General features: G+C 58.2%; 51 protein-coding genes and 2 riboswitches (2 of these 53 cut by a window edge). Of the genes, 43 read left to right on the forward strand and 8 right to left on the reverse strand.

Features of this window, described 5'->3' with window-relative positions; genetic code table 11:
• The 4 genes from NI000_RS28235 to NI000_RS28250 form a co-directional block, all read left to right on the forward strand.
• On the forward strand, window positions 1-136 hold the 3' end of the coding sequence (locus NI000_RS28235) for a ketopantoate hydroxymethyltransferase (RefSeq protein ID WP_253414697.1). It extends 146 nt beyond the left edge of the window; the window shows 136 of its 282 coding nt (coding positions 147-282); the start codon falls outside the window, past its left edge; the stop codon is at window positions 134-136.
• Window position 137: 1 nt separating this feature from the next.
• Window positions 138-1,175: a hypothetical protein gene (locus NI000_RS28240; protein ID WP_253414698.1), complete on the forward strand. Its 1,038-nt coding sequence runs from the start codon at window positions 138-140 to the stop codon at window positions 1,173-1,175.
• A 572-nt stretch (window positions 1,176-1,747) separates the two neighbouring features.
• Complete coding sequence (locus tag NI000_RS28245; RefSeq protein WP_253414699.1) at window positions 1,748-2,149, forward strand: phage holin family protein; 402 nt, start codon at window positions 1,748-1,750, stop codon at window positions 2,147-2,149.
• Window positions 2,146-2,814: a glycoside hydrolase family 73 protein gene (locus NI000_RS28250; RefSeq protein WP_253414700.1), complete on the forward strand. Its 669-nt coding sequence runs from the start codon at window positions 2,146-2,148 to the stop codon at window positions 2,812-2,814. The genes NI000_RS28245 and NI000_RS28250 overlap by 4 nt, the downstream gene beginning before the upstream one ends.
• A 229-nt stretch (window positions 2,815-3,043) precedes the next feature.
• Here NI000_RS28250 and NI000_RS28255 read toward each other — a convergent pair whose 3' ends face one another.
• The gene (locus NI000_RS28255; RefSeq protein WP_253414701.1) at window positions 3,044-3,316 is read right to left on the reverse strand and encodes a hypothetical protein; all 273 of its coding nucleotides are present in this window, start codon (window positions 3,314-3,316) and stop codon (window positions 3,044-3,046) included.
• A gap of 407 nt (window positions 3,317-3,723) precedes the next feature.
• A riboswitch (cobalamin riboswitch) is annotated at window positions 3,724-3,929 on the forward strand.
• Window positions 3,930-4,279: 350 nt separating this feature from the next.
• Here NI000_RS28255 and cobJ point away from each other — a divergent pair.
• The 10 genes from cobJ to NI000_RS28305 all read left to right on the forward strand — a co-directional run bounded on the left by cobJ (window position 4,280) and on the right by NI000_RS28305 (window position 15,188).
• A complete protein-coding gene (gene cobJ / locus NI000_RS28260) occupies window positions 4,280-6,019 on the forward strand; it encodes a precorrin-3B C(17)-methyltransferase (RefSeq protein WP_253414702.1) in 1,740 nt (579 codons plus the stop codon).
• A 68-nt stretch (window positions 6,020-6,087) separates the two neighbouring features.
• Window positions 6,088-7,116 carry a sirohydrochlorin chelatase gene (locus NI000_RS28265; protein WP_253414703.1) on the forward strand — a complete coding sequence of 343 codons (1,029 nt, stop codon included), beginning with the start codon at window positions 6,088-6,090 and terminating at the stop codon, window positions 7,114-7,116.
• Window positions 7,113-7,892 (forward strand): precorrin-6A reductase, encoded by a 780-nt coding sequence (gene cobK, locus NI000_RS28270; RefSeq protein WP_253414704.1) that lies wholly within the window; start codon window positions 7,113-7,115, stop codon window positions 7,890-7,892. The genes NI000_RS28265 and cobK overlap by 4 nt, the downstream gene beginning before the upstream one ends.
• On the forward strand, window positions 7,892-8,542 hold the full coding sequence (locus tag NI000_RS28275; RefSeq protein ID WP_025853116.1) for a precorrin-8X methylmutase: 651 nt from the start codon (window positions 7,892-7,894) through the stop codon (window positions 8,540-8,542). The genes cobK and NI000_RS28275 overlap by 1 nt, the downstream gene beginning before the upstream one ends.
• Window positions 8,543-8,546: 4 nt before the next feature.
• Complete coding sequence (locus tag NI000_RS28280) at window positions 8,547-9,683, forward strand: cobalt-precorrin-5B (C(1))-methyltransferase (protein WP_253414705.1); 1,137 nt, start codon at window positions 8,547-8,549, stop codon at window positions 9,681-9,683.
• A gap of 87 nt (window positions 9,684-9,770) precedes the next feature.
• Window positions 9,771-11,021: a precorrin-6y C5,15-methyltransferase (decarboxylating) subunit CbiE gene (cbiE, locus tag NI000_RS28285; protein WP_253414706.1), complete on the forward strand. Its 1,251-nt coding sequence runs from the start codon at window positions 9,771-9,773 to the stop codon at window positions 11,019-11,021.
• On the forward strand, window positions 11,014-11,724 hold the full coding sequence (gene cobI / locus NI000_RS28290; protein ID WP_108534435.1) for a precorrin-2 C(20)-methyltransferase: 711 nt from the start codon (window positions 11,014-11,016) through the stop codon (window positions 11,722-11,724). The genes cbiE and cobI overlap by 8 nt, the downstream gene beginning before the upstream one ends.
• Entirely contained in the window at window positions 11,725-12,501 is a 777-nt protein-coding gene (cobM, locus tag NI000_RS28295) for a precorrin-4 C(11)-methyltransferase (protein ID WP_253414707.1), read from the forward strand.
• Entirely contained in the window at window positions 12,501-13,724 is a 1,224-nt protein-coding gene (locus tag NI000_RS28300; protein WP_375541013.1) for a cobalt-precorrin 5A hydrolase, read from the forward strand. The genes cobM and NI000_RS28300 overlap by 1 nt, the downstream gene beginning before the upstream one ends.
• Window positions 13,725-13,802: 78 nt before the next feature.
• Window positions 13,803-15,188, forward strand: coding sequence for a cobyrinate a,c-diamide synthase (locus tag NI000_RS28305; RefSeq protein WP_253414708.1), 1,386 nt, complete (start codon window positions 13,803-13,805; stop codon window positions 15,186-15,188).
• An 83-nt stretch (window positions 15,189-15,271) separates the two neighbouring features.
• Here NI000_RS28305 and NI000_RS28310 read toward each other — a convergent pair whose 3' ends face one another.
• Window positions 15,272-15,913 carry a hypothetical protein gene (locus NI000_RS28310; RefSeq protein ID WP_253414709.1) on the reverse strand — a complete coding sequence of 214 codons (642 nt, stop codon included), beginning with the start codon at window positions 15,911-15,913 and terminating at the stop codon, window positions 15,272-15,274.
• A gap of 151 nt (window positions 15,914-16,064) precedes the next feature.
• On the reverse strand, window positions 16,065-17,375 hold the full coding sequence (efeB, locus tag NI000_RS28315; RefSeq protein ID WP_253414710.1) for an iron uptake transporter deferrochelatase/peroxidase subunit: 1,311 nt from the start codon (window positions 17,373-17,375) through the stop codon (window positions 16,065-16,067).
• Between the two features lie 325 nt (window positions 17,376-17,700).
• On the opposite strand from efeB, the gene NI000_RS28320 reads away from it, so the two are divergent.
• Entirely contained in the window at window positions 17,701-18,723 is a 1,023-nt protein-coding gene (locus tag NI000_RS28320; protein ID WP_253414711.1) for a LacI family DNA-binding transcriptional regulator, read from the forward strand.
• A gap of 218 nt (window positions 18,724-18,941) precedes the next feature.
• On the forward strand, window positions 18,942-22,220 hold the full coding sequence (locus NI000_RS28325; RefSeq protein WP_253414712.1) for an alpha-mannosidase: 3,279 nt from the start codon (window positions 18,942-18,944) through the stop codon (window positions 22,218-22,220).
• 91 nt (window positions 22,221-22,311) lie between these two features.
• Here the strand turns inward: NI000_RS28325 and NI000_RS28330 are convergent, their stop codons facing one another.
• The gene (locus NI000_RS28330; protein WP_253414713.1) at window positions 22,312-22,773 is read right to left on the reverse strand and encodes a carboxymuconolactone decarboxylase family protein; all 462 of its coding nucleotides are present in this window, start codon (window positions 22,771-22,773) and stop codon (window positions 22,312-22,314) included.
• Between the two features lie 466 nt (window positions 22,774-23,239).
• Between NI000_RS28330 and NI000_RS28335 the strand changes: the two genes are divergently transcribed.
• The 5 genes from NI000_RS28335 to NI000_RS28355 all read left to right on the forward strand — a co-directional run bounded on the left by NI000_RS28335 (window position 23,240) and on the right by NI000_RS28355 (window position 31,574).
• Complete coding sequence (locus tag NI000_RS28335) at window positions 23,240-23,623, forward strand: nuclear transport factor 2 family protein (protein ID WP_253414714.1); 384 nt, start codon at window positions 23,240-23,242, stop codon at window positions 23,621-23,623.
• Window positions 23,624-24,069: 446 nt separating this feature from the next.
• The gene (gene pheS, locus NI000_RS28340; RefSeq protein ID WP_253414753.1) at window positions 24,070-25,104 is read left to right on the forward strand and encodes a phenylalanine--tRNA ligase subunit alpha; all 1,035 of its coding nucleotides are present in this window, start codon (window positions 24,070-24,072) and stop codon (window positions 25,102-25,104) included.
• Window positions 25,105-25,127: 23 nt separating this feature from the next.
• On the forward strand, window positions 25,128-27,578 hold the full coding sequence (pheT, locus tag NI000_RS28345) for a phenylalanine--tRNA ligase subunit beta (protein ID WP_253414715.1): 2,451 nt from the start codon (window positions 25,128-25,130) through the stop codon (window positions 27,576-27,578).
• Window positions 27,579-27,698: 120 nt separating this feature from the next.
• On the forward strand, window positions 27,699-31,004 hold the full coding sequence (locus NI000_RS28350; RefSeq protein WP_253414716.1) for a hypothetical protein: 3,306 nt from the start codon (window positions 27,699-27,701) through the stop codon (window positions 31,002-31,004).
• A gap of 3 nt (window positions 31,005-31,007) precedes the next feature.
• Entirely contained in the window at window positions 31,008-31,574 is a 567-nt protein-coding gene (locus tag NI000_RS28355; RefSeq protein WP_253414717.1) for a CvpA family protein, read from the forward strand.
• A gap of 162 nt (window positions 31,575-31,736) precedes the next feature.
• On the opposite strand, the gene NI000_RS28360 is transcribed toward NI000_RS28355, so the two are convergent.
• Both NI000_RS28360 and NI000_RS28365 read right to left on the reverse strand, forming a co-directional pair.
• The gene (locus NI000_RS28360; RefSeq protein ID WP_253414718.1) at window positions 31,737-32,111 is read right to left on the reverse strand and encodes a cupredoxin domain-containing protein; all 375 of its coding nucleotides are present in this window, start codon (window positions 32,109-32,111) and stop codon (window positions 31,737-31,739) included.
• A gap of 128 nt (window positions 32,112-32,239) precedes the next feature.
• A complete protein-coding gene (locus NI000_RS28365; RefSeq protein ID WP_253414719.1) occupies window positions 32,240-33,697 on the reverse strand; it encodes an aminotransferase-like domain-containing protein in 1,458 nt (485 codons plus the stop codon).
• A 157-nt stretch (window positions 33,698-33,854) separates the two neighbouring features.
• Between NI000_RS28365 and NI000_RS28370 the strand changes: the two genes are divergently transcribed.
• The gene (locus tag NI000_RS28370) at window positions 33,855-34,472 is read left to right on the forward strand and encodes a LysE/ArgO family amino acid transporter (RefSeq protein ID WP_253414720.1); all 618 of its coding nucleotides are present in this window, start codon (window positions 33,855-33,857) and stop codon (window positions 34,470-34,472) included.
• Window positions 34,473-34,531: 59 nt separating this feature from the next.
• Here NI000_RS28370 and NI000_RS28375 read toward each other — a convergent pair whose 3' ends face one another.
• Complete coding sequence (locus tag NI000_RS28375) at window positions 34,532-34,900, reverse strand: phage holin family protein (RefSeq protein WP_253414721.1); 369 nt, start codon at window positions 34,898-34,900, stop codon at window positions 34,532-34,534.
• A 193-nt stretch (window positions 34,901-35,093) separates the two neighbouring features.
• Here NI000_RS28375 and NI000_RS28380 point away from each other — a divergent pair, with 193 nt between their 5' ends.
• The 21 genes from NI000_RS28380 to NI000_RS28480 all read left to right on the forward strand — a co-directional run bounded on the left by NI000_RS28380 (window position 35,094) and on the right by NI000_RS28480 (window position 57,076).
• Entirely contained in the window at window positions 35,094-37,481 is a 2,388-nt protein-coding gene (locus tag NI000_RS28380) for an endonuclease MutS2 (protein WP_253414722.1), read from the forward strand.
• 180 nt (window positions 37,482-37,661) lie between these two features.
• Window positions 37,662-38,342: a PspA/IM30 family protein gene (locus NI000_RS28385; RefSeq protein ID WP_253414723.1), complete on the forward strand. Its 681-nt coding sequence runs from the start codon at window positions 37,662-37,664 to the stop codon at window positions 38,340-38,342.
• 91 nt (window positions 38,343-38,433) lie between these two features.
• On the forward strand, window positions 38,434-38,856 hold the full coding sequence (locus NI000_RS28390; protein ID WP_054976197.1) for a DUF350 domain-containing protein: 423 nt from the start codon (window positions 38,434-38,436) through the stop codon (window positions 38,854-38,856).
• Window positions 38,857-39,054: 198 nt separating this feature from the next.
• Entirely contained in the window at window positions 39,055-39,564 is a 510-nt protein-coding gene (locus NI000_RS28395) for a hypothetical protein (protein ID WP_253414724.1), read from the forward strand.
• Between the two features lie 127 nt (window positions 39,565-39,691).
• Window positions 39,692-41,002, forward strand: a complete 1,311-nt coding sequence (locus NI000_RS28400; RefSeq protein ID WP_253414725.1) for an MFS transporter — start codon at window positions 39,692-39,694, stop codon at window positions 41,000-41,002.
• A 72-nt stretch (window positions 41,003-41,074) separates the two neighbouring features.
• Entirely contained in the window at window positions 41,075-42,004 is a 930-nt protein-coding gene (gene cysK / locus NI000_RS28405) for a cysteine synthase A (RefSeq protein ID WP_253414726.1), read from the forward strand.
• Between the two features lie 155 nt (window positions 42,005-42,159).
• Window positions 42,160-42,462, forward strand: coding sequence for a hypothetical protein (locus NI000_RS28410; RefSeq protein WP_253414727.1), 303 nt, complete (start codon window positions 42,160-42,162; stop codon window positions 42,460-42,462).
• A 282-nt stretch (window positions 42,463-42,744) separates the two neighbouring features.
• Window positions 42,745-43,221, forward strand: a complete 477-nt coding sequence (locus NI000_RS28415; protein ID WP_173426612.1) for an Lrp/AsnC family transcriptional regulator — start codon at window positions 42,745-42,747, stop codon at window positions 43,219-43,221.
• 16 nt (window positions 43,222-43,237) lie between these two features.
• Window positions 43,238-44,431 (forward strand): aminotransferase class I/II-fold pyridoxal phosphate-dependent enzyme, encoded by a 1,194-nt coding sequence (locus NI000_RS28420; protein ID WP_301292732.1) that lies wholly within the window; start codon window positions 43,238-43,240, stop codon window positions 44,429-44,431.
• Window positions 44,432-44,566: 135 nt separating this feature from the next.
• Window positions 44,567-44,836 (forward strand): aspartyl-phosphate phosphatase Spo0E family protein, encoded by a 270-nt coding sequence (locus tag NI000_RS28425; RefSeq protein WP_054976192.1) that lies wholly within the window; start codon window positions 44,567-44,569, stop codon window positions 44,834-44,836.
• 49 nt (window positions 44,837-44,885) lie between these two features.
• Window positions 44,886-45,479 (forward strand): hypothetical protein, encoded by a 594-nt coding sequence (locus NI000_RS28430; RefSeq protein WP_253414728.1) that lies wholly within the window; start codon window positions 44,886-44,888, stop codon window positions 45,477-45,479.
• A gap of 56 nt (window positions 45,480-45,535) precedes the next feature.
• Window positions 45,536-45,737: riboswitch (cobalamin riboswitch) on the forward strand.
• Window positions 45,738-45,917: 180 nt separating this feature from the next.
• A complete protein-coding gene (locus NI000_RS28435) occupies window positions 45,918-46,943 on the forward strand; it encodes an ABC transporter substrate-binding protein (protein WP_253414729.1) in 1,026 nt (341 codons plus the stop codon).
• 1 nt (window position 46,944) lies between these two features.
• Window positions 46,945-47,985 (forward strand): FecCD family ABC transporter permease, encoded by a 1,041-nt coding sequence (locus NI000_RS28440; RefSeq protein WP_253414730.1) that lies wholly within the window; start codon window positions 46,945-46,947, stop codon window positions 47,983-47,985.
• 171 nt (window positions 47,986-48,156) lie between these two features.
• A complete protein-coding gene (locus tag NI000_RS28445; RefSeq protein ID WP_253414731.1) occupies window positions 48,157-48,939 on the forward strand; it encodes an ABC transporter ATP-binding protein in 783 nt (260 codons plus the stop codon).
• On the forward strand, window positions 48,936-50,018 hold the full coding sequence (cobT, locus tag NI000_RS28450) for a nicotinate-nucleotide--dimethylbenzimidazole phosphoribosyltransferase (RefSeq protein WP_253414732.1): 1,083 nt from the start codon (window positions 48,936-48,938) through the stop codon (window positions 50,016-50,018). Before NI000_RS28445 ends, cobT begins: the two co-directional genes overlap by 4 nt.
• A gap of 29 nt (window positions 50,019-50,047) precedes the next feature.
• Window positions 50,048-50,593: a bifunctional adenosylcobinamide kinase/adenosylcobinamide-phosphate guanylyltransferase gene (gene cobU, locus NI000_RS28455; protein ID WP_253414733.1), complete on the forward strand. Its 546-nt coding sequence runs from the start codon at window positions 50,048-50,050 to the stop codon at window positions 50,591-50,593.
• Between the two features lie 282 nt (window positions 50,594-50,875).
• Complete coding sequence (gene cbiB / locus NI000_RS28460; protein WP_253414734.1) at window positions 50,876-51,856, forward strand: adenosylcobinamide-phosphate synthase CbiB; 981 nt, start codon at window positions 50,876-50,878, stop codon at window positions 51,854-51,856.
• Window positions 51,835-52,671 (forward strand): adenosylcobinamide-GDP ribazoletransferase, encoded by an 837-nt coding sequence (cobS, locus tag NI000_RS28465; protein ID WP_253414735.1) that lies wholly within the window; start codon window positions 51,835-51,837, stop codon window positions 52,669-52,671. The genes cbiB and cobS overlap by 22 nt, the downstream gene beginning before the upstream one ends.
• A gap of 18 nt (window positions 52,672-52,689) precedes the next feature.
• A complete protein-coding gene (locus tag NI000_RS28470; protein WP_253414736.1) occupies window positions 52,690-55,452 on the forward strand; it encodes a cobyric acid synthase in 2,763 nt (920 codons plus the stop codon).
• Window positions 55,449-56,018, forward strand: coding sequence for a cob(I)yrinic acid a,c-diamide adenosyltransferase (locus NI000_RS28475; RefSeq protein WP_054976183.1), 570 nt, complete (start codon window positions 55,449-55,451; stop codon window positions 56,016-56,018). Before NI000_RS28470 ends, NI000_RS28475 begins: the two co-directional genes overlap by 4 nt.
• Window positions 56,015-57,076: an RluA family pseudouridine synthase gene (locus tag NI000_RS28480; protein ID WP_253414737.1), complete on the forward strand. Its 1,062-nt coding sequence runs from the start codon at window positions 56,015-56,017 to the stop codon at window positions 57,074-57,076. Before NI000_RS28475 ends, NI000_RS28480 begins: the two co-directional genes overlap by 4 nt.
• 73 nt (window positions 57,077-57,149) lie before the next feature.
• Here the strand turns inward: NI000_RS28480 and NI000_RS28485 are convergent, their stop codons facing one another.
• A protein-coding gene (locus NI000_RS28485; RefSeq protein WP_253414738.1) for a YdcF family protein crosses the window boundary here: on the reverse strand, window positions 57,150-57,671 show its 3' portion. The gene runs 219 nt beyond the window's last position; only the last 522 of its 741 coding nucleotides appear in the window; the start codon falls outside the window, past its right edge; it ends in the stop codon at window positions 57,150-57,152.

A 57,671-nucleotide genomic window follows, 5' to 3' on the forward strand; every position in this document is an offset into this window, starting at 1 on the left:
GGCTGGATCGGTGTCTGAGGTGACTTTGATCGAACTCAAAAGCAGTAAAGGGCAAGTCGTAAGCTCTAACGAAGCATATGTGCCGATCACGAGCGACACCATAATTAAGCATACGATGACGATGAAGGAGGTCTAACATGGCATACACAGGAAAAACGGATTGGAAATATGATGAGGTTGTTACGGAAAACGACATGAACAGGATCGAAAAAGGCGTCATGAATGCACATGCAGAGCTCCAAGGCGTAAAGGATACGTTGGACCAGCATATAGACAATTATACTGTGCATGTTCCCTATGCAGTTGCAACAGGCGCGGCAAACACTTATGCTGCCACATTAAATCCAGCCCCGTCCTCGTATTATGAAGGGATGGCTGTCTCCGTGAAAATCAGTACGACCAACACAGGCGCTTCCGCCATCAATATCAACGGACTAGGGGCTGTGCCGATTAAAAAGACAAACGGTAATGATGTCTTAGCGAATAATCTACGCGGAGATAGCATCTACACGCTACGATATAATGGCTCAAATTTTATCTTACAGGGTGAAGGAGGTGGTGGGAGCGCAACCACCGAAAATGTCCTTTTTGGCAAAACTTTCACGAACGATGACGGGGAACAAACCGGTACAATGCCGAACAATGGGCAGTTGAACTATACGCCAGGTCCAAACCTGATTCAAATCCCCGCAGGGTATATAAGCGGAGGGACAATTGCTGCTTCGGTTCCTAAATTAGTCGACTACACATATTATAAGCCTAAAGGAATTAGAACAATAGATGGAAATTCCTTAACGTACAAGTACACAATACCAATCGAGTTACCTCCTGAGCAGGGTATTCCTGCTGCGATATGGATTAGCAAAATCGGCATAGACCTTCCTACTGAGTATGCTAACCCTAAGCATAGACTTTATGTGAATAGTAACATATGGATGCATCGATATAGTGATACGCAGTACTGGGGAGCTGGCACAGCCGTGCAGGAGTGGGACAGCAACAACAAGATACTGTACAGTGTGGATGTTAATGCTTTCGCAAGCAATGGCATAACGAAGGGTTCTCCGATAGAACTTACGGTAAGTTGCGACTGCCAAGCGGGTAGTATGGGCGCTGCTAATCCGGATGATCCTTTTTCTTACATTGAGTTCATTGTGCGATACGCCACAGTGTAGGTGAAGGAGAATGGAAGCCCATTATAAAATCGATCAGTAGCATATTCCAGGATTAACGAAATAATTAATATACCTGATATTTGCGAGGCTATTTTTATGCCAAAAAATCCGACAAATACCTTGAACACAAATATTTATACAGCGGGAGTTTAGGAAACCCAAAGAGGTCTGACGGGCATTTATCTCCAGGAAACTCCTAAACTCCATTTCAAATTTTGCCAAAAATCTTGAGAACTTTTGTCAAAATTTTGCGTGGCTACAGTATTACGATAGTGAACTCAATTTATATTGGGGGAATTTTTCAGGGTCTTTTCTGTCGAAATTAGGTATTCAGAGAATCGAATTTGGTACGACACCGCTAACCCGCGAACATACACATTAACATTTGATCTGGCATATGGCGAGCTCAATTTAAATGTATGCGTATATGCGTGCAATTCACCCAGACATCATTTCTGTTGCTGATAATTTAATAATTCGTTTCAATCTATACGAAATTACTGGTGTTGGTTAAGCTCCGCGCTTGTGGAGCTATTTTTGTGCCCAATATCCGGGTAGTGAGGGGATTTACAATGGATAAATCAACGGTATACAAAACAGGCTTCGGCGTCGTCGGGGCCTTCATCTCATGGGTCGTCGGCGGTCTTGGATTGGCTTTTACCATCTTGCTGGGACTAATGTTGTTAGATTATGCAACGGGGCTCATGGCGGGATACGTCAGAAAAGAGCTCAGCAGCCGCACCGGAACGAACGGCTTGCTTCGAAAAACCTATACCATCATTCTTGTCGGTTGCGTGTATATGATCGAACTGTCGGTCCTGAACTCAAACGGCGTAATTGGTGACGGCGTCGTTATTGCGTACAGCGTCATTGAGTTTCTAAGTATCGTCGAAAATGGTGGCAAGCTCGGGGTACCTCTCGGGCCATTGAGCAATGTCATTTCAGCGATCAAAGGGAAGGAGGAGCGCCATTGACAAGGGAGCAATTTATCGCTACGGTTGCACCTGTCGCTGTGGAACTGAAAAGGGAAGGTTCTCCGATCTTCCCTTCGGTTCGGATCGCTCAGGCTTTGCTGGAAACCGGCGGCAAAATCCATGAGTGGAACAATCTCGTCGGTTATAAAGTCGGCAGCGGCCGGCCCAATGAGTTTTGGAAAGGAAAATCGGTAAGCACCAAGACGTGGGAAGTATACGACGGCATCCGGATAGATGGTGTACAAGCCCATTGGCGTGCCTACGACTGCCTTGAGGATTGCTTCCGGGATCAAGATTTGCTTTTTCAATGGAGTCGGTACGATCGTGTACAAAGCGCCCAGTCGCCGCAGGAGCAGGCGGAGATGCTGCGCGTTTGCGGCTATGCCACCGATCCGGATTACTCTAAAAAGTTAAACCGTTTGATCGCGGGCTATTCGCTTGAACTGTACGATAAGGAGGCGGCAGAAGTGATGCTGGATGCGGGAGTGGCCAATACAATTATCGATACATGGATGAGTCCGGCTTGGAAGGAGTCGGAGGCAAAACGCTGCGAGGCGGAACAACAAGGAGACATGAGCACAGCCTCAGCTCATCAAGAACAAGCGGATTATATTCATTGGCTTGCAAATGAGCTTCGAAAAGCGTCCGGGCAGGTTTTGCAATAATCGGATGCATAATAAATTGACGGAACATATCCCTACCGGCTTCGGCCGGTAGGGATTTTTTTGTTTTACTATGGTAAAAGGTACCTCAAACCGGAAAAACGGCTTAGAGGTACCTTGGTTATTTATGACAAAACAACTACTTTTTCTTTAACGCTTCAATATCGGCTTCCATACGAAGCTGTCGGCGATTAAGAATGTCAACGCTATGCTCGAGGGTATTTTGTTCCGTTCAAATCTCTTTATTTGCTTTGTTCTGTTCGCCAACCATATGAATCAATTGACCGATCATGCGTTCATTGTGATCGAAGCGGGTATGAACCTTGCGGAATTCGTCGTCTACTTTCTGGAACTTTTCAGTGAACTCGGAGCGCATGCTTTGGATCTCGGATTTCATGTCTGCTACTTCAAACTTCATATCGTTCATTTCCGAGCGTAAGCTACCAACCCCTGAGCGAAGACCGCCGATTTGGGAGAGAATCAAGTCAAGTTTATTTTCATCCATGGGAGCACGTCCTTTTGGAGAAGAGATGATATAACTATAATACGAACAGGATGCGAACTTCAAGAAGGGTTTGGCGAAAACTGTAAAATAAGGAGGTCGAACTGTGGATGAAAACAAAACGAACGGTTTGGTAACTTTTGCTTAGACGATTTCCTGAAAGTTTACCGTCACTGCGTTCATCCAGACCGCACAATAAGTCCAAGTCCGAATCGCAAATGCTCACTCACGTCTCCCCACGAGCCCCCCTCCAAGAGTCCCCTACAGCACTCACATACATGCTTTTACATTGCTTCTATCCAATGGCAGAACAACGACGAAGCCGCTTCCCCAACGCAACTGCAAGGTAGACACGTGAGTGAGAAACATGCTATCATTACACTGTTTCCTAGCAAAAGTTTTCTACTAATTTCATATCATATAGAGCAGGTGCCGATGTCCGTTGAAGGCGGAATCGGCTTAAAAGGGAAGCCGGTGAAAGTCCGGCACGGTCCCGCCACTGTAAGCGAGGAGTTTTTTCCGTATCGCGTACGCCACTGTTGCCAAGTCGATGGGAAGGCTGCGGAAAAAGCGATGAGACGCAAGTCAGGAGACCTGCCCGCTCTGTTGCGGCTGTTATTTTCGTCGACGGCCGGCAACGAAGTCACCACAAAACCTACGCGGATAGGGAGGTGTACGGGAGCGGTACAGGACAGGCAGCAAGGCTGGCGATCGCGTCACAGCGGCGCTTGTCGCATAAGTCAATGCTGGCTGCACTCGTCTCAGCAACCTAAGCTCGCACAAGCATCTTCCGACAAGGGAGATGCTTTTTTTGTTGCTCTCTCAGTTTCTGGAAAAAGAAATCGGCATGAGTCGTCAGATTGATGAATAGGTTTATCGCATGGACAGCCGGCAGGAGTACGTCAGTTACAGGCCTCGGAAGCCTTGTACTCCATGAGGAAGCATACTTAACAGGAGGCGGCAATGATGAAGGGAAAATTGTCAGTCATCGGGTTTGGCCCGGGCAGCTTCGATCATATTACGAAACGGGCAAGGGAAGCACTCCAGGAAAGCGACGTCGTGATTGGCTATAACACGTATGTGGATCTGATCCGGGGGCTTTTAAACGAGCAGCAGGTGGTCCGCACCGGGATGACGGAAGAGGTCAGCCGGGCGCAGGAAGCGGTGCGTCAAGCCGAAGCGGGAAAAACGGTGGCGGTCATTTCGAGCGGCGATGCAGGCGTGTACGGGATGGCCGGGCTCATTTACGAAGTGCTGATGGAAAAAGGATGGCGGCGCGAGGATGGCGTCGAAGTGGAGGTTATTCCTGGCATCTCGGCGATCAACTCTGTGGCTTCACTGCTGGGCGCGCCGGTCATGCACGACGCATGCACGATCAGCTTGAGCGACCATTTGACGCCGTGGGAGATCATCATTCGCCGGGTGGAAGCGGCGGCTTCCGCCGATTTCGTGATTGCGCTGTACAATCCGCGCAGCGGCAGACGCACGCGGCAGATCGTCGAGACGCAGCGGGTGCTGCTGCAGTACCGGTCGCCGGATACGCCGGTCGGCATCGTAAAGAGCGCTTACCGCGAGCGGCAGGATGTGGTGGTAACAACGCTGGGGAAAATGCTCGAGCATGACATCGGCATGCTGACGACGGTCATCATCGGCAACTCTACAACGGTCGTCTACGATGGACTGATAATCACGCCGCGGGGATACCAGCGCAAGTATACGCTGGACGCCGACGTGCAGCCGCTCCGGCCGCACGAAAGGCTGCGGACGGAAGCGGAGCCTTGGTCGCTGGACGCGCAGGAAGTGGAAGCGTCCAAGAGCATGGGTGAGGAAAATAAAGCGTGGGCGGCTGAAGCGCGTTCAGACGGACCGAGCGAGTCCGTGAAAGGCCCATACGTCGTCGATTCGATGCTCGATCCGCTGGGCGGACCGGCTTACGGAGCCAGAACGGAAGGCGAATCGTCGTTGGCTCTTGCGCTGGAAGCGCTGCGGCTTGTCGATGCGCACCGGGGCGTTCCCGAGGCGGCTCAAGGCGAGCGGAACGGCTACCTGTTTAAGCAGGAGCAAATCCTGGAGTTTGCCGTAAGCCCGGGGCTTGCGGAGAAAAAGCTGACGGCGCAGCAGCTCATGCTGCTTGCGGAAGTCGTCGGCGAGCATGGGACCATGGAGTATACGCCGCATCATCAGATGCTCGTGCGCATTGCGACGTCGGAGCCGGAAAGCGTAGCCGGAAGGCTCCGGGCTGCCGGACTGCTGCTCGCTCCGGTCGGCGATGTCGCGCAGATCAAGGCTTGCGATTTTTGCAATATGGATAAGGCCGATTCGGTGCCGTACGCCGAAGAACTGCATCGTCGACTGGGGGGGATGCGCGTACCGAAGGAGCTCAAAATCGGCTTCAACGGATGCGGCATGGCCTGCTACGGCGCGGTTAAGGAAGATATTGGAATTGTGTATCGGCGGGAGAAATTCGATTTGTTCCTGGGGGGCAAAACGGTCGGACGCAACGCCCATGTCGCGCAGCCGGTCGCCGAAGGAATCGAGCCGGAGCGTCTGGTCGAAACGATCGAGCGCATTGTAGCACGTTATGCAGCGGACGGGCATCCGAACGAACGGTTTCATAAATTTTATAAACGCGTTAAGGAGCTGGAAGGCTACCGGTACCAGGAAGTGCCGGCGTTCCAGATCGAGAATGCGGTGTGCGGGGATTAAAGCTTACGCACTCTTTTGAAGCAACTGCTTAAAAGCAATAAGCAACAATGAAAATGAGGAGGAAGCGCATGAACGCAGTATTGTTTGTTGGCCACGGCAGCCGGGACCCGGAAGGGAACGAGGAGATCCGGGAGTTTGTCCGTTCGGTGGAAGGTCGGCTGGGGGAGCCGATCGTGGAGACGTGCTTCTTGGAATTCGAGGCGCCGTCCATTTCGAAAGGCATCGCGACATGCGTAGCGAAGGGAGCAACGCGCATCGCGGTGGTGCCGATTACGCTGTTTGCTGCGGGCCATGCCAAGCTGCATATTCCGGCAGCCATCGATGAAGCGAGACTGAGATACCCGGCGGTGCAGTTTATGTACGGCCGTCCGATCGGGGTGCACGAGCTGGCGCTGGATATTTTGATCTCCAGGCTGACGGAAGCGGGTGTGGACGGCTTGGCCGGGGCGGACGATACGGCGCTTCTGGTCATCGGACGCGGCAGCAGCGACGCGGATGCTAACAGCGATTTGTACAAAATTACACGGCTGCTCTGGGAGCGGCTTAAGGTAAAATGGGTAGAGACGGCGTTTATCGGCGTTACGGCGCCGCTGGTGGACGAAGGAATCGAGCGCTGTATCCGGCTTGGGGCGAAGCGGGTCGTCCTGCTGCCTTACTTTTTGTTCACCGGCGTGCTGATCAAGCGGATGGAGCAAATGACGGAAGCTTTTGCGGAGAAGTATCCAGATCAATCGTTTATACTGGCGGAATATTTCGGGTTCCACCCGACGCTGCAAACAATTCTGCTGGAGCGGGCCCAAGAAGCGCTACAAGGCGAAGCGCGGATGAACTGCGATATGTGCCAGTACCGTCTTGAAGCGATGAAACATCTGGACCATCATCACCATCACGACCACGAGCATGGGCACGATCATCACCATCACCATCATCACCACCATGAACACGATCACGACCATGATCATCATCACGACCACGATCACCATCATGCGCACTCTCATGATCACTCTCATGATCACGACCACCACCATCCGGAAAGCGGCGGCGCGAAGCCCGCGGGGCCGTCAGAGGCGGCTGCGTCGAAAGAGGTGCTGTCATGATCGTTGTGCTGGCCGGGACGAGCGACGCCCGGGAGCTGGCGCTGCTTATCCGCGCGGAGGGCTATCCGCTCGTCGCCACCGTCGTGACCGAGAGCGCGGCCAAGAGCCTCGAAGAAGCGGGGCTCGAGGTGCGCATGGGTCGGCTTGACGCACACGGCTTGGCCGATTTGATCCGCAGCCGCGGCGCCCAAGCGGTGGTCGATGCGAGCCATCCGTTTGCGGAGGAAGCCTCCCGCAACGCGATGGCGGCGGCCGAGCAGGCAGGGGTGCCTTATATCCGCTACGAGCGCGAGCGCGGATCGTACGATGGGCACCCGCGGCTGTTTTTCGTCGACGATTACGAAGAAGCGGCTGAGCTGGCGGCGCAGAAGCGCGGGGTCGTCATGCTGACGACGGGAAGCAAGACGCTGCAAATCTTTGCCGAGAAGCTGATCGGGCTGCCGGACACGACACTGGTGGCGCGCATGCTGCCGCGCAAGGACAATATGGAGAAATGCGAGCAGCTCGGCCTGGAGCAGAAGAACATTATCGCGATGCAGGGGCCTTTTTCCAAAGAGCTGAACCAGGCGCTGTACAAGCATTACGGCGTCAACGTCATCGTCACGAAGGAAAGCGGCAAGGTCGGCGCGGTGGAGGAAAAGCTGTCGGCGGCGCTCGAAATGGATATCGATACGATTGTTATCGGACGGCCGCAGTTGGAGTACGGCGAAGTGTATTCGGATTTTGAAGGCGTCACGAACGCGTTAAACGCATTATTTCAGGAGGTGCGCGATTAATGGATTTTCGCACGGAATTTAAACCGCTTACCGTTCAACCGCAGGAAATTGAAGAAAAAAGCTTCGAAATGATCACGGAGGAGCTTGGCGAGCACAACTACACGGAAGAGCAGTTCAAGGTCGTGCAGCGCGTCATTCACGCGTCGGCGGATTTTGAGCTTGGGCGCAGCCTGGTGTTCCATCCGGATGCGATCCGCGCCGGAATCGAAGCGATCCGCAGCGGCAAGCCGGTGGTGGCGGACGTGCAGATGGTGCAGGTCGGCATCAGCAAGCCGCGGCTGGCTAAGTACGGCGGCGACGTGCGGGTATACATTTCGGATGCGGATGTGATGGAGGAAGCGAAACGGCTAAACACGACCCGGGCGATCATTTCCATACGGAAAGCGGCGCGGGAAGCGGACGGCGCGATTTATGCGATCGGCAATGCGCCGACGGCGCTGCTGGAGCTGATCCGTCTCGTCAAGGAAGGGGAGGCGCGCCCGGGACTGATCGTCGGCGTTCCGGTCGGCTTCGTATCGGCGGCCGAGTCCAAGGAAGAGCTGCTGAAGCTGGACGTGCCGTTTATTACGAATATCGGGCGGAAGGGCGGCAGCCCGGTCGCGGTGGCGACCGTCAACGCGCTGTCGCTGCTCGCCGAACGGCAGGGATAACGCGATGGCGGACGGCGGGGAAAAGGAAACGAAGCCGCTCCGGCATGGCTATACGACGGGCGCCTGCGCGACGGCGGCGGCTCAAGCGGCACTCGAGGCGCTGATTATGCAGGAGTCCCAGACGCAAGCGACCATTCGCCTACCGATCGGGCAGGACGTGACGTTTGAAATTGTCGCCTGCGCTTATGCGTCCGATTGGGCGTCCGCCGAGGTGATCAAAGACGGCGGAGACGACCCGGACGCCACGCACGGCGCGCGGATCATCAGCGAGGTGTTCTGGCGCGAAGCGCCGGGGATCGAGATCGACGGCGGCGTCGGGGTCGGCCGGGTGACGAAGCCAGGGCTGCCGATCGAGGTCGGACAGGCGGCGATCAATCCGGTGCCGCGGAAAATGATCCGCGAAGCTGTCGAAGCGGTGCTGAACCGCTATGAGCTGCATCGCGGCGTGCGCGTGGTCGTCTCCGTGCCGGATGGCGAGGAGATTGCGAAGAAGACGCTCAACGCGCGGCTTGGCATCCTCGGCGGCATCTCGATTTTGGGGACGCGGGGCATTGTGGTGCCGTTCTCGACAGCCGCTTACAAAGCGAGCGTCGCGCAGGCGATCCGCGTGGCGGTCAAGGGCGGCTGCAGCCACGTGGTGCTGTCGACCGGCGGGCGCAGCGAGAAGTTCGGCATGGAGCTGTATCCGGAGCTGCCGGAGGAAGCGTTTGTCGAGATGGGCGATTTCGTCGGCTTTGCGATTCAGCAATGCGCGCGGCAGGGTATCAGCAAAATAACGCTCGTTGGCATGATGGGTAAATTTTCCAAAGTGGCGCAGGGCGTGATGATGGTTCATTCGAAGAGTGCCTCGGTCGATTTCGGATTTCTGGCGTGTATGGCGGAGGAAGCGGGAGCGCCGGAGGCGGCCGTCAAGGAAATTTTGGAAGCGAATACGGCAGCGCAGGTCGGCGATCAGATGCAGGCGCTGGGCTGTACCGCATTTTTCGACGTGATGTCCAGCCACTGCTGCCGGGAATCGCTGCGTGAAGCGGGTGCGCTTGGACCTGAAGCGAAGTTGCAAACGCCGCTAGAGGTCGAAACGGTGATCATTTCGATGAAGGGGGCGCTGTTGGGGCGCAAAAGCATGACGAACGAGGTTTAACGGTCTGCTTGCGCTTGCATAGAGGACTACGATTGACCGGACTCGGACTCCGGCAGGCAGGCGGGCGAGAAGGAAAGGGGTACACGCATGGAAGAAAAAATCGCAGTGATCGGGATTGGCGACGACGGAGCGGCGGGTTTGCCGCAGGCATATCTCGACCGGATTCGGCAAACCGAGCTATTGATTGGCGGGGAGCGGCAGCTGCAGTTTTTTGCCGACACCGCCGCTGAAAAGGTCGTGCTCAAAAGCGGGCTGTCCGAGCTGACGGAGCGCCTGAGGTCGGAAACCCGGAACGCGGTGGTGCTGGCCTCGGGCGATCCGTTGTTTTACGGGATCGGAGGCTATTTGGCCGGCAAGCTGCCCGGGCGGGTGGAGGTTTACCCGCAAGTAAGCTCGCTGCAGCTTGCTTTTGCGCGGATCGGCGAGAGCTGGCAGGACGCCGTAGTCGTCAGCGCACACGGACGCAGCATGCAAGGCTTGGCGCAGCGGATCGACGGTGCGAAGAAGGTGGCGCTGCTCACGGACGAGCACAATACGCCGGGGGCAATTGCCCGCTATTTGCTGAATTACGGCATGACCGAATACGAAGTATTCGTCGGCGAGAACCTCGGAGGACCTGCCGAGCGGACGGGCTGGTACGGACTGCAGGAACTGGCGGATACGGTGCAGACGCACTTTTCGCCGCTCAATGTCGTCGTGCTGCGGATGCGCAAAGACGCCGAACCGCCGCGCTGGGCGCTCGGCATCGAGGATGGAGAGTTTGCGCAGCGGAAGCCGGACAAAGGACTCATCACGAAAAAGGAAGTCCGTGTGCTCAGCTTGGCGGCCCTGCAGTTGAAGCGGGACAGCGTCGTTTGGGATATCGGCACCTGCACAGGCTCGGTCGCGATCGAAGCGGCGAAAATCTGCCGCGAAGGCGCGGTCTACGCCATCGAGAAGAACGAGGGCGACCTGGATAATTTTCACGAGAACTCCCGCAAATTCCGTACGGACATTACCGCCGTACACGGCAAAGCGCCCCAAGGTCTGGAGCAGTTTCCCGATCCTGATGCGGTCTTTATCGGCGGCAGCGGCGGCGAGCTGCGCGAGCTGTTGGCCGTGTGCTGTGCCCGGCTGAAGCCGGAAGGGCGGATCGTGCTGAACGCGGTGACGATCGAGAATTTGTCCGCCGCGGCGCAAGCTTTTGCCGCGGAAGGGTTCGTAACGGACATTACGCTGACCCAGGTGAGCCGCAGCAAGCCGATTTTGGACATGACGCGGTTTGAAAGCTTGAATCCGGTATACATCATTGCAGCGCGGAAGCGGACGGATAAAGGAGAGGACGGAACGGATGAGTAAACTGGGCACGTTGTACGGATTGGGCGTGGGGCCGGGGGACCCCGAGCTGATTACGGTGAAGGCGTTCCGCCTGCTGAAGGAGTCGCCGGTGATCGCCTACCCCCGCAAAAAATCCGGGGCCAAGAGCTACGCTTTGGCGATTACGGAACTGTACGTCGATACCCGGGAGAAGGAAATGGTCGGCCTGACCTTCCCGATGACGAAGGACCGCGAAGCGCTGGAGAAGCAGTGGAACAAGACGGTCGACACGGTATGGGGCTATCTCAGCCAAGGAAAAAATGTCGCGTTCGTCACGGAAGGCGATCCGATGCTATACAGCACATACATTCACCTGATGCGGCTCATGAAGGAGCGCCATCCCGAGGTGGAAGCCGTATCCATACCTGGGATCTCTTCCGTACTTGCTGCTGCGTCGAGGCTAGGCCTGCCGCTGGCGGATGGAGACGAGCAGGTGGCCGTCGTGCCGGCGACCGACGATTACGATGCGATGCGCCGGGCGATTGAAACGCACGACTGCGTCGTGTTCATCAAGGTAGCGAAGGTCATCGACCTGATGCTGACCGTGCTGCGCGATCTGGGGCTGGTCGACAAGGCAGCCGTCTTGACCAAGGTAACCTCTGCGGAGGAGCTGATCTGGCGCAACATTGAGGAGCTGGCCGGACGGGAGCTGGAATATTTGACGCTGATGGTGGTGAGAAAATAGATGAAAATTTATATTATCGGAGCAGGTCCCGGCGACCCGGATTTGATCACCGTCAAAGGGCTCCGCATTCTGCAGGAAGCGGACGTCGTATTGTACACGGATTCTCTTGTCAATGAGGAGCTGATTGCCCGGGCGAAGCCGGGGGCGGAGGTGCTGCAAAGCGCGGGCATGAGCCTGGAGGAAATGGTCGCGGTCATGACCGACCGGGTCAAAGCGGGCAAGCTCGTCGCCCGGGTGCATACCGGCGATCCGGCTGTGTTCGGAGCAATTATGGAGCAAAAGGCGCTGCTCGCCAAAGAAGGCATCTCCTGCGAAATCATTCCGGGCGTCAGCTCGGTGTTTGCGTCCGCAGCCGCGGTCGGCGCGGAGCTGACGATCCCGGATCTGACGCAGACGCTGATTTTGACGCGGGCCGAGGGACGCACCCCGGTGCCGGACCGCGAGCAGCTGAAAGAGCTGGCGTCGCACCACTGTACGATCGCGCTGTTCCTCAGCGCGACGCTGACCAAAAAAGTCGTGCGCGAGCTGACCGAAGCCGGATGGAGCCTCGATACGCCGGTAGCGGTCGTACAGCGGGCGACGTGGCCGGATCAACTGATCGTCCGCACGACGCTGGAGAAGCTGGACGAGGATATGCGGACGAACGGCATTCGCTCGCATGCGATGATTTTGGCCGGGTGGGCGCTTGACCCGAATATCCACGAGAAAGACGAATACCGCTCCAAGCTGTACGATAAGGCGTTCACTCACGGTTACCGCAAAGGAGTGAAGGAATGATGAGCGCGAAGGGCGGAGACGGCGAGCGGAACGGTATGGTGGCGTCGGCTGGAGCGGTGGGCGACGCGCCCGGAGCCGCGGTGGACGGGGCTCAGCCCATTGTTCTGCAGGAAGGCGTGATCCCTGCCGTCCGCTTGAACGGAGACTACGCCGTCGTCGCCATTACGAAGCACGGCGTGGAGCTGGCACGGCGTTTGCAGAGCACGTTCTCCCATGCGGACGTATATTACATGTCCAAATTCGCGCGAGGCGACGAGGCGGCAAAAGGCATCCAATTGTTCGAGGGCAGCGTGCGGCTGCTTTTTCCCGCGTTGTTCCCGGCGTATAAGGGCATCATTTGCATCATCTCGCTCGGCGCGGTGGTTCGGATGATCGCGCCGCTGCTGGAGGATAAAAAGAAAGACCCCGGCATCGTCGTCATCGACGACAAAGGGGAGCATGTCATCAGCGTGCTGTCGGGCCATCTGGGTGGAGCCAACGAGCTGACGCGCGAGGTGGCGGCGGCGCTGGGCGCCAGACCTGTGCTGACGACCGCGTCGGACGTGCAGAAGACGATCGCCGTCGACCTGTTCGGCCGCCGCTTCGGCTGGACATGGGAGTCAGCCGACAAGCTGACGCCGGTCAGCGCGTCCGTCGTCAACGAAGAGCGCGTCGCCGTCGTCCAGGAGTCCGGCGAGCCGGACTGGTGGCTGTACGACACGCCGCTGCCGCAGACGATCCGCGTGTACGGCGACGTGCGGAGCGCGCTGGCGTACGAGCCGCAGGCGGCGCTGGTGGTCACGCACCGGCAGCTTGAGGCCGACGAGGAAGTGATTCTCTCCAACGGCGTGCTGTACCGGCCGAAGGTGATCGCGCTGGGCATCGGCTGCAACCGCGGCACGTCTGCGGAGGAGATCGAAGCGGTGATCCGCGAGACGCTCGAAGAGCTGCGCTTCTCGATCCGCAGCGTCAAGGCGGTCTGCACGATCGATCTGAAGAAGGACGAGGAAGGGCTGCTTGCTGTCTGCGCCAAATACGGATGGCCCCTTGAATGCTATACGCCGGGCGAATTGAACGAGATGCCGATGGAAGAGCCGTCGGACACGGTGTTCAAGTTCACCGGCGCTTACGGAGTCAGCGAGCCCGCGGCCAAACGGTACACCGGCGCGGAGCGGCTAGCACTGATCAAAAAGAAAAGCGGCAACGTAACGATTTCCGTCGGTCTTCTGGCGTTTGGGAAGTAGCCACGCGCACGTGGCTGCTGTGCGGAAGCATAAAAACGGAAATTTCAGCTTTGCAGCGGAAAGGAGTCGATGAATCTCATGAGCGAATCTAGAGCGCACCGAAGCCTCGTCGTGGCCGGAACGGGAAGCGGAGCCGGCAAAACGACCGTTACCCTCGGACTCATGTCGGCGCTCCGCCGCCGGGGAATGACGGTGCAGGGCTTCAAATGCGGCCCGGACTATATCGATCCGACGTATCATAAGGCGGTGACGGGCAGACCGTCCCGCAATTTGGACAGCTGGATGCTGACCCCGGACACGGTGAAGGAAATTTACGCCCGGGCTTCCCGGGATGCGGACATTTCGATCATCGAAGGCGTGATGGGATTTTACGACGGCAAAGATCCGTTGTCCAATACGGGAAGCACGGCGGAAATCAGCCTGCTGCTCGATTGCCCCGTCCTGCTTGTCGTGAACTGCCAGAGCATGGCCCGCAGCGCCGCGGCCATCGTCAAAGGCTTCCAGTGCCTGGAGCCGCGCGCCCGCATCGCCGCCGTATTCGCCAACAAGGTCGGCAGCGACGGACATTACCGGATCGTGAAGGAAGCGATCGAGCAGGAATGCGGCATTCCCGTTATCGGGTACATGAAGCGGGAGGATTCGCTTTCCGTTCCCGAACGGCATCTGGGGCTGGTGCCGTCCATCGAGCGCGGGGAGCTTGGCGGCTTGTTCGAAGCGCTGGCCGACCGGATCGATCAGACGGTCGATATGGACCGTCTGCTGGAGCTGGCGCAAGCGTCCGAGCCTTCGGCCGTCCCTCAGCCGCGCTTGTTCGCCGAGCCGTCCCACCGTTACCGTGTAAGGATGGCGGTCGCCCGGGACGCCGCATTTCATTTTTATTACCCGGAAAATTTGGAGCTGCTGGAACTGTACGGGGCGGAGCTCGTCTACTTCTCGCCGCTGGCCGGGGAGCCGCTGCCGGAAGACGTGCAGGGCTTGTATATCGGCGGCGGATTCCCCGAGGAGTTTGCCGAGCGGCTAAGCGCCCAGACGCAGGTCACGGACTCGATCCGCAGCGCCGTGGAGCGCGGGCTTCCGACGCTGGCCGAATGCGGCGGCTTTATGTATTTGACCGGAGCGATCGGAGATACGCAGGGGCGAAGCTATCCGATGCTGGGCCTCGTCCCGGGGCAAGTGACGATGCAGACGAAGCTGGCTGCGCTAGGATTGCGGGAGGTCACGGGAGCGGAAGGCAACTTTCTGCTGCCTGCAGGGGAGACGGCCCGCGGGCACGAATTCCATTACTCGGTTTACGAGCCGCAGTCGGAGCTGCCTCACGCTTATGAGACAAAGGGACTGCGCGGCGCGAAAAAGGACGGCTGCCTGCTCCATCGGACGGTAGCCGGCTACACGCACTTGCATTTTGCTTCGAACCCCGGCATCGTGGCGCGCTGGCTGGAATGCTGCGAAGCGTACGGCCAATAGAATGTGAAAAGAGGGCTAACCGGCGGTCGGTCGCACGACGCGTCGATTGGCCCTTTTTGGCGTATATGGCGTCGTCAAAATGGCTAAATCGTCCATTGGTCATGAACGATACCGGCCAAATACCAAGTATCAGCGTGCTTTTGGAAAACGAGCCTCAGACTGCTCCAGCCCATTTCGTTCTGGTCTGCATCGCGGCTGAAATGGTACTCGATAAAGATCGAATGCGGATACGCCTCGCGAAGGTTTATAACCGAGTTGCCCTGCCTCACGATCTCGTTATATCCGATTTTTTCCGGCTGCACATAATCCCGGTCGTACACGAAACGTTTGTAATAATCTTGGAACGTCAGCTGGATCGGAGCGCCGCTGCCGTCATAGGTCCCCCAAGTATACACGGTTTTGTCTTGAGGGAGCGCCGGAAGCTGTCCGGCTTTAAAAATCAAGTCGTGATTTACATCGACCGTCGCATACGGGGAGAACCGGATGCCTTTTTCCGGATGGATGTACTGCTGGAGCCGGTTCATATCTTGATGCTTGAGTGCTGTAAGGACGGTTTCCGCTTGGTTGGCAATGACCTTCTGTGCCTCACCCGGCGCTAACGTTCCGGTACCCTCTACATCCGGCTCGACATGGGATAGGGTCTTTGAATAAGAACCGGGTTGCAGGGAGGAGGCGACGGGGGCGAGAAGCAGCGTCAGCCCCAAAACAACCGTCTGAATAAGCACGAAATCTCACCTCTTTTCTCATAGGAAATTGGACTAGCTTAAGGTTTCCTGCGGCCCATACATATAGTTATGTATATTATATACCCGCAATACGATCCGGTAAAAACGGCCCCTGTCGTGGTCCTCCTGCGACAAGGAGTTCGAACCGGAACTAACGATTTCCGGAGCGAAACAGCGTCTCGCCGACAAATCCGCCTTCTCCCGCACCCGGAGGACAAGCGAATACGGCGCTGGATACATGCGAAGTGAATTTATTGAGCGCATCCAGCTTCGCAAGAAGGGATAGCATGGGAATGAACTGCTGCTTCACGCTCCGCTGAAAGCTGATAAAAAAGAGGCCGGCCTCCCACTCGCCTGTCCTTGCGTCGATCCCGTCGACGTAGGAATAAGCCCGGCGAAGCATTTTCGTTCCCGCGCTGCGGGCCAGCCATACATGTGAGCTCGCCGGAAATTGGCTCAGCGGAGCAGGGTCGAATTCGTTCTTTTTGCCAAAAGGAGCGCCGCTCTCCTTCAGCCGGCCGAAGGTGATCTCCTGCTCGGCCAGCGTAGCCCGGTCCCACGGCTCCAGAAACATGCGGATTTTGCGCGCGACCAAATATGTGCCGTTCGCCATCCATGCGGGCGCGTCGGACGACGCTACCCAGACATGCTGCGATTTCGCCGCATCCGAATCGAGCTCACGATTGGCCGTGCCATCCTTGAATCCAAAAAGATTTCTCGGCGTCTGCCCGTCAGGGGCTCCGATGTAGCCGTGTTGAACCCACCGGATCGCCGCGGTGCCCTTGGAGGCTTTGGCCAAGTTGCGGATCGCATGGAAAGCGACGCCCGGATCGTCTGCGCAGGCCTGCACCCCGATATCTCCGCCGCACCATTGCGGGTTGAGCCGGTCGCCGGGCATGGGCGGAATATCGGATAGCTCGGCCGGCTGCTCGGAGGCAAGGCCGAAGCGGTCTTTGCCGTTGCTCTGGAACAACGTGGGTCCGAACCCGAATGTGAGGGTCAGATTCGAGGGGGAAAGCCCCTTCGTTTCTCCGGTATCCACCGGCGGCGAGGTGACGTCTCCGCTCTCTCTCAGAGGCTTCCCTGCGGTCATGATAGCGCTGGCCGCGGACCATTCTTGCAATAACTTCAATAGCTGCCCGGCATCCTGATGCAAAATATCGAATGCGGCGAAGCATACGTACTGCTGCTGAGGAGTGACGATTCCGGCCTGCTGCGGACCGTAAAAAGGGACGGCATCGCTCGTCCCCGCTTGAGGCTTCGTCGTTGGCATGTTGGAGCCTGGACCCGGATCGGCGCGCTTAAGAGACATTAGGGTTGCCATCCCGCTCATGCCCAGTACAACGCCGGTTCCGGCAATGGCAGACAGTTTCAGCATCTCGCGGCGGCTGATTGATTCATTCTCCGGCTCCGGGCGGTTCTCCCCGGCTGCAATTTTTTCTTCCTCTGGCGTATTGTTCATTGGAAAAGCCCCCTTTTATATATTCAATCCCGGCAAGTCCGGGGGTGCTTCGGTACAAATGGTATCGAGCCGCCGCTCTTTCTGCGCTAAACGGTTTCATGGCTCTCGCGGTGTTAGGAAAGATAAAAGAGACCGAAAGGTTTCTTTTTTTACAGTAATTCAGAATCTGGCCGTTTTCAACCGTCTCATGTTACGAATTTGAGACAGCCGTATCTCGGCACCAGAGATCTGCGAGTTGAAAAAGGGAATCAAGGCGGTAAGCGTAAAAATGTCATTGACTGCCAATCATAACACGTGTTATTTTTAGCGTAGGAGGGATTTGATCTTGAAACGTGTAACAAGCTTTGACGTGGCGGCAAAAGCAGGCGTCTCCCGCAGCGTCGTCTCTGCGGTGCTTAACGGCACGCCTGGGATTGGCGTCAGCGAGGAGAAGCGGCGCGCTGTGCTGCAGGCGATCGAGGAATTGAATTACGTCGTCGATGCGCAGGCCCAAGGGATGCGCACCGGACGCAGCCGCTGCATCGCGGCTTGTGGAGATCTGCGCAATCCGCTGTTCGCGCAAATGCTGGAAGGACTGCAAAAGGCTTGCGCCGAGCAAGGGTACCACGTCCTGCTGTACGGTGGCACCCAGCTTTCCTCGGATCGGCAAGGTCTGGTGGAGCTGTTCCTGCAGCGCCGGATCGACGGCATTATCACCAAGGACTCGACGAGCTTCCATGACGACGAGTGGCGGCGGCAAGTCGAACGGCACCGCATTCCTTATGTGTCGGTGGAGGGGTATCCGGAAACCGCCGAGGTAGCTTCCGTTCAGATGGACTATGCCCAAAGCATCCGGACCGCGCTCGATTATGCATGGAGCAAGCTCGGCAAGCCGTTGACTTACGTCGAACTCTACCATGGTCCCGAACATCGGCCGAATTGGGGGGACCGCCAGCGGACGGAGGCTTATGCCGGTTGGATGCGGGAGCGGGGCATGAAACCGTGCATTCGGGTAAAGCTGGAGGCCGAATGGCCGGAGGACAGCGGCTGGTGGCGGGAGCTGCTGCGTAGCGGGCCTGAAGCGCCCGGCTGTTTGACGAACTGGTCACGTGCGACGGTGTCTTTGTACCGCGCCGCTTTTGAGTCGGGGATGCGTATCGGTCAAGATTTCTTCGTGATGGCTGCGGACAATACGGAACGGTTGAATGCGGGGCTGGTGCCCTCGTTAAGTGCCGTGGAGGTTCCTTATGCGGAAATGGGCGAAGCTGCGGGAAATCGGCTGATCGAATACATCGAGGAGCGGAGAGAACAGACTGATACAGCCCGCATCTGGCTGCCGGCCAAGCTGATGGCGCGGGAAAGCTTATAGCTCCCGCGCCGGCCGGACAGAATCGGCCGCTTCTCGCGGCGTCAAGAGCAAGCATTGGTTAGAAACTGGCCGAACGGATCTGAAGAGTGGGTTAACTTATTACACCAGCTTAATTTCACGTTTATGCAATTTGTAACACAATATTTTTTTGATACGACATAACACGTGTTATATCATGCTTCAACCATTCATTTTGCTATGTGAAAGGATGATCGGTCATGTTATGGACGGAAGAAAAGCTTGCTGCACGTATTCGGGAGCTGGACCCGTTCCGCTACCGCGATGAGCGGGACGTTACCGCCATGCTGCGGCAGTTCGACACGGAGGGAAGGATCGCGGCCTATCCGCCGGAGGAAGGCGAATGGGAGCCTGTGCAGATTGGCGACCGTTGGACGGGGCGCGATCTGTACATGTGGCTGGCCTTTGAGGCGGATATTCCGGCCACTTGGGCGGGCAAAAAAATACTCGGCCGTTTCGATTTCGGCCGTACGGGCGGGGGCGGCAACAGCGGCTTCGAGTCGCTGCTGTTTTTGAACGGGGAGCCTTATCAGGGGGTAGATACGAATCACGGCGAAGTATTCCTCCCGCCGGACGCCGCTGGCACCACGGTGGGCTTCCGCTTCCGGCTGTGGTCCGGGCTGAACGGCTACGGGCCTGCCGCTCCGATCGAGCATCGGCTCCGTCTTGCGAAGCTGTGCTGGCTGGACGAAGCGGCCGACGATTTGTTTTACACCGCCCGTGCAGCGCTTCAAACCGTAGAACGGCTCGGCGAGCACCAGCCGGAACGCCACGAGCTGCTGTCGGCGCTCGACCGGGCTTTCCTGCTCATCGACTGGTCGTCTCCCGGTTCGGAGCCTTTCTATGCTTCGCTCGAAGCCGCGCGCGATCTTCTGCGGCAGCAGCTGGACGATATCTCCAAGCATCATCCGGTTACGGTCCGCTGCATCGGGCATACGCACATCGACGTCGCCTGGCTGTGGCGGCTGAAGCATACGCGCGAGAAAGTGGCGCGGTCGTTCTCCACCGTGCTCCGCCTGATGGAGCTGTACCCGGATTACGTCTTTTTGCAAACGCAGCCGCAGCTTTACGAGTACCTGCAAACCGACTACCCCGCTCTGTACGAGCAAATCCGCGAGCGGATCGCCGAAGGGCGCTGGGAAGCGGGCGGTGCGATGTGGCTCGAAGCGGACTGTAACCTGACGTCGGGCGAGTCGCTGGTGCGTCAACTGCTGTACGGCACGCGTTTTTTCCGGGAGCAGTTCGGCGTCGAATGCCGCTACCTGTGGCTGCCAGATGTGTTCGGCTACAGTTGGGCGCTGCCGCAAATTTTGAAGAAGTCCGGCATCGACATGTTCATGACGACGAAAATCAGTTGGAACCAGTACAACCGCATGCCGCACGACACGTTCCGGTGGCGGGGGATCGACGGCAGCGAGGTGCTGACCCATTTCATCACGACGCCGGACCCGGGTGGAAACGAAGGAGCCTTCTATTACACGTATAACGGCAGCATTACTCCCGACTCCGTGCAGGGGATCTGGGAAGGCTACCGTGACAAGGAGCTGAACCGACACCTGCTGCTGTCTTACGGCTATGGGGACGGTGGAGGCGGGGTGAACCGCGAAATGCTGGAGATGCGCCGCCGGCTGGAGTCGATGCCCGGGCTGCCGCATGTCACGACGGGACGGGTAGACGAATATTTCGCCGAGCTGCAGGAGCGAATGGCCGCCACCGACCGGTATGTCCACACTTGGGACGGGGAGCTGTACCTGGAGCTGCACCGGGGGACCTACACAAGTCAAGCCTACAACAAGCGGGCGAACCGGAAGCTGGAGCTGCTGTACCGCGAAACGGAGTGGCTGAGCGTGCTCACCGCGCTTCACGGAGCAGGCTGGTCAAGCTATCCGCAAAGCCGTCTGTACGAAGGCTGGAAAATTATTTTGCGCAACCAGTTCCACGACATCATCCCGGGCTCGTCGATTGGCGAAGTGTACGAGGACTGTCGTGAGGAATACGCCGAAGCGTTCGGCATCGGCTGCGATGCATGGATCCGGGCGGCGGAAGGATTGATCCCTGACGGAGCATCGGCAGCCGGGCATCCTTTGGAAGCGGTAAACGGAACGCTGGCGGCGGCTTTCGAATCGGTGTCCCCGGAATGCGCCGAGCAAGTCTCCGCTGAGCCTGGTGCACCGGATGTCCGCTATGTCACGCTGTTTAACGGGGCGTCATGGGAGCGGACCGATACCGTCCGCTTGACGGCTCGTCCCGGCATGGAGCAGGGCTGCTGGCGGGATGAACAGGGCCACGCGCTTGCGTCCCAGCGATCGGGCGGCGACTGGCTCGTAAATGCGGACGGTTTGCCGTCGATGGGTTACGCTGTCCTGCAGTTTGAAGCGGGAAGCGGCCGCAGCGAGGCCGAACCGGAAGCCGGAACCGGGCCGTTTCGGATCGGAACCCGAAGCCTCTCCACACCGTTCTATGACATCGAGTGGAACGAACAAGGCCAGCTGACGCGCCTTTTCGATAAGGCCGCAGAGCGCGAGGTGCTGGCTCAGGGGCAAGCGGGCAACGTGCTGCAAGTGTTCGAGGATAAGCCGAAGGGACGTCATGAGGCTTGGGACATCGATATTTTTTATCGGGAAAAAATGGAGACTATCATCGTCCTGACGCGGGCCGAGGTGACGGAAACCGGCCCCGTCCGGGCGGTCGTGCGCTTCGAATGGACGTACCGGAATTCGACCGTTGTACAGGACATGATTTTGTATGCGGCAAGCCGCCGGATTGACTTCGCAACGAACGTCGATTGGCACGAGCAGCGGAAGCTGCTCAAGGTCGCTTTTCCGGTCGATATCCGCGCTACCGAAGCGACCTACGACATTCAATTCGGGAACGTCAAGCGCCCGACGCATTGGAACACGAGCTGGGATTATGCGCGTTTTGAAACGGTCGGCCATCAGTGGGCCGATCTGTCCGAGCGCAATTACGGCGTCAGCCTGTTGAACGATTGCAAATACGGCTATGACATCAAGGATAACGTCATCCGCCTATCGCTGATCAAATCGGCGATGGTACCGGACCCGCGCGCCGATCAAGGGGAGCACCGGTTCACGTACGCGCTGCTGCCTCACGAAGGAGACTGGCACCAAGGCCGAATCGTGCAGGAGGCGTGGTCGCTGAACAATCCGGTGACCGCCGTATACGGCAAGCCGGAGCGGAGCGCCTTGTCGCTGCTTTCCTTGCCAGGCGACGCGTCCGGACACGTCATGATCGACGCGATCAAAAGGGCCGAAGACCGGGAAGCTGTCGTCGTGCGGCTGCATGAGTTCGGCGGAATCCGAGGCGAGGTGAAGCTGGCAAGCGATTTGCCAATCGAGGCTTGGCAGGAGCTGGACCTGATGGAACGCCCGGCAGGCGAAAGGCAGGATGGGAGCGCGGTCGCTTTTGCCATCAAGCCGTACGAGATCAAGACGCTGCTGTTGCAGATGAACGGCTGCTAAAAATGGAAAAAGGATAGAAGCGGCAGAAAAGAGTCTGCCGTTTTATCCTTTATTAGCTTATCCGAGTAAAATCCGGCGTCCGCTAGCCGCTTTACTTGGTAGGCTGCGGGTCGAGGCAGCCCGGGAACATGCCGGTGGAGATGGCAAGCCGGTTCCAGCTGTTGATCGTTACGATGGCCATGATCAGCGCGACATACTGTTTCTCGTCGAAATGCTCGCGTACCCGCTCGTACAAGCTTTGCGGCACTCCGCCGTCCGAGATCAGCGTCACGGCTTCCGTCAACTCAAGAGCTGCCCGTTCCGCTTCCGTGAAGAATGGCGATTCCCGCCAAACGCTAATGAGATGAATACGGCGTTCGTTGCCGCTCACTTTCAGCAGCGCCTCCGTATGCATATCCAGGCAAAAAGCGCAGCCATTTATTTGTGACGCCCGGATTTTGATCAGCTCGTAGAGCGTTTGGTCCAGCCCGCTGCTTGCGGCAAATTTCTCCAAGCCGAGCATCGTTTCATACGCTTTCGGGTTCACTTCGTAATGATTCATTCTTACTTTCATGGAAATCCGCTCCTTCGGTTTTGGTTTTTTGTTTGCTTACACTCCTAAGACGATATGGCGTTATTTTTTGTGACCGGATCATTTTCCGCTTGCCTCCTTCCCGCCGATTGCTTATAATACCTTTTAATTCCATACGCCAAATGCATTGACGGAGAAAAGTAAGCAGTGCTTCTTCACAGGGAGGGGACGCCGGAGATTGAGAGCGTGTCCGAAGAATCAGGCTGCCGAAGTTCGCTCCCGAGCAGTCCTTTGAAACCGCGCGGTCCATCCGACCCGTCGGCAAGTAGGAGGAACCGGTCCGAACGCAAGTTCCCGAACCGTTACGTTCAATGAAGGAGGAAGATGGCAGGCTGATCGGCCGGTCTTCCGGAACAAGGGTGGTACCACGGCTTTTTCATCCCTTACCGGGATGGGAAAGCCTTTTTTGCGTGGTCAAATTTATACAATCGAAGAGGAGGCTTATTCCATGAACAACGAGCAAAAAGAAACGATGATCCGCGCGTACATCCGGTATTACAATTCCTTTGATATGGACGGTATGGTATCGCTTTTGCACGAGGAGGTCCGGTTTCGCAACGTATCGAACGGTGAGGTGACGACGGAAACGGCGGGCGTCGAAGCGTTCAGGAATTTGGCAGAGCAATCGGCCGCTTTGTTCGAGAGCCGCTGTCAAAAGGTGCTGAGCTTCCGCTTTCACGAGGACCAGGTTGAAGTTGAGATTGACTACGAGGGTACGCTCGCTGCCGATCTTCCGGGCGGGCCGAAGGCGGGCGAGTTTATCAAATTACGGGGCTTCTCGCGGTTTGCTTTCAAAGACGGAAAAATCTCCGCCATTGAGGACCGTTCATAACTCTCACTGCCGTCTTACCTCTCGCATGAACATGCTGTGAACTCCGCCGTTTGCGCTTGCATTCGGCCGCCCGTTTGCATATAATACTTCTCATATACTGAATACTGCCAAATGCGTTGACGGAGAAAAGTAAGCAGTGCCTCTTGACAGGGAGGAGACGCCGGAGATTGAGAGCGTGTCCGAAGAACCAGGCTGCCGAAGTTCGCTCCCGAGCAGTCCTTTGAAACCGTGCGGTTCATCCGACCGTCGGCAAGTAGGAGGAACCGGTCCGAACGCAAGTTCCCGAACCGTTACGTTCAATGAAGGAAGAAGACGACAGATGGCTTAGCCGGTCTTCTGAACAAGGGTGGTACCACGGCTTTTTCGTCCCTTACCGGGATGGAAAAGCCTTTTTTGCGTTCGCGGACACGGCGCAGGCGGAAATCATACAAGGAGGGAATGCAGGCATGAAAGAACGATTGCTTACACTGAAGGAAGAAGCGCTGCGCGAGCTGGCCCAAGTGGAAAACCAGCAGCAGCTTGCCGACCTTCGGATCAAGTATTTGGGCAAAAAAGGCCCGCTGACGGAAATTTTGCGCGGGATGGGAGCTTTGAGCGCGGAGGAGCGTCCGGTCATCGGTCAGGTGGCTAACGAGGTTCGCGGCGCGATTGAGGAAGTTATCGAGGCGAAGCAGGCGGCGTACAACGAGGCGGAGACGAATGCCCGGCTTGCGGCGGAGCGGATCGACGTGACTTTGCCGGGACGTCCGGCGGCGCGCGGCGCAGTGCATCCGATCAGCAAAGTGATCGAGGAGATCGAAGACATTTTCATCGGGATGGGCTATACGGTAGCCGAAGGTCCCGAAGTGGAGCAGGATTACTACAACTTCGAAGCGCTCAACCTGCCGAAAAACCACCCGGCCCGCGACATGCAGGATTCGTTCTACATTACCGACGAAATCTTGATGCGCACGCACACGTCTCCGGTGCAGGTCCGCACGATGGAGAAAATGAAAGGCCATGTTCCGGTTAAAATCATCTGTCCGGGACGCGTATATCGCCGCGACGACGACGATGCGACGCATTCCCACATGTTCACGCAGATCGAAGGTCTCGTGATCGACAAGGGTATCCGCATGAGCGATTTGAAGGGGACGCTGCTTCAGTTCGTGCAGGAGCTGTTCGGGAAGCAGACACAAATACGGATGCGTCCGAGCTTCTTCCCGTTCACGGAGCCGAGCGCGGAGGTCGACGTCTCCTGCGCGATGTGCGGCGGCGAAGGCTGCCGGGTGTGCAAGCATACGGGCTGGCTCGAAATTCTCGGCTCCGGCATGGTGCATCCGCGCGTGCTGGAGATGGCGGGCTACGATCCGGAAGTATACAGCGGCTTTGCGTTCGGCCTCGGCGTCGAGCGGGTGGCTATGCTGAAGTATGACATTGAAGATATCCGGCATTTCTATACGAACGATCTGCGCTTCTTGAAGCAGTTCGTGCATTTGTAAGCGAGAGGAGCGTGGGCTAAATCATGAAAGTATCTTACCAATGGTTGTCGCAGTATGTGGATGTCAGCGGCTATTCGGCTGCCGAGTTGGCGGAGAAGCTAACCCGCAGCGGCATTGAAGTCGATATCGTGGAAAGCCGCAACAAAGGCGTGTCGCAGGTGGTTGTCGGCTTTGTCAAATCGCGCGAGAAACACCCCGACGCCGATAAGCTGAGCGTCTGTATCGTCGACGTAGGCCAAGGCGAGGATCTGCAAATCGTTTGTGGGGCCAAAAACGTAGCTGCAGGACAAAAGGTGCCCGTCGCCATCGTCGGCGCGAAGCTGCCGGACGGTCTCGTCATCAAGCGGGCGAAGCTGCGCGGCGTCGAGTCGCAAGGCATGATCTGCTCGGCCAAGGAGCTCGGCTTGAACGACAAGCTGCTGCCGAAGGAAATTCAAGAAGGCATTCTGGTGCTGCCGGAGGATACGCAGCTCGGCGCAAGCATTCTCGACGTCCTGGCCTTAAATGACGAAGTGATGGACTTCGACCTGACGCCGAACCGTTCCGATTGCCTCAGCATGTTGGGTGCAGCCTACGAGATCGGGGCGATTCTGGGCCGCGAGGTGAAACTGCCGGATGCAGAAGCGGGACTGAACGACAGCGCGGCAGCCGTCAAAGCGGCGGACCGGATTTCCGTGGAAATTTCGGCCAAAGAACAGTGCTCGCATTACGCAGCGCGTCTGATCGAAGGCGTAAAAATCGGCCCGTCGCCGCTTTGGCTGCAAAACCGCCTGATGGCTGCCGGTGTGCGTCCGATCAACAATATCGTGGATGTGACCAACTACGTCATGTTCGAATACGGCCAGCCGCTGCACGCTTTTGATGCGGATCAGTTGAACAACGGCCATATCGACGTGCGGCTTGCCCGTGAAGGCGAGAAGCTTGTGACGCTGGACGATGCGGATCGGACCTTGGAGCCGCATATGCTGCTGATTACCGACGGTGTGAAGCCGGTCGCGATAGCGGGCGTCATGGGCGGCGCGAACTCCGAAGTATCGGACGGCACGACGCGGATCCTGCTGGAGTCGGCCAACTTTGCCGGTTTCTCGGTCCGCAAAACGTCGCGTCAGCTCGGGCTTCGTTCGGAAGCGTCCCTGCGCTTCGAGAAGGAAGCGAATCCGGAAGCGGTCATTCCTGCGCTGAACCGTGCGGCGGCTCTTATCGCCGAGCTGACCGGCGGCCAAGTGGCTTCCGGCATCGTCGAAGCGGTAGCGGGAGAGCGCAAGCCGGTGCAAATCGAGTTGACCGTAAGCCGCATCAACGGGTATCTCGGCACGGAGCTGTCGGTTGAAGAAGTAAAGGCGATCTTCGAACGGTTGAATTTCACGGTCGAGCCGCTGGAGCAGGACGGACTGCTGGTGCATGTGCCGAGCCGCCGCGGCGATATTACCCGCGCCGTCGATCTGATCGAGGAAGTGGCCCGACTGCACGGCTACGACAACATTCCGACCACGCTGATGAACGTGGTCACGACGCCGGGCGCGCTTAACCGGGAGCAGGCGATCCGCCGCTTGACGCGGACGCTGCTGACGGGCAGCGGCCTGCACGAGGCGATTACGTACACGTTCACGCATCCCGAGCAAATCCGCCAGTACGCGGGCGCTTTCCCGGATGCTAAGCAGATTGCTCTGGCGATGCCGATGAGCGAAGACCGCAGTGTGCTGCGTACGAGCCTGATCCCGCATTTGCTCGATGTGGCGGTATATAACCGGAACCGGAATCAGGACGAGGTCGCCGTGTTCGAAATCGGCCGTGTGTTCGTTACCGGAGATGCGCAGCTGAGCCGTCTTCCGGAAGAAAAGCTGCAGCTTGCCATACTCATGACCGGCAAACGAAGCGAGCTGCATTGGACCGGCAAGCCGGCCGATGTCGACTTTTATGATTTGAAAGGCATTTTCGAAGGGGTAGTATCTTATCTTGGAATCGACAGCATCCGGTACGAGGCCGCCCAGCCGGAAGGCTTCCATCCGGGACGGACGGCGCGGATCGTTATCGAAACGCCGAGCGGCAGCCGGGCCATCGGAACGATCGGGCAGCTTCACCCGGCGCTTCAGCAGCAAAAGGACCTCGCGGACACGTATGTCCTCGAAGTAGAGCTGGATACGCTCGCGCAATTGGCAGGCGAGAGCTTTGCCTACCGTCCGCTGCCCCGTTTCCCGGCCATCGGCCGGGATATGGCGCTCGTTGTGGACCGCAGCGTTCCCGTTGACGCTCTGCTCGCGAAGGCGCGGGAAACCGCAGGCAGCTTGCTCGAATCGATCCAGGTGTTCGACATTTACACGGGCGAGCGGCTTGGCGCAGATAAGAAGAGCGTGGCCATCTCGCTGGTTTACCGCACTCTGGAGCGGACGTTGACGGACGAAGAGGTCAGCGAGCTGCACGGCCGTGTCGTAGCGGCTCTTGAGGCCGATTTTGGCGCCGAGCTCAGGAAATAATTCCCTTGTGTTTTGTCCGGCAAAAGTCTGAAAAAGACAGCAGGAAAAGCGATTCTCCGTATCGAAGTCTATAGGATACGGAGAATCTTTTTTTGTGTTTCGGAAAGGGGAGCAAGGCGCATGAGCGGTGAAGAGAAAGTTCGGATGACCGTCGATATTTATGGTACCCAGTACAAGCTGGTTTCGAAATCCAGCCCTTCCTATATAAAGCAAATGGCCGCTCTGGTGAACGATCAAATGCACAAGATCGCGGAGAGCAGCCCGCGGCTTGATTTGCCTAAAATCGCGGTGCTTGCGGCCGTCAATATGGCGGACGAATGGAGCCGGATGCGTCAGGATTTTGAGTCGGTATTGGAACGGCAGCGGCAGCTCGAGCATGCGAGCGAAGAGCTGGAACGTTTAAGCGAGCGGCATGCGCAGCTTCAGCAGGAGCTGGAGGCGGAGCGTGAACGGCTGGCCAAGCTCGAAGCGGAGCGCGGAGAGCAGCAGGCTTCGCGGGAGCGCGCCGAGACGGAAGCGGCAGCGCTGCGGGCCGAGCTGGAACCGCTGCGCGAGCGTTTGTCGACGCTCGATAGCGAGCTAGCCGAAAGCCGGGAACGGTTGAACGGCCAGTTGGAGCTGAGCGGCGAGCTGGAGCGCAAGCTGGCCGAGACGCTGGAGCGGGCACGCGAGTTCGAGGGGCGCTGCGCAGCCGAAGCGCAGGAAGCGGAGCGCCGCGGACAGCGGATCCGCGAGCTGGAGCAGGCGAAGCAGGAGCTTGAGCGCCGGGCGGCCGAGCAGGCCAAGGAGCGGGATGGTCTGCAGGCGAAGATCGCTTCGCAGGAAGCGCAGCTGAGCAAGCAGGCGGAAGCGGAGCGTCAGACGCAGGAGCGGCTGACGGCGCAGGAAAAGCGCGCGCGCGAGCTGGAGCAGCAACTGCAGGCGACCGAGCAGGCGCGCGGCGAGGCGGCAAAGCGGCTTGCGGAGCGGGAACAGCAGTACGCCGAGCTGAGCGACCAGCTCGACGGGCTGCAGGAGCAGCTTTCCGGCCAGCAGCAGGAGATCGAGCTGCAGGTGGCGCTTTATAATGAGCTGCAGGAGCTGAGCGAAGCGAAGGAACGCGAGCTTCGGGAGCAAGCGGCCGTGGCAGAGGCGAAGCTGGCGGATCAGGCGCGCGAAGCGGAAGCGCAGGCAGCAGCGGCTAAAGCGCAACAAGCGGAGCTGGAGCGGCAGCTCGCAGCCGAGCGGGAGCGCAGCTGCGAGGAAGCAGCCGCGGCAGAGGCGCTGCTGGCGGAGCAGGCGCGCGAAGCGGAGGCGCAGGCGGCAGCGGCGAAAGCGCAGCAAGCGGAGCTGGAGCGGCAGCTCGCAGCCGAGCGGGAGCGCAGCCGCGAGGAGGCAGCCGCGGCGGAGACGCTGCTGGCGGAGCAGGCGCGCGAAGCGGGGGCGAAAGCGGCCGCGGCAGCAGCGCAGCAAGCGGAGCTGGAGCGGCAGCTTGCGGCCGAGCGGGAGCGCAGCCGCGCAGAGGCAGCCGCGGCAGAGACGCTGCTGGCGGAGCAGGCGCGCGAAGCGGAAGCGCAAGCGGCAGCGGCGAAAGCGCAGCAAGCGGAGCTGGAGCGGCAGCTCGCGGCCGAGCGTGAGCGCAGCCGCGAGGAGGCAGCCGCGGCGGAGACGCTGCTGGCGGAGCAGGCGCGCGAAGCGGAGGCGCAAGCGGCAGCGGCTAAAGCGCAGCAAGCGGAGCTGGAGCGGCAGCTTGCGGCCGAGCTTGAGCGCAGCCGCGAGGAGGCAGCCGCGGCGGAGACGCTGCTTGCGGAGCAGGCGCGCGAAGCGGGGGCGAAAGCGGCCGCGGCAGCAGCGCAGCAAGCGGAGCTGGAGCGGCAGCTCGCAGCCGAGCGGGAGCGCAGCCGCGCAGAGGCAGCCGCGGCAGAGACGCTGCTGGTGGAGCAGGCGCGCGAAGCGGAGGCGAAAGCGGCCGCGGCAGCAGCGCAGCAAGCGGAGCTGGAGCGGCAGCTCGCGGCCGAGCGGGAGCGCAGCCGCGAGGAGGCAGCCGCGGCAGAGACGCTGCTGGCGGAGCAGGCGCGCGAAGCGGAGGCGCAGGCGGCCGCGGCAGCAGCGCAGCGAGCGGAGCTGGAGCGGCAGCTCGCAGCCGAGCGGGAGCGCAGCCGCGAGGCAGTAGTCGCGGCAAAGGCGATGCTTGCGGAGCAGATGCGTGAAGCGGAAGCGAGCTACGCCGGGCATGCGGCGGAGCTTGAGCAGCGGCGCGCCGCCGAGAGCGCGGAGCTGATGGAGCAGAAGCGCCGCCTCGAGGTGCAGCTTGGCGAGCAGCTGGAGAAGACGCGCGAGCAGCTGCAGCGCGGCGACGGCCTGCTGGCGGAGCTGGAAGCCCTGCGCGGAAAGCAGCGCGAGCAGGAAGATGAGCTTACGCTGCAGCAGGAGCTGTACAACGAGCTCGAAGGCGAGCTGGCCGCTTTGCGGGAGCGCAGCGGCGCTCAAAAAGCGGAGCTGCAGGGCAAGCTGGAGACGCTGGAGCGGAAGCGCGCTGCAGAGCTTGCCGAAGCAGAGCTGCGCCAGACGGAGCTGAAGGCGCGGGCAGCCGAGAGCGATGCACGGCTGGCAGCCCGCGAAGAAGAGCAGCGGCGGCAGCTGGAAGCGCTGGAGCGGAGGCGGGAAAGCGAGCTTGCCGAAGCGAAGCAGCGGTTCGACGAAGAAGCGGCTGCCTTGGCGGCACGCATCGCGCAGCTCGGACAGCAGCTTAGCGAGCGGGAGGCCGAGCTGGCGCGTGAGCTTGCCGAACGGGAGCAGCGCAGCGAGACGCAGGCGGCGCAGGCCGATGAGCTGCGGGCTAAGCTCCGTGAGCAGGAGGAAGAGATTGGCCTGCATCAGGAGCTCTATGACGAGCTGCAAGGGCAGCATGACGAGCTGGCGCGGCGTTTGGCCGAGCAAGCAGCGGGTCTGCGCGAAGCGGCGGCTGCGCAGGAGGCGCGTCACGAGGAGTTCCAGCGCCTTCTCGGCGAGCGTGAACGCGAGCTTGCGGAACTGCGTCAGGAACGCGAAGCGGCCGGAGAGCTGAGCCGTGCCCTGCAGGAGCAGTGTGCCGCGCTAGAAGATCGGCAGCAAACGGCGCAGAGCGAGCGGGAGACGTTAGAGCAGCGGTTGGCTGCGCAGGAAGCGAGAATCGCCGAGCTGACCGAGCAAGCGGCGCAGGGAGCTCAGCTGAGGATCGAGCTGGCGGAGCAAAAGGACGAGCTAGAGCTTCAGGTCGAGCTGTACAATGAGCTTCAAGAGCAGCTAACCGAGCAGCTAAAACAACACAAAGTGCTGCAGGCCGAATACGGGCAGCATCAGGAGAAGGCGGAGCAAGTATTCGAGGAATTGCAGAACTTGAAATCCGAGTACGAGAAGCTCCAGATCGAATATAACGAATGGATCGAGCTCGTGGAGAAGGAATAGCGAATGAACGGATTGGATTACACCGTTCTGGCGGTGCTCGCCGTCGGAACGGTTCTAGGGTTCGCGCGCGGCTTTATCGGCCAACTCGTATCGGTCGTCGGTCTCGTCGCCGCGTATTTGATCGCTTTTTTCTTTTATGACGACGTGGCGCCGCTGGTGGGCAGTACGCTTGCGCTATCCGGGCATGAAACGTACCAGAAGTATGAATTTTTAGCCAAAGGCTTGAAGCTGGACAATTACGTTTATAATGCGTTGGCCTTTGCCATTTTGTTCTTCGGGGTCAAAATCGCGTTCAGTATCGGCGGGCGGCTGCTGAACTGGCTGGCGGCCGCGCCGGGACTCAAGCAGGTCAATCAATGGAGCGGCGCGGTGCTCGGCTTTGCGGAAGCGGCGGTCATCGCGGTGATCGCCGTCCATGTCATGACCGTCATCCCGAATGACGGCGCGCAAAATCAGCTCAAAAACTCCATGCTGACACCGTACGTTCTGGAGCATACCCCGATTTTGACCGATAAGCTGCAAGAGCTCTGGAACAACCGAAGCGGCCGGGTCAAAGCGGGGGAATCCTGAAACCGCAGAATGGAATAACTGAAAAAAGGGCTTGCTTCACGCTTGGAATAAACCAAGCCGCGGAGCAGGCCTTTTTTATATTTTAAATAAAAAACGGCCCCGCCCGTCCTGCAGGACAAACGAAGCCGCTTTGGGATTATTCGCCGCTATATTAGGCTGTTCTTATTCCACGATAAGCGTGGATTTCATCGTAGCATGGCCTTGGCCACAAGGAAGCGAGCAGACGATATCGTAGGTGCCGGCCTTGTCGATTTTTACCGTTTTGGTCTTGTTGTTGTTGTCCAAACCGACGTTTACGCCGCTGATTTGCACGGCATGCATGCCTTGCTTGTTTTCCAGCGAAAATGTAACGTCCTCGCCTTTTTTCACTTTATATTCTTTCTGATCGAACTGGAAGTTCGTTGCCACCAATTTTACCTGCTGAGCCGCCGCATTGCCGTTGGCCGACTCCGAAGCTTTCGGGGTTTCTTTCGCTCCGCACGCAGACAAGGCGAAAATCATCCCGACTGCTGCCACACTGACGATCCATTTTTTCATCCGGTAAGTCCCCTTTCAAAACCATCGTGGAATATTTTTCTTACCCCATGATACAGCAACCGCTGGCCTTATGGCTGTGTCGGAGCGGTGACAACAATATGAAAACATCGTGTCATTCCCTGTCGACTCTACCTTGGTTGAGAGCTCAGTTCCCGGATCAGTCCGGCAAGCTTCCGAAGGCCAAAATTCAGGCGTTCCGCCGATTCGAAGGAATAAGAGAGCCGGATGTAGGGGCCGCCGAGCGAGTCGTACACCGTTCCGGGGTTGAACAAGATGCCCTCCTGGAGCGCACGTGTAAACAGCGCATTCATGGAGACCGGAGGCACGATCCGCAGCCATATGTAAAAGCCGCCGGCGGGTACATTCCATACCGCAAGCCCCGACAAATGCTTCTGCAGCATGTCCAACACATCGTCGCGTCTTTGTCTTAATACCGTACGTACCCGGCTTAAATGCTCTTCATGAAAGGCGCGTTCGAACCATTCCGTCAGCGCCCATTGGGAAAGCGAGCTTGACCCGTAATCGGTCTGCATTTTGAGATCCGCAAGCCGCCGGATAACCGGCTCCGGTCCGACGATCCAGCCCGTGCGCAGACCCGGGCCGACCGTCTTGGAGACGCTTCCCAAGTAAAGGACGAGCCCGCTCGGATCGCGCGCTTTTAAGGGCGGAGGCGGTGGGGCGTCCAGCCATAGCTCGCGATAGACTTCATCCTCGATCACCGGCAGCTGCAGCCGCTCGCATTCCCGCAGCAGCTCGACACGCCGCCGCTCCGACATGACGATGCCCGTCGGGTTGTGGAAGGACGGAATCGTATACAGCATCCGGTTCGGCTGGGGCTTCAGTTCGGTCAAACCGCGAATGCGAATGCCCTCCGAATCCATCTCCAGCCCCGCTAACCTGACCCCGGCGGAGTGAAATACATGCAGGGAATGCAGGTAGGAGGGGCTCTCCGTGATCATGGTGGCTCCCGGTTTGACGAGCCCGAGGGAAATAAGCTGCAGGGCTTGCAGCGCTCCCGAGACGATCAGAATGGAGGCCGGAGAAGCAAGGATACCGAGCGCTTGCAGGTGGCGGCTTAGCTGCTCCCGCAGCGGCAGCAACCCGCGCGGCTCTTCGTAACCGAGCGTGTGAATGCGGGAGGCAAGACGTCCGAACACCTCCCCGAGCAGCGGCTGCGGATACAGCGACGGAGACGGCTCTCCCGTGCTTAAACGGATCATCCCGGCTTGAAATTCCGTCTCATTGATCATTTGGATGGTCGGCAGATTCGGCCGGTGCCAGCCGGCCTGGACATATGAATCCCAGTCGGGCGGGGTGCGGGAGGTCAGCAAGGACCACGGATTGTTCACCACTTTCGTGCCGCGGCGGCCGTCACCTTCAAGCAGCCCGTCGGCGATTAGCTCCTGAAGCGCCGTAACGACTGTGGACCGGTTGACGCTGAGCGCCTCGGCCAATTGTCGCTGCGTCGGGATGCGGCTGCCGACCGGCCACTCGCCGTTTTCGATTTTGCGTTTCATATAGGTTTTGATTTGCAAATAGAGCGGCAGCGGCGAATTATCGTCCGGCTGCCAGTCGATGCGGTACATAAGCGGCCATCCCTCCGTACGAAGTCGGTTACTCCGATTGTAACAAAGATTGTTTTGGTTGGGTACTCTACCAACCGTTTGGTTGAAGACTTTTCCGCCGGGGGAGGTATGATGGATGAAGACCGGATTTATTCAGATAGTTTCAGGAGGAGAGAGCATGCAAGCGGTACTGCACGGATTTGTTTTAGCATTAGGATTGATTCTCCCATTGGGGGTACAAAACCTGTTTATTTTCCAGCAGGGGGTTGTTCAGCGGAGGTTCGTCCTTGCGCTGTCCGCTTCGGTCACAGCGGCTCTGTGCGACACGATACTGATTTTGGCCGCCGTTTTAGGGGTTTCCGTCGTTATTTTGGCGTTTGCCTGGGTCAAGACGGTATTGCTCATCGCGGGCGCCGCATTTTTGCTCTACTTGGGCTGGAACGCCTGGAAAGCCGCATCGGCTTCGGGACCGTCCGTTCAAAGCTCGCCCGAATCGTTCCGGATTTCGAAGCAAATCGCCTTTACCGTCTCGATTTCTCTGTTTAACCCTCATGCGATTCTCGATACCGTCGGCGTGATCGGAACGAGCTCACTGAACTATACGGGAGCAGACAAAGTCGGGTTTACCGCAGCGGCGATCGTCGTATCGTGGCTGTGGTTTATCGGGATGGCCGGCGTCGGGCGGATCACCGGAAAGCTGGATGCTTCCGGGCGGTTCCATGCTTGGTTGAACCGGACATCGGCTCTGATGATGTGGGGGACGGCAAGTTATTTGATTTACTCGTTATTTGTATGACTATTTTCCGTGAAAATGAAGAAATCGGCCGCAGACGCTCTTGCCTGCGGCCGACTCGCTTACTTGGCGTTCTCACGACCGGAACGGCCTTGCTCAAACGGCGTTTTCACCGGAATGAACAGGTCGATGATTCCGATAACCAAGGCAGCCAGGATTGCACCGATAATGCTTGTCGATACGCCGCTCACGATAAACTGGGCGAGCCAAATGACCAGCGCGCTTGTTAAAAAACCGACAATCCCCCGGCCGAACGGAGTGATCCTTCTTCCAAAGATTCCTTCGATTACCCATGCCGCGATCGCGATAACCAACGCCAGGAAAAAGGCGCTCCAGAAGCCTCCGACCTTAAAGCCGGGAACGATCCAGCTGACAATCAGCAGCATTAAGGCGGAAACGATAAACCTGACGAGATGTCCAAGCAAGTGCATCGTGCAGTTCCTCCTTCGTGTCTTTGCGGTATTCGTCAAACGCTTTCGGTGCACCTTATAGGTTTTCCCAAGTCTTTGGCTTTATGAATGGCAATCCTTAGCGGAAATTCATTAGCTTTACTACCCGGACTTGGATATAATAACAATGGAGAGCTTTTTCCGGTAAGAAAGGCAGGTTTCTAAAACGAAAGCGATGAATACGAACAAGACATCATACAATCAAAAAATATTGGCGACGCTGGATTTCCGGGCGGTGCTTGAGCGCTGCGCGAACCATGCCGCGACATCGCTCGGCAAAGGCCGGGTGGAAGAGCTTGAACCGAGCGGCGATTTTCATGAAGTGAAGCGCAGGCTGCAGGCGACCGACGAAGCGGTCAACGTAGACCGCCTGAAGGGCGGAGCGCCGTTTGGCGGTATCCGCGACATCCGCGCTGCAGTACATCGGGCGCGGATCGGCGGGATGCTAAACCCGATCGAGCTGTTGGATATTGCGATGACGAGTCAAGGCGGGCGCCGGCTGCGCAGGTTTCTGGAAGCGACGAACGAAGATTACAGCATTCCGATGCTGCTTGATCTGCTTGAGCCGATGACGGACCATAAGGATTTGGAAGAACGGATTCGCGGGTGCGTCGACGAGAACGCGCAGGTCATGGATACCGCGAGCCCGGAGCTGCTGAAAATCCGTCAAGAGCTGCGGTCGAGCGAATCGAAAGCCCGCGAGCGGCTGGAACAAATGGTGCGGACGCCGTCCATTCAAAAGATGCTGCAGGACAATTTGGTAACGATCCGGGGAGACCGGTACGTCATTCCCGTAAAACAGGAATACCGCGGTCATTTCGGCGGCATGATCCACGATCAATCGGCTTCGGGGGCAACGCTGTTTATCGAGCCGGAAGCGGTCGTGCAAATGAACAACCGCGTGCGTGAATTAAAGCTGAAAGAAGAGGTAGAGGTCGAAAAAATTCTCCGCATGCTGTCTGCCCTCGTAGCGGATAGCGCGGATACGCTGCTCGTCAACGTAGAGTCGCTGACGGAGCTTGACTTTATTTTCGCCAAGGCAGGCGTCGCGCGCGAGATGAAAGCGACGCTACCGCTGCTCAACGACCGCGGTTTCATCAAGCTTAAACGTGGACGGCATCCGCTCATTCCCGCGGAAAAGGTCGTTCCTCTCGACGTGGAGCTGGGCAACCGTTATTCGACGATCATTGTGACCGGACCGAATACGGGCGGCAAGACTGTCTCGCTCAAGACAATCGGTCTGCTGTCGCTCATGGCGATGGCAGGGCTGTTCGTTCCGGCTGAGGAAGGCAGCCAGCTTTGCGTGTTCGATGCGATCTTTGCGGATATCGGAGACGAGCAAAGCATCGAACAAAATCTCAGTACGTTCTCCAGCCATATGACCAATATCATCCGGATTCTCAAAGAAATGACGCCCAAGAGCCTTGTGCTGCTCGATGAGCTTGGGGCCGGAACCGACCCTGCGGAAGGCTCGGCGCTGGCGATATCGATCCTGGAGCATATGCACCGGATGGGCTGCCGCATCATAGCGACGACGCACTACAGCGAGCTGAAGGCGTATGCCTTCGACCGGCAGGGCGTCATCAACGCGAGCATGGAGTTCGACGTGCAAACGCTGCGTCCGACGTATCGGCTGCTTGTAGGCGTTCCCGGGCGAAGCAATGCGTTCGCGATTGCGGAGCGCCTCGGTCTGGCGAAAACCATCATCGACCATGCCCGCGGCCAGGTCGGCGAGGAGGATCAGCGCGTCGAATCGATGATCGCCACGCTCGAAGAGAACCGGCTGCAGGCCGAGGCCGAGCGCGAATCGGCGGAGCGCAACCGCCGCGAAGTCGAAACGCTGCGCGAGCAGCTTGCCGCCGAACGCCGGCGCTTCGAGGAGCAGAAGGATAAGCTGTTCGAGCGTGCGGAGCGCGAGGCGCAGGAGGCGGTGGCGAAAGCCCGCCGCGAAGCCGATGAGATCATCACCGAGCTCCGCAGAATCAAGCGCGAGGAAGCCGGCGGAGTGAAGGATCACAAGCTCAGCGAGCTGAAAAGGCGGATGAACGATGCTGCTCCCGAGCTCCGAAGCAAGTCCAAGTCCGGTACACAGCGCAAAAAAGCCGACCGGATCGAGCCGGGCGACGAAGTGCTGGTGACGAATCTCGGCCAGCGGGGACACGTGGTCGAAGTGGTGAGCGAGACGGAAGTGACCGTGCAGCTTGGCATTCTTAAGATGAAAGTGAACAAAGCGGACCTGGAGCTGCTGAAGCAAGCCTCTGCCCAGAAGAAGCCGCAGCAGCAGGCTACTTCCAGCCTGAAGCGGACGCGCGACGAGAACGCCAAGATGGAGCTGGATTTGCGCGGGGCCAATGTGGAAGAGGCGATCATCGAAGTGGACCGCTTCCTGGACGAATCGTACTTGGCCAATTTCGGCCAGGTGTTCATCATTCACGGCAAAGGCACCGGCGTGCTGCGGACCGGCATTCAAGAGTTTTTGCGCAAGCATAAGCACGTCAAGAGCTTCCGAATGGGAGCTTACAACGAAGGCGGCGCAGGGGTCACGGTAGCCGAGCTGAAATAGAAGAAGCCCGCTCTTCCTTCGGTCGCAGCGGGACCGCACTTATCCTTTGAAAAAATTTTATTCGACAATTGAAACTCCGGCCCGCATCTTCCGTATATACGAGTGTAAGCATCGATGTTTGTGAAGCTCTGCAGGCTGAAGCGATATTATTTTAAACAAACGTACAGGAGGAATTTTAACATGGGAATTTTCAAAAGACTGCGTGATATGACTATGGCTTCGATTAACGATCTTCTGGACAAAGCGGAAGACCCGGTAAAAATGCTCAATCAATTCCTTCGGGATATGGAAGAAGATATTTTGGAAGCCGAGTCGGCGGTTGCCAAGCAAATCGCGATCGAGAAGAAGTTCAAGCAGCAGTACGAGGAAGCGCAAGAAATGGTTCAAAAACGCGAGGAACAAGCGCTCAAAGCGCTGGAATCCGGCAACGAGGATTTGGCCCGCCGCGCGCTGCAGGACAAGAAAGAGCATCAACTGCGCTACGACGAAATGAAGCAGCAATACGATACGGCGAAAGCCAACGCCGACCGTCTGCGCAACCAATTGTCCGAGATGAAGGACGAGTTCAACAAAATGAAGAACAAAAAGGACATCCTGGTTGCCCGTGCGGAAGCGGCCAAAGCCCAAAAGCAAATCAACCAGGCGATGACCGGCTTCGGTACCGACAATGCGGCGAAAGGCTTCGACCGGATGAGCCAAAAGGTAATGCAGCTTGAAGCGGAAGCCGAAGCGAGCAACGAGCTGCGCTTCAAAGACAAGAGCCTCGACGACGAGTTCGAAGCGCTCAGCAAGAACGACGGCGTCGACGATGAACTGGCAGCGCTTCGTGCGAAGCTGGCGGCCAAGAAGCAAGCAGAGTAAGCGACATAACGAGACTGAAGGCCTGACGCCTTCAGTCTCTTCAGTGTTAAAAACTCATCTTGATTGAGGCGAAAGGCAGGGCGGATCGATTATGGCGGATAAAGAGGTAGATTTTTTGTTGAGCAACCCTTATGTTGAGACGCTGGCATTTTTTTCGATCGCCGTGCTGGCGCTGATTGTCTTTTTGGTGATTTTCGAGCTTGTCACCAAGTATAAGGATTGGGACGAGATCAAGAACGGCAACTTGTCGGTAGCGATGGCGACCGGGGGCAAAATATTCGGGATATGCAACCTGTTCCGTTTTGCGATCTTGAATAACGATTCGGTGCTGCATTCGTTGATTTGGGCAGGGTATGGCTTTTTGCTTCTGCTGGCGGCTTATTTTATTTTTGAGTTTTTGACGCCGTATTTCAAAATCGACGAACAAATCCAGAAGGACAACCGGGCCGTAGGCTTTCTATCCATGGTGATTTCGGTATCGTTGTCCTATGTTATCGGCGCTAGCGTGACCTGATGCCGGGGGCCGGCGAAGAGGGCCGGCCAGAATCGGATCGTTCTTCAAGACCGGAGGAGGAAGAGTCCTTGTGAAATATTTATGGGGCACCTTATTTGCGCTTGCGCTTGTTTTTTTGGGCGCGGGCGTTTACTATTTTATTAAATTTGCATAGCGTGAAGGCGTAAAGCAGACCTTCACCCGCCGCCGCTAAGGGGGATGACGCGTTTGTCGCAATCAGAGAATCAGGTTTGCCCGTGGTGCCATACGGAGATTGTATGGGATCCGGAAATCGGTCCGGAAGAGGAATGTCCGCACTGCTTCAACGAGCTGGGCGATTACCGGAGCATTAATCTAAAGGTGGAGAGTTCCGATTCGGGCATCCAGTATGACGATGAGGAAGAATTGGATGACGACCTGGAGCTGTCGGACGAGGAACTGCAGCTGGCAGACGATTACGGGGAAGGCGTTCAGCAGCTTCTGGACAGTCAAGAGGAGGCGCCAGAATGTTCTTCCTGCCACAGCTTTATGCTGCTGGCCGGCACTGAACCGGCTTCGAAGGCCTTTGTTCCGTTCGTGCATCCGGCGCTTGGCAAGCCGCTGCTGCAAGCGTCATTCAGCGTTCAGGTTTACTTGTGCCCGTCCTGCTTCAAAGTCGAGCGGCAGCTGGCGGAAACGGACCGGCTCGCGTTGGTCGAGCAGCTTCGGGAGCATGGAGCCAAAAATTAAGATCTGCTAAAAAAGGAATTCGGAGCAGGCATTTTGCCGGCTTTCGGGTTCCTTTTTTTGGCCTTCATTCATGATTTCCGCCGAACAGGGAAGCTTAACTAAGACATTACGGATACAAGGTGAGAGCATGCATTCCGGAGCTAAACATTTTCCGCACGATTGGGTGCGAGGCAAGGATCGTGCGGGGGAGCACAGATGGCGGGACGTTGAGCAGGCAGGCCCGGCCGGCGGAAAGCCGAAGAAGAAAAAAGGCGGCCCATTGTCGGGGCAATCGCGGCTTCTGCTGACGGTGAACGGCTTGTTTGCCGCGGCCAACGCCCTGTCCGGCACGTTCGTCAACGTGTATCTATGGAAAGCGAAGCATGATTTTACGGTCATCGGATGGTTTTCGCTCATTCATCATCTGACGATGGCGCTGACGTTCTGGATTGCGGGCAAATGGGTCAAAGAGCATAACAAAATGAACTGCTTGCGCACGGGGGTTGCGGTTGCGGCTGTCTTTTACATGCTGGTGCTTTGGTTCGGAGGGAGGGCGGCAGACTATTTCGTGCTGCTCGGAGCCATACAGGGCCTGTCATCGGGCTTGTTCTGGCTTGCGTTCAACGTCGTCTACTTCGAGGTGACGGGCCCTGACGACCGCGACAGGTTCAACGGATGGGCGGGCCTGCTCGGATCGGGCGCCGGGATGATCGCGCCTTGGATTTCCGGTTTTTTGATTGTCCGGCTGCATGCGGCGACGGGGTATCGGCTCATTTTTACCTTGTCGCTGATTGTGTTTCTGGTCGGGGTGATTTTTAGCTTTTTCCTGAAAAAGCGCAAAACGTCCGGGACCTACGAATGGTTTCTCGCCTGGCGGTGCTTAAGATACCAGGATACGGCTTGGCGCAAGGTCGGGCTCGCGCTGGCGGCCCAAGGCGTCCGGGAGGGTGTATTCGGCTTCATGATCGGACTGCTGGTGTATGTTCATACGGGGAGCGAGATGTCGCTGGGCAATTTCTCGCTCGTCACTTCCGCGGTAGCGCTGCTTAGTTTTTTGGTGGCGGGCAAGCTGCTGAAGCCCCGGTTTCGGGGGAAAGCGATGCTGCTCGGCGCGGTGATGCTGGTGCTTGTCATTTTGCCGTTTTTTTGGAAAGTCAATTTCTTTACGCTGCTGCTGTTCGGGGTGGGCGCGGCCGTCTTTTACCCGCTGTATGGCATTCCCATGACCTCTATCGTCTTCGACCTCATCGGGCGGGAGGAGGAGAGCGTGAAGAAGAGGGAGGAATATATCGTCATGCGGGAGCTGGCGCTGAATACGGGCAGATTGCTCGGCACCGCTGTGTTTATTGCCGTCGTTTCATTTACCCAGTCGCCCGCCGCCATGAACTGGTTACTGCTCGGCATCGGCAGCTCGCCGCTTGCCGTATGGTATTGGATGCGCAAAGCGGAGATGGCGTGAACTCCCGCTAGCTTGCTAAAACCATACCTTCCCGATAAAATAAGAGGGATAGGGAAGGGAGCGGCAGGCAGCATGAAGAGGACTACCGGAAAAATGGTGAACAGCATTGCGGAGCTGATCGGCGATACACCGGCCGTGCGCATCCGCAGGCTCGTTCAGGAAAACGATGCGGAGCTGTATGTGAAGCTGGAATATTTCAACCCGAGCGGAAGTGTCAAGGACCGCGCGGCATTCAACTTGATTGCGCAGGCGGAGAAGGACGGCCTGATCGGCGCGGGCGCGACGATTATCGAGCCGACCAGCGGCAATACCGGGATCGGTCTGGCGATGAACGCCGCGGCCAAGGGCTACAAGGCGATTCTGGTCATGCCGGACAACATGACGAAAGAGCGGATCAACCTGCTGAAAGCGTACGGAGCGGAGGTCGTCTTGACGCCCGCGGAGCAGCGGATGCCCGGCGCGATCCGCAAGGCGGTGGAGCTGCAGGCGCAAATTCCGAACAGCTTCATCCCGCAGCAGTTTGAGAATAAGGCAAATCCGGACATTCACCGGACGACGACGGCGCTGGAAATCATCGAGCAGATGGAAGGGCGGCTCGATGCGTTCGTCGCGACCGCCGGTACGGGCGGCACGATTACAGGCACGGGCGAAGTGCTTCGCGAGAAGCTTCCGGGAGTGCAAATTTACGTCGTCGAGCCCCAAGGCTCTCCGGTTCTTTCGGGCGGCGAGCCGGGACCGCATAAGCTTGTAGGCACCAGCCCCGGCTTCGTGCCGAAAATTTTGAACACCGGCGTTTATGACGAAATCGTGCAGGTATCGGACGAGGATGCGCTGCAAACGACGCGGGACTTGGCGCGTCTCGAAGGCATTCTGGTCGGCCCGTCCGCCGGAGCGTCGGTATGGACGGGACTTCAAATCGCCCGCAAGCTCGGCCGCGGCAAGCGCGTGCTGTGCATTGCGCCGGATACCGGGGAGCGGTATTTGAGCATGGGTATTTTTTGATCCGATAGTGAAGACAGGCTTGTCCAATAAGGGCAGGCCTTTTTTATTTTGTAAACTCCGTCGGAAATGTTGAATAAATATGCAATTAAATGTATAATAATCAATAGAGATCAATCTCGACACCGAAAAGCAGTATGGAAGAGAGGGAACCAAGGATGAAAATCGCGCTGCATAACGAGCTTCCGGGCGAAGCGCAGTTTCAGCAGTTGATCGACTCCGTGTCCGAACGGACCGGCGAACGCCGGCCGCTGGCTTACGAAGCTTTATGCGACGGAGGCCCTGTCATCGCGGCCTATGATCAAGGGGTACTGGTCGGCCTCGGGCGGCTGGTAAGCGACGACATCGGACAGCAAGCGTTCGAATGCAAAATCAGGACCGGGTATGAACGGCGGGAAATCGAAGCCTATATGCGCAAACTGCTGGCCGTTTCCCCGGTAGAGAGTCACTGCCATTGCTGATACGGGCTGCCATAAACCGTTATCGACCTCCGAATGGGTTTCGGAGGTTTTTTTGCTATGCATGGGAAGAGGGCTTCCGTTAGCCGCGGGAAAGCGAGCCCGCATAATTTTACTTTGCCAAAGCGTGGCTGACGGGTGTAATATGGAGTAATAAGCCATCGGTTCCGGCACTCGTTGCGAGGCTGCGACCCCGCAGGCTTCCCGGCTCACGGTGGATCCGCCGGGTGAGGCCGTTTGCTTCGTATAACTAGTAGGAGGGCGTTGTCATTGGAACAATTCAAAATGAAAATCATCGAGCTGCTGAAGGAAGACGCGAGACGTACGCCGGCTCTGATTGCGACTATGCTGGGGGCGTCCGAAGCTGAAGTGGCGGAAGCGATCCGCGAGCTGGAGGAAGCGAACGTTATCGTCAAATATGCGACGGTCGTCAACTGGGCCAAGGTGGACAATGAGAAGGTCACCGCCCTGATCGAGGTGCAGATTACGCCGGAGCGAGGACGGGGCTTCGACGCGATTGCCGAGCGCATTTACTTATATCCGGAAGTCAAATCGGTTTATTTGATGTCGGGGGCTTACGATCTGCTGGTGGAAATCGAAGGGAAGACGCTGAAGGAAGTGGCGTCGTTCGTTTCCAACAAGCTGTCTCCGATCGACCGGGTGCTTTCGACCAAAACGCATTTTATTCTTAAAAAATACAAGCAAGACGGAATCGTCTTTGAAGATCATGAGGATGACCGCCGTCTTTTAATCTCGCCGTAAAGGACGCTGAAAAGCAATGATTGAGTCAAAACAGGTACAGCAGGTCAAGTCAATGCACGGGTATTTGGCGCCGCTCGTGCAGGAAATTCCGCCTTCGGGGATTCGCAAGTTTTTTGACTTGGTAAGCGGGAGCAAAGATATTATTTCTCTTGGCGTCGGGGAGCCTGATTTTCACACGCCTTGGCATGTCCGGGAATCGTGCGTTTATTCGTTGGAGCGCGGCAATACGAAATATACGCCCAACGCCGGCCTGCTCGAGCTGCGCGAGGCGATTGCGGAGTACTTGTACGAATCGTTCCAACTGCTCTACGAGCCGTCGGACGAGGTCATGGTGACGGTTGGAGGCAGCGAGGCCATCGATCTTGCGCTGCGCGCTTTGATCGCTCCGGGAGACGAAATTCTGATTCCGGAACCGACTTACATTTCTTATAGTCCGATCGCGCGGATCAGCGGCGGCATTCCCGTCGGAATCGAAACGTTCGCCAAGGACCAGTTCAAGCTGAAGCCGGAAGCGCTGAAAGCGGTCATTACGCCCCGCTCGAAGGTGCTTATCCTGTGCTATCCGAGCAACCCGACCGGCGGGATCATGACGTACGAAGACTGGCTGCCGATTGCGAAAATTGTAGAAGAGAACGATCTGATCGTCATTTCCGACGAAATCTATGCGGAACTCACCTACGAGCAAAAGCATGTCAGCTTCGCATCGATGCCCGGCATGCGGGACCGCACGATTCTCGTGAGCGGCTTCTCCAAGGCGTTCGCCATGACCGGATGGCGGATGGGATATGCTTGCGGGCATCAGGACCTCATATCGGCGATGCTGAAAATCCATCAGTACACCGTGATGTGCGCTCCGTCCATGGCACAGGTGGCTGCGCTCGAAGCGCTCACGAACGGGATGGAGGAGAAGGACAAGATGGTCGAGTCCTACAACCAGCGGAGACGTTTGGTCGTCCATGGCTTCCGGGAGATCGGCCTGCAGTGCCATGAGCCTCAGGGCGCGTTCTACGCTTTCCCTTCGATCCAGTCCACGGGACTTAGTTCGGAGGAATTCGCCCAGCGGCTGCTGTTTGAGGCCAAGGTTGCAGCGGTGCCCGGGCACGTGTTCGGTCTCGGCGGAGAGGGCTTTATCCGCTGCTCGTATGCGACATCGGTCAATCAATTGACAGAAGCAATCGACAGGATTGGAAATTTCATAAAAAAGTTGTAATTTCGTCAAAATAAATCATTTTCAAATCCCCCAAAAACTGGTATCTTATAGGTATAAAAGGTTTAAATCTATGACTTACCTATAAAAACTTGTCAGCTTAAGTCTGATGACGACGACCCGGTGGGAGGGATGGGGATGGCTTTTCCGGAATATCAGCTCCGGCAATATTTGAACGTCGGCTGGATTCGCGACAGCGAGCACAAGGCCAAGTGGACTTTTGGAAAAAGAAAACAGGCCTCATCCGCCGTTTCGCTGGAAGATGACATTTACAAGCTCCGGCGTCAGCTGGAACAGCTTGTACAGAACGGGAACAGCCTTACGTCTCCCCAAGTTGTCGAAATCAGCATGCAGCTCGATATCAAGATCAATGAATATATGAATCGTCCTAAAGGGGACCGTCGTTGAACGGTCCTTTTTTGCTTTGTCGGAAAAGCTTTGAAAGCGCAGCCCCGGCATGGTAAGATACAAGGATAGAGAGCCGCGGGGACTGGAATCCGGCGGCACGGTTAGAGGGGGAGACAAAGGGACGATGAGAAGGAGATGGCTTCTCGGTTTGCTGCTGATCTTCGTGCTCGCGGGCTGCGGAGGACCGAAGGCGGACGTGACGGTGTTTTTGATGGGGAAAAGCGGCGTTCCGACGGAAATCGGGGAAAAGCTTCAAGCGTCGCTGCAGAGCAAAATCGGACAGACGCCCACCGTGCAAATCGTGACGTCGCCGTTGTTTTCGCTCGAGAAAATGATGGTCGAAATTGCCGCCGGAGGGCACGGGGTGTTGATTATTCCTGCCGAGCAGTTCAAGGGCATGGCACAGCAGGGCGGATACGTGTCGCTTGACGACGTGGCGAAGCCGGAGGATTTTGCGGAGGGCGTCATAGAAATTCCCGTAGGCGGCAAGAAGGAGAAGCATCTGTACGGCATCCCAATGGAGAAGTCCCTTTGGTTTAAGGAGCTTCAATTGAACGGCAAGGATTTGTTCGCGTTCATTCCGGAGAATGCTCCGGACCCGGAAAAAGCAAAGCAAGTGTTAAAAATCATTGCGCAAAAGTAATCGTTCGGTGATGCTGGATGGGGAAAGAAGCCCATGGAAAGCCGTCGGCGAGCGGATAATCGAATAGCAGTTCGGGTGCTTGCGGGCGGATGGAAGCTTGCAAGTTAAAAGGGAAGCCGGTGCGAATCCGGCGCGGTCCCGCCACTGTGAACGGGCGAATGCTCTCCGGTACGCCACTGCTTGATACAAAGCGGGAAGGCGGGGAGCTCCGGAAGGAAGCCCGTAAGCCAGGAAACCTGCCCGAACGGCAAGCGAAGCGTCCTTCGAGGAAAAGGAGCGGAATCGGGCAGCCGGCCAGCGGTGTGCCGTCTTTGGACAGGCGGATCGCGGGCGGCGGTCCGTCTGTGCTCTTTGCCCCGGGGATGCTCCCGGGGTGAAGGGCCTTTTTCGTTTTAGGCAGAAACAAAATATACCATATATCCAGAGGAGACAAGGAAGATGAAAGCTAAACTTACAACGAAGGTTCTACGCAAACGATGGTTAGCTGCGATCTTGAGCTTGGCGTTGGCCGCATCGCTGGCCGGCTGCGGAAGCGCGGCGAAGACGCCGGGGCAGGGAGAGCTTGCCAATCCGCCGAAGGCCGACGGTACGAAGCAGGAAGGAGCCGCAGCGTCCGCCAAGCGAACGTCGTATCCTTTGAAGGTGAAGGATGCTACGGGCAAGGAGTTCGTTTTTGAGAAGGCGCCGGAGCGGATCGCATCGACCTCGCCGAGCGAAACGGAAGCGCTCTTCGCTCTGGGGCTCGGAGATAAAATGGTCGGCGTATCGGACTTCTGCGATTATCCGGCGGAGGCGAAGTCGAAGCCGAAGATGGGCAGCATCGTCAAGCCGAATGAAGAAGCGCTGATCGGGGCCAATGCGGATCTGGTTATGACCGGGGTGTCGATGAAGCCGCAGGTGGTCGACAAGCTGCGCGAGCTTAAAATCAACTTGTTCAAGGTCGAGCCGAAAACGTTGGACGACGTGATGAACAATCTGCTGATGATGGGGCAAATCTTCGACCGTCAGGAGCAAGCGCAAAAGCTCGTTGATTCGATGAAAGCCGACCGTCAGAAGGTCGTGGATGCCGTGAAGGATCTGAAGCCGGAGCAGAAGAAAAAGGTGTTCATTGAGTTTTCCCCGGGCTGGACGGTCGGCAAAGGCGAATTTATCGACGAATTGATCACGCTGTCCGGCGGGATCAATGTAGCCGGCAGTGAAAAGGGCTATGTTCAAATCAGCGAAGAGAAAGTCATCGCGGATAATCCGCAGGTGATCATTTACCCCAATGGCATTATTGACGACAAGTCGAAAAAGCCGATGGACCAGTTGATCCGCGAACGCAGCGGCTGGGACAAAATCGAAGCGGTCCGGTCCGGCAAGCTGGCCGGTGTCGATAAAGATTTGATCAGCCGTCCGGGGCCGCGTATTACGGCCGGGCTCGTGGAGATCGCCAAAGGGATTTATCCGGATCTGGTGAAATAAAATGAAGCGTAAGCTGTGGATATGGGGCGGAGGCGCTATTGTCCTGCTTCTGCTGTCCGCGACGGCTGCCCTGTCCGTCGGTTCGGTTCGCGTGCCGTTCGGGCACGTGTGGGGGATCCTCCTGCACCAGCTTCCATGGCCCGGCGAGTACATCCCCGAGACTTGGAGCATGGCGTCGGAGCAAATTATATGGAAGGTGCGGCTGCCCAGGGTAGCGCTCGGACTGCTGGTGGGGGCAGCGCTTGGGCTGGCGGGCGCGGCATTTCAGGGTGTGCTGCGCAATCCGCTTGCCGACCCGTATACGCTCGGCGTCTCGTCGGGGGCATCCGTAGGGGCTTCCTTCCTGATTTTGTTCGGGCTGCAGTTTTCGCTGCTCGGGGAATGGAGCGTCCCGGTTGTCGCGTTTGCGACAGGGACGCTCACGCTGAGCGCGGTGCTGCTGCTCGCCCGGACGGAAGGCAAGCTGCGGATGGAAACGGTCATTTTGTCCGGCGTCGTGATGCAGGCGTTTCTCGGCTCGTTCGTTTCGCTGATGGTCTCGATGTCCAAGCAGGTCATTAATGAAATCGTATTTTGGATGATGGGCAGCCTGGCGCTGCGCGGATGGTCTTATTCGCTTATACTGCTTCCTTATCTGGCCGTCGGAGCGGCGATCTTGCTCGGTTTCGGTCGGGCCATGAATCTGTTTGCTCTTGGCGAGCGGCAGGCAGCCCATCTGGGCGTTCATGTGGAACGGACGAAGCTTATCGTATTGATCGCTTCCACTTTGATTACGGCGGCTGCGGTATCCGTGTCAGGCGTCATCGCTTTTGTCGGCCTGCTGGTGCCGCATCTGCTGCGCTTGCTGGTCGGCCCGGACTATCGTCTGCTGCTGCCGTTGTCGCTTATCGGAGGCGCGATCTATGTCGTTTTGGCGGATATGATTGCGCGAACGCTGCTCAGCCCGACGGAAATACCGCTCGGGGTCGTCACGGCTTTTATGGGGGCACCCTTCTTCGCTTATTTGCTGCGGCGGAGAAAGCGGGCGATTCGGGAAGGATGAAGCCGGAGCCGCTGCGTCTGAAGTCCGAGTCAATCAAACGGCGCGCGGAGGGGACTGGTTTCGGCGGAAGCGGGCGTCGTTCAAGATAGTTGAAGACAACGGCGACCGGAGGAAGTCCGTTGATACGGCGCTCCTCATTTATAGGATTTCCGGAAAGGGGAAGCGAAACGGGTGATACGGGTGGAAGTGGAGCAGGCGGCCAAAGCGTTCGGCGGCAGGCCGGTGCTTCGACAGATCGGCTTCTCGGTGGAGCCGGGCGAATGGTTCGGCATTCTGGGTCCGAACGGCAGCGGAAAATCGACGCTGCTGCATATGATATCCGGTGCCGAGCGCGCTGACGCCGGAACGGTAAAGCTGGACGGTCGTCCGGTGGAAGCCGTCTCCCGCAAAGAGCTGGCCCGGCAGCTCGCCGTGCTGCATCAGGATGCGCTGCCGCCGCTCGGGTTCACGGTGCGCGAGATCGTCGAGATGGGCCGTTACCCGTACCAGAACTGGTTGGGAGACGAGCCTGGGGATACGGCCACTTTAATCGAGAGAATTCTCGATTGGCTGAAGCTCAGACCTTTGGAGGAGCGTACGGTCGACGGATTGAGCGGCGGCGAGCGGCAGCGGGTGGCGCTGGGTAAAGCGATGGCGCAGGAGCCGAAGCTGCTGCTGCTGGACGAACCAACGACCTTTCTGGATATCGGGTACCAGGTGGACCTGATGGACAAGGTCCGTCAATGGCAGCGGGAGTGCGGGATGACTGTCATTTCGGTGCTGCACGATTTGAACTTGGCCGCGCAGTATTGCGATCGGCTTATGCTGCTTTATAACGGGGAGGCAGCCGGAATCGGTACGCCTGAGGACGTACTGCGCGCCAATCTTTTGGAGAACGTATACGGCACGCGTCCGTACGTGCTTCGGCACCCGGACAGCGGCGTGCCGCAAATTTTGCTCGGAAAAGGGGAATGACCGTGACGGATCAAAGCCGGTTACAACAAGTGCTATCGGACATTCGGCCGCTTGATGCGGGGATCATGGAAGAGGCGGCCCGCAGACTGGACCAATTGACCAAGCCGCCCGGCAGCCTGGGAAGGCTGGAGGAAATCGCGAAGCAGCTCGCAGGTATTCGCGGCGAGGTGATGCCGGAGCTGACGCGAAAAGCCGTCGTCGTGATGGCGGGAGATCATGGCGTATGCGAGGAAGGGGTTAGCGCCTTTCCGGCGGAGGTGACGCCGCAGATGGTGCTCAACTTCCTGAACGGCGGAGCGGCCGTCAATGTGCTCTCAAGGCAGACCGGGGCGGATGTCGTCTGCGTGGACATCGGCGTCAACGCCGAGCTGTCGCATCCGCTGCTGCGTTCGCGCAAGATTCGCATGGGAACGGCCAACATGGCGAAAGGACCCGCGATGACGCGGGCCGAGGCGGAAGCCGCGGTCATGGTCGGCGTGGAAATAGCCCAGGAGCTGGCGGGCGAAGGCTATCGGCTGCTCGCTACCGGCGAGATGGGCATCGGGAATACGACGGCCAGCTCGGCGCTGCTGGCTGTGCTCGGAGCGACCGATCCCGCGGCTGCGGCCGGACGCGGAACCGGAATCGACGACGAGCGGCTGCGGCACAAGCAGGCGGTCATTCGTCGGGCGATTGAAATGAACCGGCCGGACGCTTCCGATCCGATGGATGCGCTCGCCAAGGTAGGCGGCCTCGAGATCGCCGGATTGGTCGGCCTTATTCTCGGTGCGGCACAGTGCCGCATCCCCGTCGTCATCGACGGCTTCATCTCGTCGGCCGCGGCCTTGGTTGCGGCAAGGCTGGCGCCGCTCAGCGTGTCGTATATGATCGCGTCGCATCTCTCGCAGGAGCAGGGCCATGAGCGCTTGCTTATGGAGATCGGCTTGACGCCGATGCTTCGCATGGATATGCGGCTGGGTGAAGGCACCGGCGCGGTGCTGGCATTCCCGATGATCGAAGCGGCGGTCCGCATTATGAAGGAGATGGCGACCTTCGCGGATGCCGGAGTTACGGGCGCATCGGAACGGGAAGGCGTATGAATGCCGGTCAATGGGAAGGGAGCGCGCCGATGAAAGTGCTTGTAACCGGAGGGGCGCGCAGCGGCAAAAGCGGGTTCGCCGAGCGGTACGCGGCGGTGCTGGGCCATGAGGGCTTATACGTCGCAACCGCGCAAGCGTATGACGACGAAATGCGGCGGCGCATCGACCTGCACCGCCAATCGCGCAGCGAGCGCGGCTTTCGCTGGACGACGGCCGAGGAGCCCTTTGCCTTGGCGGAGCTGCTTGAACGTTCGTCGGCACCGGTCGTGCTCGTCGATTGCCTCACGCTCTGGTTGTCCAACTGGCTGCTGCGGCTGGAACAGGAGCCGGATGCGGAAGCGCAGCTCGAAGCGAAGATCGACAGCCTGGCTGCCGTCTTCGCGGCGGTGAAGCAGCCGACCGTTCTCGTGACGAACGAAGTCGGAGCCGGGCTTGTGCCGGAATACAAGCTCGGCCGCATTTTCCGCGATTTGTCCGGACGCATGAACCAGCGTCTTGCCCGCGAGGCCGATCAGGTATTCCTTGTCGCCTCCGGCATTCCTCTTGAACTCAAGAGCATGGCTTTTAAACTGTAGCAGTTATATTTAAGTTTTAAGGTTTTAGGTTTTTAGGTTTTGGTTTTGGGTTTTGGGGCCGAGCGGGTGCGCTTTCTTGGGAGCGACTTTTGACGAAGTCAACGGAGCGAACCAAGAATCATGCCCGGCTCCATGCCCGCCGCCGGCAGCGCATGAAAAATAAGCGCTCTACAAGGCGGCGCGTCAAGCTTTTTAGTCTTTTATAGGGAGGAGGTGTATCTCTTTGAGAGCGACTTTTGACGAAGTCAAGCGGAGCGAACAAAGAGATACACCCACCAAAGTATGAGTGAAACGCTAACAATGGTGCTGGCCGCCATCGTCATCGATTGGGTGCTCGGCGACCCGTCATGGCGCTGGCTGACGCATCCCGTGATCTGGATCGGGCGGTGGATTTCCGCCGTGGAAAAGCGGCTGTGGCCGGACGGGGCGCAGTCGGCAGGCGTTCACGGCAAATGGGCTGTACGCTGGCGCGGCATTGCGCTTACCGCATCGACGGTAGGCCTAGCGTTCGGCGCGATGTATTTGATCGTCTGGGCTGCGTCGCAGGTGCATCCGTGGCTCGGCTATGCGGTGAACACATGGTTCATTTCGACCACGATCGCCATCAAAGGACTGAAGGATGCGGCTATGGCGGTCTACCGCCCACTGGTCGAAGGGCGTCTGGATGAAGCGCGTAAATATGTCGGCTATATCGTCGGACGGGATACGACGCGGCTGGATGAGCCGGAGATTACGCGGGCGACCGTAGAGACGGTCGCTGAAAATATCGTAGACGGCGTCGTGTCGCCGATCTTGTTTGCGTTGCTCGGCGGAGCTCCGCTGGCGATGCTGTACCGCGCGGCGAATACGCTGGATTCGATGGTCGGCTACAAAAATGACAAGTACCTGCACTTCGGCTGGGCCTCGGCCCGGTTCGACGATGTGCTCAACTGGATTCCGGCGCGGCTGACCGGAGGGCTGCTCGTCTTGGTTGCGCTTGCAAGTCCAGGACTGGATGCCGTTCGTGCGGCAAAAGCTGTCCTGAAGTTTGCCAGGCTGCATCCGAGTCCGAACAGTGGGATTCCGGAGTCGGCGGTGGCTGGTGCGCTCGGCATCGAGCTTGGGGGCGTGAACGTCTATCACGGCCGGACAAGCGAGCGGGCGCGGATGGGCTGGCCGCTGCGGGAGCACACGCGAGAAGATATTAAGCGGACCGTGCGCATGCTGTACGGCGTCAGTTACGTCATTGCGGGGGGATTGCTGTGCGCGCTTTTATTCGTTTGATGCGGCTTTGGGGCGAAGCCTGCGCGGCTGCGTTTCAATTTTTAACCCGATTGCCCGTACCGGTGAAGCTGGACTATAACGACGCTTTGTTTCGGCGGAGCGTCGTTTTTTATCCGCTTGTCGGCCTGGTGCTGGGGCTGATCGCAGCGTCAGCCGGTCTGCTGCTGGCCCGTGTGCTGCCTCCGCTGCCGGCAGCCGCTCTGCTGCTCGGGATCTGGGTGCTGCTCACCGGGGCGCTGCACCTCGACGGGCTGATGGATACCGCTGATGGCATCTTGAGCCACCGTTCGCGGGAGAGAATGCTGGAAATCATGAAGGACAGCCGGGTTGGTGCGATGGGCGTCATCGCCGCCGTGCTGGTGCTGCTGCTGAAATTGTCGCTGCTGACGGAGCTGCTGCTTGCTGCGGCAACCGGCAGTCAGGGGAATCTGTGGCTCCTCTTGGCGCTGGTTCCGCTGTGGAGCCGTTGGTACATGGTCGTGGCGATAGCCTGCTGGCCGTATGCGCGGCAGGCGGGGAGCGGAATGGGCGGCTTTTTTCGCGGTGTCGGAGCCGGGCATGCCGCAGGCTCGGGGCTGGTGGGGCTGCTGCTGTCGTTAGTCGTTGTTGCGGCGGGAGAAGCATTTGGAGGGCTTACGCTTCCGTTTTGGCATATGGTAGGTATAGTAGGTATTTTGCTCGCCGTGACGATGGGAACGGGTGTTCTGATGAGCGTTTCGATTCACCGGAAATTGGGCGGGCTGACGGGCGATACGTACGGCGCGATGAACGAATTGCTGGAAGCGGCTCTGCTGCTCGTGCTTGTGTTGATTTAAGGGATAGGAGAGGTTGCGATGCTGGAACGATACGGACACGGCGGCGATTTGTGGACGGCCGCGGAAGCTTTCGGCAAGCCGCGGGAGCGGTTTGTCGATTTTAGCTCGAACATGAATCCGCTCGGACCGCCAAAGGCGGTAGGACGCATTTTGGCCGAGCAATGGCAGGAGGTCGTCCATTACCCGGACCCGGCGGTGCGGGAGCTGACCGGCAAGCTGGCGGCCAAGCACGGCGTTCCGGTCGAATGCGTGCTCGTCGGCAATGGGGCGGCGGAGCTAATCGATTTGGCAGTACGAGTGCGCCGTCCCCGGGTAACGGGACTGGTTCGTCCATCTTTTGCCGAATATGAGGAAGCTGTCGAAAAAATCGGGGGGCGTATCGTCGACATCCCGCTTGATGAAGCGAACGGTTTTGCGCTTCGACTCGCCGATGTACAGGCGGCTGCCGACCGGTGCGATCTGCTGTTTCTCGGCCATCCGAACAATCCGACCGGGCTTCTGCTGCCGGATGATGTGGTGCAGGCGTTGGCCGAAGGAGAAATCCCGGCCATTATCGATGAGGCGTTTCTTGATTTTTGCCCGCGTGAGGAGGAGCTGACGCTGGCCCGCGCTGCGGCGCAAAGTCTTCACTTGACCGTCATCCGCTCAATGACGAAATTTTATTCGATTCCCGGACTTCGTCTCGGGTACGTGGTGGCGCATCCGGAGCAAATCCGCGAGATGAAACGGCTGCAGGTGCCGTGGAGCGTAAACGCTTTATCCCAGTGGATCGGCTCGGCCGTCCTGGAGGAGCGGGAGTTTGCGCGCCGGACGCTGGAGTGGGTGAAGGAAGAGAAGGATCGATTGCGTGCCGGGCTGCAATCGCTCGGCCTGACCGTGTACGAGAGCGATGTGAACTTTGTGCTGTTTTCGCTGCGGCCGCTGGGACTCGATGTGCGGGCGCTGCAAGCGGCAATGGGGCGGCGGGGCATTTTGATCCGGGATGCCTCGCTGTTTCCCGGGCTGGACGAAACGTACTGCCGGGTGGCGGTCAAGCTGAGGGAGCAGAACGAAGCACTGTTGGACGGCCTTAGGCAGTCGATTGCCGAATTGCTCGAAGCGCGAGAGCAAGCGACGACGGGCGAAGATGCCGCGGCAGCCCGGAGGGCGGAAGACTCGCAGAGCGGCGATCCATTCTCGTCCGATGGGGCGGATTCCGCATCACTAAAGCTCGCTCCGACCTTCATGCTGCAGGGAACCGCCTCTGATGTCGGCAAAAGCTTGCTGACGACGGCTTTGTGCCGCATCCTGCTGCAGGACGGCTTGCGCGTGGCGCCGTTCAAATCGCAAAACATGTCGCTCAACTCCTACGTGACGCCGGACGGCAAAGAAATCGGCCGGGCGCAGGGAATGCAGGCGGATGCCTGCCGGATTCCGGCGACGACGGACATGAACCCGATTCTGCTCAAGCCCAAAAAAGACATGGTCTCGCAAGTGGTCGTTCACGGCAAGCCTTACCGTGACCTGGATGCGCGGACTTACCGGGAAAAATATTTGCCGGAAGCCGAGGCGGTGGTGAAGGAAGCGCTCGCCCGTCTGCGGCAAGCCTATGACGCTGTCGTGATCGAAGGGGCGGGCAGCCCGGCCGAGGTGAATCTGAAAGACCGGGATATCGTCAACATGCGGCTGGCCGGATGGGCGGACGCCCCGGTGCTGCTCGTGGCGGATATCGACCGCGGAGGCGTGTTCGCTTCCCTCGTCGGGACGCTGGACATTTTGTCGCCGGAGGAGCGCGGCCGGGTGAAGGGCTTTATCATCAACAAGTTTCGGGGCGACGTTACGCTGCTTACGCCGGGGATCGAATGGCTGGAGAAGCGGACGGGCAAGCCGGTGCTGGGCGTTATTCCTTATTTGCCGCAGCTTGGGCTGGAGGACGAAGATTCGGCGTCGCTAGAACGAAAGCTGGCGGAGGGCGCTCTAGGCCGCACGGATACAGCGCTGTCCGAAGACATGCTCGATATCGCCGTCATCCGGCTGCCGCGCCTGTCCAACTTTACGGATATTGATCCGCTGGAATACGAGCGCGATGTCCGGCTCCGTTTCGTGGATACGGCGGAGACGTTCGGCTCCCCGGATGCGGTCATCGTGCCGGGCAGCAAAAATACCGTCGACGATCTCTTGTACCTTCGCGACTGCGGTCTTGACCGGAAGTTGCTTGATTTTGCCAAAAGCGGTGGATGGGTGACGGGCATCTGCGCGGGGTATCAGATGCTGGGGGAGAAACTGCTTGATCCGAATGCGGTCGAATCGGACCAACCGGTGCTCGACGGACTCGGCTTATTCCCGACGCAAACCGTCTTTGCCGCGGAGAAACGGACTGTAAGAGCCGCAGGTACGACACGGCTGTATGCCGATCCCGAGCAGGCGTTTGAAATCCAGGGCTATGAGATTCACATGGGCGTGACTTCGTTTTTGCGGCCTATCGACCACCCGTTCGAGTTATCGCATCCCGATACCGGATCCGACGAATCGGGTTCGTCGCCGGACGGTGCGGTCTGTGCGGACGAACGGCTGTGGGGCACGTATGTGCATGGCATTTTGCATAACGACGATTTCCGCCGCGCGTGGCTGAACCGGATTCGCGCCGCGAAAGGACTGGAGCCGCTGCCAGCGGAGCTTCGCTTTCAGGAACGCCGGGAGGCGGCCTTCGACCGGCTCGCGGACCATGTGCGGGAACACTTGGATATGGAACGATTGTATGAGATGATAGGGTGGAATAAAGGCCGGGAGGGATTCCAGTGAAAATTTATACGAGAACGGGCGATGCCGGGAAAACCGGTGTGATCGGAGGGCGCGTAGATAAGGACGATGTCCGCGTCGAGGCGTATGGCACGGTCGACGAGCTGAATTGCTTTATTGGTCAGGCGATGGGGTTTCTGGATGCCGAACGCGATGCGGATCTGCTCGCCGATCTGCTGCAAATCCAGCACGAGACGTTCGACTGCGGCTCCGACCTGGCGCTGCTGAAGCAGGAGCTGCGGCCGTATAAGGTGACGGCCGAGATGGTGGACCGGCTGGAGGCGTGGATCGACAAATACGATGCGGAGACGCCGGACATCCAACGCTTTATCCTTCCAGGCGGGAGCCAGGCGTCGTCGGCGCTGCACGTATGCCGGACGGTATGCCGCCGCGCCGAACGCCGGGTCGTCACGCTCGCGCGTACGCAGCCGATCAACGAAGAGGTGCGCCGTTATTTGAACCGGCTGTCGGACTTGTTCTTTACGGTCGCCCGGGTCGCCAATCATCGGGCCGGAAACGGCGACGTGGAATATATTCGGAGCGCCGAGGTGTTCAGACGCAAGTCATGAGCTATTATAAACCGCTGGAATATATCGTTCCGACAGAAGACGACGGCATGGTGCTGAGGACGATTTTGCAAAAACGAATGGGCGTATCCCGCAAGCTTCTCTCACGGCTGAAGCTGACGGAGCAGGGCATTACGGTCAACGGGGAACGCAAATATATCGATGTAAAGGTACGCGCCGGAGACCGGGTCGCCGCGCGGATGGAGATGGAAGCGTCGGACGATATTTTGCCGCAGCCGCTTCCGATTGACATTTTGTATGAGGATGATGAGCTGTTGGTGCTGAACAAAGAGGCCGGGATGATCGTGCATCCGACGCACGGACATTACACGGATACGCTGGCAAACGGCGTTGTTCATTATTGGCGGGAAAAGGGCGTCAGCTTCCGCTTCCGCCCCGTGCACCGGCTCGATCAGGAGACGTCCGGGGTGCTAGCCGTGGCCAAAAATCCTTACGTGCATCAGCAAATTTCGGAGGAAATGCAGGCGCACGGGTTAAAGAAAGAATACGTCGCGCTCGTTCACGGCGCAATCGACAGCGACGAAGGCACAGTCGACGCGCCGATCGATCGCAATCCGCTTGCGCCGCATGTCCGCATCGTCACGCCAACGGGCTATCCGGCGGTCACGCATTACCGCGTGGAGCGGAGATTTCGCGAAGCGACGCTCGTGCGCTTGTGGCTGGAGACGGGGCGGACGCACCAGATCCGCGTGCATATGCGGCATCTTGGCCATCCGCTGCTCGGCGATAAGATGTACGGTCCCGGCGGAACGGCGGACGAGGCGGATAAGGCGGCTGTGGAGGGAGGAAGCCCGGAAGCCAGCGGTGCGCAACAGTGGCATGGAGCTTCGGCGCCATTAGCCGAGGGCATACCCGAAGCCGACCGCGGGCAGGCCGTTTCGCCCGCCCCGGACTATGGGATGGAGCGTCAAGCGTTGCATGCCTGCACACTCGGGCTGACGCATCCCGCAACGCGCCAGCGGATGGAATTTCACGCGCCGCTGCCGGCGGATATGGAACGCTGCATTAGGCAATTAGAGCAGTCCGAGGCTACACATTAAGCATAAAAAATCCGCCGTTCCTGCGTATTAAAACACTCTCCGGGAAACGAGCGGATTTTTTCGGTTTCGTCCGTTACTGAAGCAGCCCCAAATACTCTTTGGCCGCGAGGCTCAGATCGTCCGTGGCCGCCGAGGTCGGAATCCACAGTCTTCCCGTCCAGTCTGTGCCGCGGCTGATCTTATAATCGACCGGATAAGGAACGACCTGAACGTTCTGCGCGGCAAAATGCTTCACCGAGCGCGGCATATGAAAAGCTGACGTCACAAGAATCGGCCGCTTCCAGCCGCTTTCGTCCAAAAGCTGCTTCGAGTATCGCGCGTTCTCTTGAGTCGTGCGGCTCCGGTCGTCCAAACGGATCGCATCGGCCGGAACGCCCAGCGCGATAAGCTTGCTCCGGGCCAATTGGCCCTCGTTGGCCGTATCGGCATACACCTGCCCGCCGGAGACGATGACCGGCAGCGGCTTGGCGGCGTACAGCTCGGCTACCGCGACGACACGGTGCAGCGTGCTGCCGCTCAAGTGACCGGTACCGTTTACGTCCGGGGTCCCCGACACCGCTCCGCCGGTCAGCATGACGTAGACGTCGCCCTGCAG

The sequence above is a fragment of the Paenibacillus tyrphae genome (genome assembly GCF_024158745.1).
In the GTDB taxonomy this organism is placed as follows: domain Bacteria; phylum Bacillota; class Bacilli; order Paenibacillales; family NBRC-103111; genus Paenibacillus_G; species Paenibacillus_G tyrfis_A.

Bases quoted from the DNA above. Each gene is read 5' to 3' on its own strand.
- NI000_RS28385 (WP_253414723.1), top strand. From the start codon at position 37,662: ATGGGAATTTTCAAAAGACTGCGTGATATGACTATGGCTTCGATTAAC.
- cbiB (WP_253414734.1), top strand. From the start codon at position 50,876: ATGAGTGAAACGCTAACAATGGTGCTGGCCGCCATCGTCATCGATTGG.
- NI000_RS28275 (WP_025853116.1), top strand. From the start codon at position 7,892: ATGGATTTTCGCACGGAATTTAAACCGCTTACCGTTCAACCGCAGGAA.
- NI000_RS28245 (WP_253414699.1), top strand. From the start codon at position 1,748: ATGGATAAATCAACGGTATACAAAACAGGCTTCGGCGTCGTCGGGGCC.
- NI000_RS28400 (WP_253414725.1), top strand. From the start codon at position 39,692: ATGCATTCCGGAGCTAAACATTTTCCGCACGATTGGGTGCGAGGCAAG.
- NI000_RS28255 (WP_253414701.1), bottom strand. From the start codon at position 3,316: ATGGATGAAAATAAACTTGACTTGATTCTCTCCCAAATCGGCGGTCTT.
- NI000_RS28335 (WP_253414714.1), top strand. From the start codon at position 23,240: ATGAACAACGAGCAAAAAGAAACGATGATCCGCGCGTACATCCGGTAT.
- NI000_RS28420 (WP_301292732.1), top strand. From the start codon at position 43,238: ATGATTGAGTCAAAACAGGTACAGCAGGTCAAGTCAATGCACGGGTAT.
- cobT (WP_253414732.1), top strand. From the start codon at position 48,936: ATGACCGTGACGGATCAAAGCCGGTTACAACAAGTGCTATCGGACATT.
- NI000_RS28355 (WP_253414717.1), top strand. From the start codon at position 31,008: ATGAACGGATTGGATTACACCGTTCTGGCGGTGCTCGCCGTCGGAACG.
- NI000_RS28265 (WP_253414703.1), top strand. From the start codon at position 6,088: ATGAACGCAGTATTGTTTGTTGGCCACGGCAGCCGGGACCCGGAAGGG.
- NI000_RS28395 (WP_253414724.1), top strand. From the start codon at position 39,055: ATGACGCGTTTGTCGCAATCAGAGAATCAGGTTTGCCCGTGGTGCCAT.
- NI000_RS28280 (WP_253414705.1), top strand. From the start codon at position 8,547: ATGGCGGACGGCGGGGAAAAGGAAACGAAGCCGCTCCGGCATGGCTAT.
- cbiE (WP_253414706.1), top strand. From the start codon at position 9,771: ATGGAAGAAAAAATCGCAGTGATCGGGATTGGCGACGACGGAGCGGCG.
- NI000_RS28415 (WP_173426612.1), top strand. From the start codon at position 42,745: ATGAAAATCATCGAGCTGCTGAAGGAAGACGCGAGACGTACGCCGGCT.
- NI000_RS28380 (WP_253414722.1), top strand. From the start codon at position 35,094: ATGAATACGAACAAGACATCATACAATCAAAAAATATTGGCGACGCTG.
- NI000_RS28300 (WP_375541013.1), top strand. From the start codon at position 12,501: ATGAGCGCGAAGGGCGGAGACGGCGAGCGGAACGGTATGGTGGCGTCG.
- NI000_RS28370 (WP_253414720.1), top strand. From the start codon at position 33,855: ATGCAAGCGGTACTGCACGGATTTGTTTTAGCATTAGGATTGATTCTC.
- cobM (WP_253414707.1), top strand. From the start codon at position 11,725: ATGAAAATTTATATTATCGGAGCAGGTCCCGGCGACCCGGATTTGATC.
- NI000_RS28410 (WP_253414727.1), top strand. From the start codon at position 42,160: ATGAAAATCGCGCTGCATAACGAGCTTCCGGGCGAAGCGCAGTTTCAG.
- NI000_RS28375 (WP_253414721.1), bottom strand. From the start codon at position 34,900: ATGCACTTGCTTGGACATCTCGTCAGGTTTATCGTTTCCGCCTTAATG.
- NI000_RS28360 (WP_253414718.1), bottom strand. From the start codon at position 32,111: ATGAAAAAATGGATCGTCAGTGTGGCAGCAGTCGGGATGATTTTCGCC.
- NI000_RS28435 (WP_253414729.1), top strand. From the start codon at position 45,918: ATGAAAGCTAAACTTACAACGAAGGTTCTACGCAAACGATGGTTAGCT.
- NI000_RS28305 (WP_253414708.1), top strand. From the start codon at position 13,803: ATGAGCGAATCTAGAGCGCACCGAAGCCTCGTCGTGGCCGGAACGGGA.
- cobJ (WP_253414702.1), top strand. From the start codon at position 4,280: ATGAAGGGAAAATTGTCAGTCATCGGGTTTGGCCCGGGCAGCTTCGAT.
- NI000_RS28240 (WP_253414698.1), top strand. From the start codon at position 138: ATGGCATACACAGGAAAAACGGATTGGAAATATGATGAGGTTGTTACG.
- NI000_RS28390 (WP_054976197.1), top strand. From the start codon at position 38,434: ATGGCGGATAAAGAGGTAGATTTTTTGTTGAGCAACCCTTATGTTGAG.
- efeB (WP_253414710.1), bottom strand. From the start codon at position 17,375: ATGAACAATACGCCAGAGGAAGAAAAAATTGCAGCCGGGGAGAACCGC.
- NI000_RS28365 (WP_253414719.1), bottom strand. From the start codon at position 33,697: ATGTACCGCATCGACTGGCAGCCGGACGATAATTCGCCGCTGCCGCTC.
- cobI (WP_108534435.1), top strand. From the start codon at position 11,014: ATGAGTAAACTGGGCACGTTGTACGGATTGGGCGTGGGGCCGGGGGAC.
- NI000_RS28480 (WP_253414737.1), top strand. From the start codon at position 56,015: ATGAGCTATTATAAACCGCTGGAATATATCGTTCCGACAGAAGACGAC.
- NI000_RS28330 (WP_253414713.1), bottom strand. From the start codon at position 22,773: ATGAAAGTAAGAATGAATCATTACGAAGTGAACCCGAAAGCGTATGAA.
- NI000_RS28425 (WP_054976192.1), top strand. From the start codon at position 44,567: ATGGCTTTTCCGGAATATCAGCTCCGGCAATATTTGAACGTCGGCTGG.
- NI000_RS28440 (WP_253414730.1), top strand. From the start codon at position 46,945: ATGAAGCGTAAGCTGTGGATATGGGGCGGAGGCGCTATTGTCCTGCTT.
- cysK (WP_253414726.1), top strand. From the start codon at position 41,075: ATGAAGAGGACTACCGGAAAAATGGTGAACAGCATTGCGGAGCTGATC.
- cobU (WP_253414733.1), top strand. From the start codon at position 50,048: ATGAAAGTGCTTGTAACCGGAGGGGCGCGCAGCGGCAAAAGCGGGTTC.
- cobK (WP_253414704.1), top strand. From the start codon at position 7,113: ATGATCGTTGTGCTGGCCGGGACGAGCGACGCCCGGGAGCTGGCGCTG.
- NI000_RS28325 (WP_253414712.1), top strand. From the start codon at position 18,942: ATGTTATGGACGGAAGAAAAGCTTGCTGCACGTATTCGGGAGCTGGAC.
- pheS (WP_253414753.1), top strand. From the start codon at position 24,070: ATGAAAGAACGATTGCTTACACTGAAGGAAGAAGCGCTGCGCGAGCTG.
- NI000_RS28350 (WP_253414716.1), top strand. From the start codon at position 27,699: ATGAGCGGTGAAGAGAAAGTTCGGATGACCGTCGATATTTATGGTACC.
- NI000_RS28430 (WP_253414728.1), top strand. From the start codon at position 44,886: ATGGTAAGATACAAGGATAGAGAGCCGCGGGGACTGGAATCCGGCGGC.
- NI000_RS28470 (WP_253414736.1), top strand. From the start codon at position 52,690: ATGCTGGAACGATACGGACACGGCGGCGATTTGTGGACGGCCGCGGAA.
- pheT (WP_253414715.1), top strand. From the start codon at position 25,128: ATGAAAGTATCTTACCAATGGTTGTCGCAGTATGTGGATGTCAGCGGC.